This window comes from Bradyrhizobium cosmicum (genome assembly GCF_032290525.1).
GTDB lineage: Bacteria > Pseudomonadota > Alphaproteobacteria > Rhizobiales > Xanthobacteraceae > Bradyrhizobium > Bradyrhizobium cosmicum_A.
Genome location: NZ_JASXTA010000015.1, coordinates 56,937 through 112,017, shown reverse-complemented (window position 1 = coordinate 112,017; position 55,081 = coordinate 56,937). Strand labels below are relative to the sequence as shown.

The window sequence follows — 55,081 nt, the reverse complement described above, 5'->3', positions numbered from 1 at the left end:
ACAAGATGCTGACCTCGAAATGCGGGCTCGCGGCCCTGTTCGACATTCCCGGCTGCGGGGCGGAGCGCTGATGCGGATGCCTTGAAGGCTTGCGTCTTGAAGGCAGACGTCCTGAAGGCAGACTCTTGAAGGCATGGCTCCGGCTGTTACACTTCGGCTTGCGATGCGCCTCGCCCTGAGGCGACGCCAAGAACACGAAGTGGAAACGGATTTGGCCAGCGAAGGCGCCGGCGCACGCCGAATAGAACAATGACGAAGGGCTAGACGTATGACGATCTCCATTGCAGCGAACAGCGTGCCGAAGCCGCCGGCCGATATCATCGAGGGCTTTCGCGGTGCGCCGACCTCGGTCATCTCGGACAATCTCGCCCGGCTGCCGGGTGCGGTTGGGTTAAGGCCCTATCATCGCGGCGGCAAGCTGGTGGGGACGGCCTTCACGGTGCGCACCCGGCCCGGCGACAATCTCGCGGTCCACCGCGCGCTCGATCTGGTTGGCCCCGGCGACGTCATCGTGGTCGACGGCGGCGGTGACGAGACCCGTGCGCTGATCGGTGAGATCATGAAGAACATCGCGCAGTCGCGCAGAGCCGAAGGCTATGTCATCGACGGTGCGATCCGCGATGTCGCGGCGTTCGCGGCTGACGACTTCCCCTGCTATGCCCGCGCCGTGATCCATCGCGGCCCCTACAAGAACGGCCCCGGCGAGATCAATGTGCCTGTGGCGATCGGCGGCAGCGTGATCTCGCCCGGCGATATCGTGGTCGGCGACGAGGACGGCGTGGTGTCGTTTCCCGCCGCAGGCGCCGCCGCGCTGCTGGAAGCAGTCCGTACCCAGCTCGCGCGGGAGGAGGAGACACTGAAGGCGATCCGCGAGGGCCGCTATCAGGGCTCCTATGGTAAATCCTGATCAATGAGAATGGAGGGGAGGGCGGCGTGAGCCAGAAGGAAGAGTTCCACAATATCGACGATCCCAGCGACGGGCTGTTCCGCGAGCTGGCGGCGGGCGTGACCACGCGCATCTTCTCCGGCGAGCATGCGATGCTGTCGGTGGTGACGCTGGCGCCGCATGCGCAGGGCATGCTGCACCACCATCCCGAGGAGCAATGGGGCGTGCTGCTCGACGGCTCCGCCATCCGCGTCCAGGGCGATGAGGAAATCGCGGTGAAGAAGGGCGATTTCTGGCGCACGCCTGTTAACGTGCCGCACACCATGCGCGCCGGCCCTGACGGCGCCCGCGTGCTGGACATTTTCAGTCCACCGCGGCCAGAATACAAAAAGGCGGGGTCCGGTTTCGGGACGACCTGAAGCGCCAAAGAGCAAAAAGCCAGCGCAAGACACAAAAGGGAGGGTGACCATGACGATCACGCGACGGGCGCTGCTGGCAGCGCCCGCCATCCTCGCGATGGCACCGGCAGGCGCGCAAGCCTCTAAGATCACGCTGGTGGTACCGTTTCCGCCGGGCGGCTCGACCGATGCGATGGCGCGGCTGTTGCAGGCCAATCTGCAGACAAAACTCAACCGCATCGTCATTATCGAGAACAAGTCGGGCGCCGCCGGCGCGCTCGGCGCGGCCCAGGTCGCCAAGAGCCCGGCTGACGGCTCGACATTCCTGGTCACCTTCGATTCCCACGCGGTGATCCCGTCGATCCTCGACAAGCCGCCGGTGGATGTCGAGCGCGAGCTGATGCCGGTGTTGCTGATCGGCACCGCGCCTTACGTGATCGCGGCCGGAGCGGGACGTCCCTACAAGAGTTTTGCCGACGTGGTGGCGGCCTGCAAGGCGACGCCGGGCGCGGTGAAATATGCCTCCGTCGGCATCGGCACGCTCGGCCATCTCGCGATGACCGTGCTCGGCAGCAAGGCCGGCGTCGAGATCATGCACGTGCCTTATCGTGGTGGCGGCCCCGCGATGAACGACGTGCTCGGCGGCCATGTCGATCTGATCGCCGGGTCGGCGGCGCTGGTCGCAGCCCAGCTCGGCACCAACATGCTGCGCCCGATCCTGCAGCTCGGCCGCGAGCGGCTGCCGGCGCTGCCGGATACGCCGACCGCGATCGAGGCCGGCTTTCCGGATTTCGAGACGCTGGCGTGGTGGGGTATCTTCGCGCCCACAGGCACGCCGCCGGACGTCGTCTCCGCCATGGCGACGGCATCCAGGGAGATCCTGAGCGAGCCCGCGACCGCCGCCCAGCTCAAGGACACCCAGCACATGACGCTGCTGCTCCAGGACGGCCCCGCCTTCAAGACCTTCTTCGACAAGCAGGTCGCCACTTGGGGCAAGGTGGTGAAGGAGAACAACATCAGGGCTTAGGCCCGAGCGGCCGGGCGAAGCTGAGCTCATGGCCGTCGGGGTCGGTGAGATGGAAGTAGCGCTCGCCCCATTCCGCATCGCGCGGGGTGGTCGAGGGCTGCCATCCGGCGTCGCATGCGCGCTGGTAGGTCCCGTCTACATCGGCCACGTAGAAGATGACCCGGCCCCACCAGGACCAGTGCTTGTCGTCCGGCTGTGCCGTCAGGTTGAGATAGCCGGTCCCGGCGCGAAAGCTCGTGAATGGTGCGGCCTCGCCGCCATGCAGGAGCTCGAACCCCAGCGAACGATAGAACTGCACGGCGCGGCCCATGTCATGCGTACCGAGCGTGATGGCGCTGATGCTTTCGATCATGTGGGCGGCTCCACCGAGAGGAATCCTGGTAAACGATTGTATCGCGATTGACGATGATCTGCCTCCCGCCTTGCGGCTGGCGAACCGCATCCTGCTCTGCTATGAGGGGGCCGAACTCGTTCGAGCGGGTTCCGCGGTCCCGTAGCTCAGCCGGATAGAGCGACGGTTTCCTAAACCGTAGGTCGGAAGTTCGAGTCTTCCCGGGATCGCCATTTTCCTCCTGACATTCGGATTGCCATGGTGTTTCGCGGGAGGATGCTCGTCCTACTCGGGCCAGGCGATCAATATGGGCATGCAACCATGTTTGTGCCTCGGCGGATTTGTCCTACCCTGTGATCCATACGATTGGGCTGGTATGCGGTCGCCCGGCATTGATTGATCTCACGGCTGGCTGCGTCTCGGCCGCGGCTTGCCAAACATTTGTGGTTTGCAGCAGATGACGTTTCAGCGCGACAATGCGGCTTTCGAGCGCTGGCTGCGCTCCCAATGCAAGGTCGTCGAAGCCGACCTCGCCCACAAGCACGATCGGATGCAGAAGGATGCGTTCACGTTCCTGCGCGCGACATTCTTTCGTTGGGCAAGGCGCATCGAGAAGCTCTGCCCCAAGCTGAAGGATGCGCCCGCAGTACTGTCCGTCGGCGACACTCATATCGAGAACTACGGGACCTGGCGCGATGCCGAGGGCCGTCTGGTCTGGGGCATCAACGATTTCGACGAAGCGGCGGTCATTCCCTATCCCTTCGATCTCGTTCGTCTGGCAACCAGCGCACGGCTCGCACCAAAGGCGCGGTCCGCCAATCGTGTGACGGCGGCCACCATTATCGAGGGCTATCGGGAAGGGCTCGCGAAACCAGGTCCGTCGCTACTCGACGAGGCAGAGAGCTGGATGCGGCCCTACGTCGCCTGCTCCGACGAAGAGCGGCGGAACTTCTGGCACGAGGTGAAGGACTATCCGGATGCCGAACCGCCCTCCGACGTTGCCGCCGCGCTCAGGAAAAATCTGCCGAAGGGCGCTGAGCTCGAGCGGTTCACCTCGCGCAGGAAGGGCGGCGGTAGCCTCGGTCGGCCGCGTTACGTTGCCATCGCGACCTGGGATGGCGGACAGATCGTCAGGGAAGCCAAGGCGCTGGTGCCCTCCGCCTGGGATTGGGCGCATGGCACGAAGGGCAAGCCGCGTTTTCTGGACCTTGCGCGAGGGAAGTTTCGTGCGCCTGATCCGCATTTCGAAGTGAGCGACCGCTACATCATCCGGCGCATCGCTCCTGATCAGCGCAAGCTCGATCTCGGCAATCGCGCCGCGCCACGGCTCAGGCTCGATCTGCTCTGGGCCGAGGGATTCGACCTCGGCGCAGTTCATGCCGCGACGCGAGGCGCCAAGGCGAAGATCGAGCACGATCTTGATCTGCGAAAGCCCGACTGGCTGCATATCGCTGCGAAGACTGCAGCCGAGGACGTGCAGAAGGACTTTGAGGAATGGCGGGAGGTTCGCCTGCCGTGGACACCGGGCGTTGCTGCGGATTGAAGTGCGACGCACCGGAAGGCGGCTTGCGGGCCCTGGGAGCGTGACCGTCATGCGCTTCGGTTTGCTTAGTCGGCGCGAAAATTGCTAACAGAGAAAATTGGCAGACCAGGGCTGGAAGAGCAGCTTCCAGCCCTGGTCTGCACCCGCTCTCAGCAATTGCCTTGCGATATCCGGAGACCACAATGCCTTTCGACTTGATCCTGCGCGGCGGCCGTGTGGTCGACCCGTCCCAGAAGCTCGATGCCGTGACCGATGTCGCCTTTGCCGGCGGCAAGGTGGCGGCGATCGGCAGCGGGCTCAAGGCGGACCAGGGCACCGACGTGCGCGACGTGTCACGGTACATCGTGACGCCAGGGCTGATCGATCTTCATACCCACGTCTATTGGGGCGGCACCTCGCTCGGCATCGACGCCGAGGAATTCTGCCGCCTGTCCGGCGTCACCACGGCGGTGGACACCGGCAGCGCCGGACCCGGCAATTTCGCCGGCTTTCGCAAGCACGTGATCGAACCGAGCCAGGTCCGTATCCTCGCGTACCTGCACGTCTCCCATGCCGGCATCTTCGGTTTCTCGCACCGGATCATGGTCGGCGAGAGCGAGGAACTGCGGCTGATGAATCCGATCGAGGCGGCCAAGGTGGCCGATGCCAACCGCGATCTCATCGTCGGCATCAAGGTGCGCGTCGGACTGCATTCCTCGGGCACGTCGGGGGCCGTGCCGCTCGACATCGCGCTTGAGGTCGCAAGCGAGGTCGGCATGCCACTGATGGCGCATATCGACCATCCGCCGCCGAGCTATGAGGACGTGCTGGCGCGCCTGCGTCCCGGCGACGTGCTGACCCATGCATTCCGTCCGTTCCCCAACACGCCGGCGACCGCGCAGGGCACGGTGAAGAAAGCGGTGCTGGACGCGCGCGAGCGCGGCGTGCTGTTCGACATCGGCCACGGCAAGGGCTCGTTCGCCTTCAAGACCGCGCGCGCCATGCTCGCCAACGGCTTCTATCCGGACACCATCTCCTCCGACATCCATCAGCTCTGCATCGACGGCCCGGCCTTCGACCAGGTCACGACCATGTCGAAGTTCTTGTGCATGGGCATGGATCTGTCCGACGTCGTCGCGGCCTCGACAGTGAATGCCGCGATGGCGCTGCGGCGTCCCGAGCTCGGCAGCCTCAAGCCGGGCAGCGTCGGCGATGCCACGCTGATCTCGGTCAGGAAAGGCCAGTTCGACTACGAGGACGTCGTCGGCGAGCACCTCATCGGTGACCGCAAGATCGTCTCCGAAGCCGTCGTGATCGGCGGCCGCTGGTGGCATCCGAACTGACGTGAGGCGGCGCGATCAGCGCCGCCGCGCAAACATCTCCACCATGGTGTCGCGAAGCCAGTTGATGCCGACGTCGCTGCCAAATCGCGGATGGGTGTGGACCTTGATCTCGACCGGTGGCAGGTCGAACGGGAGCTGGAGCAGGCGAAAGTCCCGCTTGCTGTAGAACTCCCGCCCGACGGTTTCAGGAAAGATCACGGCGAGATCGCTGTCGCGCACGATCTCAGGCGCGACGGAGAAATGCCCGAGCCGCACGGCGATCTGCCGCTTGATGTCGTTGTCCGAAAGCCACTGCTCGATCATCGCATGGCCGGGCGCGTTGCTGCCGGCGTGGACGTATTGCAGGCTGACAAAGCCGGCCTTGGTGAGTTTCGCGCGTCCGATCGGATGGCCGCTGCGCACCATGCACACCAGGCGGTCGTTGATCAGCGGTGTGCTGACGCATTCGCCTTCGAGATTCTTGATGTAGCCGAGCGCGAGATCGACCTCGCCGGCGCGCATTGAACCAATCACGGTGTCCATCGCCAGCGGCACCACGTCGAGTCGCACGGCCGGCGCGATGCGCACGAGCTTCGCCATGAGGCGCGGCAGATAGAAGACCTCCGAGACGTCCGACATCGCCACGCGAAATACCCGTTGTGTCACCGCAGGATCGAACGCAACGCGCTCCTGGATTGCGCGATTGATGATGCCGAAGGCCTGATCGAGCGGCTCGTGCAGGCGGATGGCCGCGTCAGTGGGCACCATGCGGTTGGCGGCGCGCACGAATAGCGGGTCGTCGAAATGATCACGCAGGCGGCGCAGCGCATGACTGATGGCGGGCTGGGTCAGCCCGAGCCGCTCGCCCGCGGTGGTGAGATTGCGCAGATCCCAGATCGCCAGGAATACGCGCAACAGGTTGAGATCGAGCCCTGAATTAGTATCATTCATAGTGTTAATTATGACTATGAATTTGACTTAGATCAATGCGTTCTCAACACTGGCCATACCCGAGCAACGAGGGCCCGGGGGACGTGGAGCGGCGATGCGGGATCATACCGGAATTGCGATGGCGGCTCGCCAAACGGTGGCAGAACCGGCGACGACACCGTTGCAGGATCTGGTCGCGGAGATCGCGGCTCGCCGCGACGAGTTCGACCGCCTCTCGCACATCCCCCGCGACGTCATTCGCAGCATGAAGCGCGCCGGGATCTTCCGCGCGGCGACCCCGAAGCGGTTCGGCGGCGATGCGCTGCCGCCGGCCGAATTCCTGCGCATGGTCGAGACGATCGCGGTCGCCGACGGCTCGGCGGCCTGGGTCGCTGCCTTCGGTTCGGCCAACACCTATATTGCGGCGCTGCCGGTCGAGACCCAGCGCGTGATCTACGCCGACGGGCCGGATCAGGTCTATGCCGGCGGCCTTTATCCGCTACAGCCGGCGCGCGCGGTCGAAGGTGGCGTACGCGTCACCGGCCGCTGGCGCTTCGCGAGCGGCTGCATGGGCGCCGACTGGATCGGCGTCGGCATCTCGGCCGAGCGGCCGCTGCTCGCGGCGCAGCCGCAAGTCACCACCTATATGGCGGTCGCGCGCGCGAACGAAGTCGAGATCGTCGAGAACTGGGACGTGGTCGGGATGCAGGGCACCGGCAGCCACGACACGCGCGTCACCGACAAGTTCTATGCGCTCGACTGGATCTGCGCGCGCGGAGCGCCGGGTCTCGTCGACGAACCGCTGTATCGCTACCCCGCTCTGTCCTATCAGGCCGAGGTGCACGCGGCCGTCAATATCGGCCTCGCCCGCGCGGCGCTCGACGTTGTGACGGAGATGTCGGGCGGCGCCAAGATCATGCCCGGTGCAGCAAGGCTGGCCGATCGCTCCTACTACAAGTCGGAGCTCGCGCGTGGTGAAGCCAACTGGCGCAGCGCGCGCGCGTTCTTCTACGAATCCGCCGAGCGCGCGTGGAGCGTGCTGCTCGCCGGCGACCCGGTCCCGCGCGAGTTGGAGAATCTGCTGCGCCTCAGCGCAACGCATGCGGCGCACACCTCGGCCGAAATCGTCCAGCAGGCCTACCGCATCGCCGGCATGGCCGCGATCCACAAATCACACCGGCTGCAACGGATCGTGTGCGATTCCATGGTCGTGACGCAGCACGCCTCGCTCAGCGAAGCGACCTTCGAGGCAGCCGGAGCTCTCTTTGCCGGGGTCATGCCAGGGATGCCCTATCCGTGAAACAACCTGGCATGACGTGGTGCGCAGCTTGCATCGGTTTCACGGACACCCCGTTCCGAGAGGCAATCAGATGAAACTCCCCGCGCTGTCCCGACGCTCCTTCATGGCGAGTGCGTTCGCCGCCGCTACGATGCACCCCACCAGCCTGCCCGCGCAGGATGCACCGATCAAGATCGGCGTCGGCTCCGATCCGGTGTTCTCGTCGTTCTATCTCGCAGCGCATGAGAAGATGTTCGAGGCCGAGAAGCTCAATGTCACCGTGCAGCTCTATACCGACGGCGGCGAAGCGTTGAATGCGCTGGTTGCTCAGCAGGTCCACCTCGGCGCGGCCGCCGAGCCCACGCATATGGTGCGCTTTTCCCGTGCCGAGTTGCGGCCGCTCGCGGTCGTCTACCAGTCCGGCCGCTACATCAAGCTGGTGACCGGGAAAGGCGTCGAAAGCCTCGAGAAGATCAAGAAGTTCGGCATCGTGGCCGGCTCGGTCAGCGAGTACTGCACCCTGCTTGCCATGAAGAAGATCGGGCTCGAACCGGGCGCGGTGCAGATGGTGAAGAGTGGTCCGCCGGAATTGCCGGCGCTGCTGGCGCGCGGCGACATCGACGCGTTCTTTGCCTGGGAGCCATGGCCGACCAACGGCGTCAAGCAGGGCGGGCGCGTCGCGATGACCAGCAAGGATGCCGGTTACACCGACACGATTTGGGTCACGGCGGCGGGTGGCTGGTTCGACGGTAACGCCGCGGCGGCGCGCGGCATTCTCAAGGTGCTTGCGCGGTCTTGCGAGATCGTCGTCAGCGACCCGCAGCGCGCAGCAGCCGCAGTTCAGGCGGTGACGAAAATTCCGGTCGCGCAGACGCTCAACGCGCTGAAGGACATGGATCCCGGCGTGCGCGATTTCGCCGACGCGGATTTTGCCAGCTATGACGGCATCGCGGCGTTCCTGGCAGACCAAAAGGTCACGCCGGCCGTCGTCGACTTCCGCCGTTACATTCAGCGCGGCTTCTACAAGGCGTGATGTCCATGACCGGCTCATCCATCGCCATCAACCAGCTCAGCCTGACGCTCGACGGCAACGAGATCGTCTCGCAGATCGATCTCCAGATCGCCGCGGGCGAGTTCGTCTGCCTGCTGGGACCCAGCGGCTGCGGCAAATCCACCTTGCTCAACGCCATTGCGGGCTTCGTTCCCGCAAAGGGCCGTATTCGCGTTGCTGACAAGGTTGTCAGCAGCCCGGGTGTCGACCGCGGCGTCGTGTTTCAATCCTCGGAAGCCCTGTTCCCCTGGCTCTCGGTGCGGGAGAACGTCGAGTACGGTCCGCGGCTGCGCGGGGTGCCGGCCCGAAAACGTGCCGAGCTTGCCGACCATTACCTGTCCCTGGTCGGCCTTTCGCATGCCGCCGACAAGTTTCCTGATGCCTTGTCGGGCGGCATGCGTCAGCGCGCCCAGATCGCCCGCGTGCTGGTCAACGAGCCCTCGGTTGTGCTGATGGACGAGCCGTTCGGTGCGCTGGACGCCCAGACGCGGGAGGTGCTGCAACGCGAGCTCGACCGGATCTGGCGCGCGACCGGCTGCACCATCGTGTTCGTGACTCATGACATCTGGGAAGCCATCCTGCTCGCCGACCGCATCGTGACGATGACTGCGGGCCCGCGCGCGACCATCAAGACCATCGAGACGGTCGGCCTGCCGCATCCGCGCGATCCGGCTGATCCTTCCAGCCTCGCGCTTTACCGCCGCCTGCGCGACGATATCGGCGCCGAAGTCACGCGCGTGCTGCATGCCCAGGGCCTCAGCGTCGGGGAGATCGCGGCATGAGCGAGGCTGTGCAAATCACGCCGAGCAAGCGGAGCTCGCTGCGCCTGCCCTTGTCTCCGCGCCTCAACCGGATCGCGGCGTCCGTGGTCTCGATCCTGTGCGGCCTGTTCGCCTGGAACATGCTGTCACACTATACCTCGCCGCTGTTCATGCCGTCGCCGGCCGCGACCTGGGACGCCGCCAAGGAGCTATTGGCGGACGGCACGCTGGTCGCCTCGGTGCTGGCGTCCTCGGCGCGCATTGCCTGCGGCTGGGCGCTGGGCGTTGTCGTCGGCATCCCGCTCGGCATCATGATGGGGCGGTTTGCGCCGATCCGGCAGTTTCTCGATCCCTATATCGAGTTCTTTCGCTTCATTCCGCCGATCGCCTTCGTGACGCTGGCCGTGATCTGGCTTGGCCCGGGCGAGCAGGCCAAGGTGGCGTTGATCTTTTACACGACGGTGTTCATCGTCACGCTGAACACCATCGCGGGCGTGCAAGCAGTCAACCCGCTGCGACTGCGGGCGGCGGCGAGTCTCGGTGCCGGTCCGTTCCAGATGCTGCTCACGGTCATCCTGCCATCCACCGTGCCATTCATGGTCACCGGCGCGCGCATCGCGATGGGCAACTCGTTCCTGACGGTGGTGTCGGCGGAGATCGTGTCGGCCGACAACGGCCTCGGCGCCCTGATCTGGACGGCGCGGAATTTCGCCCGCACCGAATGGGTGTTCGTCGGCATCCTCGCGCTCGGCATGCTCGGCTACCTGTTCGACCGCGTGCTCCGGATCGCGGTGTCGCTGCTCCTGAAGCGCTACCAGCCGACGACCTGACGCGAGACGTTCGCCAGAGAGAAACGAGGAGTTTACGATGAACATCGCGACCCGCGTGGCGCCAGATTATGCGGCGCTGGTGCGCCCCGACCGCGCGCTCACCACCATGTACACCGATCCCGCGATCTTCGAAGCCGAGATGACCAGGGTGTTCGAGCGGACCTGGGTCTTTGTCGCCCATGCCAGCGAAATCGCCGAGCCCGGCGATTTCAAGATGGCGATGGTCGGCCTTCAGCCGGTGATCGTCGTGCGGGACCGCAAAGGCGCGGTGCACGTGCACGTCAACCGGTGTCGGCATCGCGCGGCGACGGTGTGCGAGGTCGCCAAGGGCAAGACCAGCAGCTTCGTCTGTCCCTATCACGGCTGGAGCTACGCCCTCGACGGGTCGCTGCGCGGATTGCCGTATGAAGCCGGCTATGCCGGAGCCATCGACAAGAAGCAGTTTCCGCTGAAGTCGCTACGCGTGGAGGAATATGCCGGGCTGATCTTCGCGACCTTCAAGGACGACATCGAGCCGCTGACGGAGTTTCTCGGGGGCGCCAAGAAATGGATCGACCTGTTCATGAAGCAGAGCGCGGGCTATCCGCTGACCGCGCTCGGTGAGCACAGGTTCAGCTTTCCCGGCAACTGGAAGATCCAGCTCGAGAACACCACCGACGCCTATCATTTCCCGCTGGTGCACAAGGCCTTCCTGACCGCGACCGACAGCGAGACGGCCGCGATGATGGATATCATGAACAATGGCGGCTATGTCGAGGATCTCGGCAACGGCCACAGCGTAATGGTGATGGTCCCGGACCTGGTCGACCTCGACGACAATCTCGAGGCGCCGATCCCGAAAAAATTCGAAGCGCTTGCCGCCGAGCTTGCGGCCGAGGGGCACTCCGATCAGGCGATACGAAAGATCGTGCGTGCCGTCGGCGGCACCGGCTTCAATCTCAATCTGTTTCCCAATCTCGGCTGCTCGGCGGCCTTCTTCCGCGTACTTCAGCCGATCTGCGTTGACGAGACTGAGGTCAGGCACGTCGCGCTCGGCATGAAAGGCGGGCCCGCCGCTGCCAATCGCGCCCGCTTGCGGATTCATGAATTCTTCCAGGGGCCGATGGGCTTCGGCAGTCCCGACGACGCCGAGGTGTGGGATCGCGTGCAGCACGGCGCGCAGGGCGGCAAGGAGCTCTGGCTGATGCTCAATCGCGGGCTTGCGGGCGAGGAGGCGTTGCCCGAGGGCCACCTGCGAAGCGACGTGAGTGCTGAAACCGGCATGCGCGCGGCTTATCGGCAATGGAGGGCCATGATGGAGGTGACGTCATGAACGCACCGTTGCGGATTCCGGCCATTGGTCTCGAGGAGGCCATGCAGTTCGTCTTCCTGGAGGCGGATCTGCTCGATCATGCCTGCTACGAGGAATGGCTTTCGCTGTGGACGTCCGAGGCACGCTACGTCGTACCGATCGATCCCGGCGCGACGGATTTCGAGAACAGCCTCAACTACGCCTATGACGATCACGAGCTGCGGCGCAAGCGCACAGAGCGATTGCTCAACGGCCAGTCGATCTCGGCCTCGCCCGTGGCACGCACCATCCGGCAATTGTCGCGCTTCCGGGTTCTCGAGGCCGGCGAGACCTCGTGCGAGCTGCGCTGCGCCCAAATCCTGACCGAACATCGCCGCAGCCGCACCCGGACCTACACCGCCAATCTCACCTACCGTCTGGTGCGCGCCGAGGACACGCTCAAGATCGACCTCAAGGTCATCCGCCTGATCAACTCGACGGAGGCGCTCGGTGGTATCAGCTACATTCTCTGAGGCGGCGGTCGCCGCGCCGGTGGTTGCCGCAACGGAGCTGGCGCTCACTCTGGTGATCGCGCGGCGCGAGGAGCAGGCCTCCGGCATCGTCGTGCTCGATCTCGTCGATCCCGACGGCGGCGCGCTGCCGCCCTTCGAGCCTGGTGCGCATGTCGACGTCGAGGTCGCACCCGGCTTGGTGCGGCAATATTCGCTCTGCGGCGATCCTGCCGACGCGAGCACCTATCGGCTCGGGATTCTGCTCGATCCCGCTTCCCGCGGTGGTTCGGGCGCGCTCCCCCCCGCGTTGCGCGCCGGGGCCGCCCTGCGGATCGGTTCGCCGCGCAATCTGTTTCCGCTCGCTCCCGGAGCACGCCGCTCGATCCTGATCGGCGGCGGCATCGGTATCACGCCGATGGTCGCGATGGCGTACCATCTGCACCGTATATCGAATGACTTCACGCTGCATTATTGCGTGCGGACGCCGGCAATCGCGGCGTTCGCAGGTGAACTCCAGGAAGCGCCGTTCCGCGATCGCGTTCATCTGCATGTCGACGATGGCGCCGAGGCGCAGCGCTTCGATCCCGCGCGCGACCTTCCGCCGCCGGCTGACGGCGTCCATCTCTACGTCTGCGGGCCGGACGGCTTCATGGCATTCGTCATCGCGGCGGCGGAGCGGCTCGGCTATGGCGCGGCGCGGATCCACCGAGAATATTTCAAGGCCGACGTCGATCGTTCCGGTGAGGCGTTCGAAATCGTGCTTGCGCGCAGCAACCGCCGCATCGCCGTCGATGCCGGCAGCACCATTGTCGCGGCGCTGGCCAAAGCCGGCGTGAATATCGAGACTTCATGCGAGGAGGGAATCTGCGGGACCTGCTTGTGCAACGTCGTCTCCGGCACGCCCGATCATCGCGACGTCTATCTGACGGACGAGGAGAAGGCGGCAAACGACCAGATGCTGCTGTGCTGCTCGCGGTCGAAGACGCCCGAGCTCGTGCTCGACCTGTGACCATCATGCCCGAGGATATCGCCCAGATCAGCTTTCGCGATGCCATGAGCCGGCTGGGTGCCGCCGTGAACATCGTGACGACGGACGGACCTGCCGGCCGCCATGGCCTGACAGCATCGGCGGTATGCAGCGTCACCGACACGCCGCCGACCGTCCTGGTCTGCGTGCGACAGCGGGCGGGGGCGCATGACGTGCTCAAGGCAAACGGCGCGCTGTGCATCAACATCCTCGCCGGCCGTCACCAAAATCTCTCGGGAAAATTCGGCCAGACCGGAACCAGCGTCGAGCAGCGGTTCGCGGATGCGAGCTGGACGCGGCTCGTGACCGGCGCGCCGGTGCTGGCCGATGCCGCAGCCAGCCTCGATTGCCGCATCGCGCGCGTCACGGAAGTGGGGACGCACACGGTGTTCTTCTGCGAGGTCGTGGAGATCGTCGCCGCGGCCGAGACGGAAGGGCTGATCTATTTCAACCGGGCCTATCACCGAATCGGTGCGGTCCCGTTATCTCCAGCAAGCGAGGCGAGCGCGTGAACAGCATCAATATCGAGACCGTCATCAATTCGCTCTCGGACCGTGTGGCGACGCTGGAGGCCGAAGCCGACATCCGCCGCGTCCAGGCCCGCTACATGTTCCTGTGCGACACGCCCTGTCCGGAATTCGGCGTCGAGACCGACTCCCAGCGCATCGAGCTGATCCTCGGCCTCTACACCGAGGATGCGGTGTGGGAGGGCGTCGGCGCCTACTATGACAACCAGTTCGGCCGTCGCGTCGGCAAGGCGGCGCTGCGCGAGCATTTTCAGGCGTTCTGGGGGCAGAAGCGCGATCCTGCCCTTCTGCTCAACGTGCACTACCTGACCTCGGAGCAGATCCACGTGCGCGGCGACGAGGCCGACGGGCAATGGGTCCACTGCCAGCCCTGGATTTTCTCGGACGGCTCCTCGCTGCTGCGCTCCAGCCGCCTGAACAATCTGTTCCGCAAAGTCGACGGCGTCTGGAAGGTGGCGCGCACGCGCACGGAGAACGTGTTCGTGGCCCCGCTCACGCCCGGCTGGGCGAACAACATCCCGGATCGTTCCGTGCTGATGCGGTGACGCGTGAGTGACGGGACGGTGCCGATGATTTCGCAGGCGGAGATGTGGAAGAGCTACACGTTCCAGGGTTTTACCGTTGTGGTGATCCAGCGCTGGAGCGATCCGTTCGGCATGCCGATGGTCCGCATCGCCGACGTCGGCGACGAAGAGCGCGCTGAAGGCATGCCCGAGGCCGTCTTCCTCGCCCAAGCCGCGCCGCTGCCGGCATCGTCATGAGCGCAATGCCGCTGGCCGCCGTGGTCGAGCGTCGTTTCGTTGCGACACCTCGGGCGCGCATCCACATCGCTGCCGCTGGCGCCGGCAGGCCACTGCTCCTGCTGCACCAAACGCCGCGGTCCTGGGACGAGTTTCGCGAGGTGCTGCCGCGTCTCGGCACGCGCTACCGCGGCATCGCGATGGACACCGTCGGCTTCGGCGACTCCGATGCGCTTGGCTTCGCCGAGAACTCCATCGAATCCTGGGCCGCCTGCGCTTTTGATCTGCTGGATGCGCTCGATCTGCCGGAGGTGGCCGTCATCGGCCATCACACCGGTGCGGCCATCGCCATCGAGATGGCGGCGTCGAGGCCCGACCGGATCGCGGCCTTGGTGCTGTCGGCGTCGCCCTATGTCGATGCCGAGCGGAGGGCGCGCAAGGCCGGCAAGGCGGTCGTCGACGAGGCGACACGCGTTGCAGACGGCAGTCACCTCCTCGACCTCTGGCGGATGCGCCAGCCGGATTATCCGGATGGCGACATCGACCTGCTGGAGCGCTTCGTGATCGATGCGCTCAAGGCAGGAAGCTTGGCCGCCGAAGGCCACCATGTGGTCAATCGCTACCTGATGGAGCAGCGACTGCCGCTGGTCAGGTGCCCGACCCGCGTCGTCGCGCCGACGGCCGACCCCCATGCCTTTCCCGTTGCCCGCAAGGTGGCGGACGCAATCGCAGGCGCGAGCCTGGTCGAAATTGCCGGCGGCATGGTGCCGTTCCCGAACCAGATGCCGGAACAGCTGGCTGGGGCCGTGCTCTCCTTCCTCGAGGGGGCATATCCGCCAGACATCCGGTGCTAGCCCCGCTCGCGATAGAATTGCAGCAGGCGCGCGATAGCCGCGCTACAGCGGCCTGATCATAACGACCTGGCGATCAACAGCTTCATGATCTCGTTGGTGCCGCCATAGATCTTCTGGATGCGGGAATCGACGAAGATGCGCGAGATGGGATATTCCTGCATGTAGCCGTAGCCGCCGAACAGCTGCAGGCACTCGTCGGCGGTCTGGACCTGCTTCTCCGAGCACCAGTATTTCGCCATCGACGCCGTGACAGTGTCGAGGTCCTTGGCGACCAGGCGCTCGATGCACCAGTCGACGAAGACGCGGGCGATCATCGCTTCGGTCTTGCGCTCGGCGAGCGTGAAGGCGGTGTTCTGGAAGTCCATCAGCGGCTTGCCGAACGCTTTCCTTTCCTTGGTGTACTCGGCGGTGAGCTTGATGGCGCGCTCCATCGAGGCGACGGCGCCGACCGCGAGCGCGAGGCGCTCCTGCGGCAATTGCTGCATCAGCTGGACAAAGCCCTGGCCTTCCTCGCCGCCGAGCAGGTTGTCCGGGGGAACCATGACGTTGTCGAAGAACAGCTCGGATGTGTCGGAGGCGTGCAGGCCGATCTTGTCGAGGTTGCGCCCGCGCTTGTAACCTTCCGCGCCCGCGGTCTCGACCACGATCAGCGAGATGCCCTTGGCGCCGGCATCGCCCGTGCGTGCGACCACGATGACAAGATCGGCGGCTTGGCCGTTGGTGATGAAGGTCTTCTGGCCGTTGATGACATAGGAATTGCCCTGCTTCTTCGCACTGGTCTTCACCGCCTGGAGGTCCGAACCGGTGCCGGGCTCGGTCATGGCGATGGCGCCGACCATCTCGCCCGAGGCCATCTTTGGCAGCCAGCGCTTCTTCTGCTCCTCCGAGCCATAGTTGAGGATGTAGTGCGCGACGATCGCGCTGTGCACGGAGACGCCGGTGGTCAGTTCCGGGACCGTGCTTTCGAGGTCCTCCAGCACGGCGGCGTCATAGGCGAAGGTTGCACCCAGGCCGCCATATTCCTCCGGCACGCTCGCCAGCAGGGCGCCCATCTCGCCGAGCCCGCGCCACGCAAAGCGGTCGACCATCTTCTGCTCGCGCCATTTCTCGGCATGCGGCGCCAGGTCCTTGGCAAGATACTTCCGGAACTGGTCGCGGAAGACATCGAGCTCTTCGGTCATCCAGGAGGAGCGGTAGGACATGGTCACCTCGGTTGATGCGGTTGCCGCTTGGTAGGCCAGGCAGCCGCGGCAATTATTGTGTTTTCAGGCTGCGCCGGTGACGCTACCAAGGCGGCCGGAAACGCGTCTGTCGGGATGGCTGATTGTGGCGATCAAAACTCAGGAGCTCAAGCTCGACATCGAGCGCATCGGCGCCGTCTCGGCCGTCCTGACGCGGCCGGACGATGCGCGTGCCTGCTACGTCCTCGCGCATGGCGCGGGAGCGGACATGCGGCATTCGTTCATGCAGAAGGTTGCAGAAGGCCTCGCGGGCCGCGGCGTGGCCACGCTCCGCTTCAACTTTCCCTACATGGAAAACAAACAGGGGCGCCCCGACCAGCCGGCCGTTGCCCACGCCGCCATCCGCGCGGCGGTCACGGAAGCGGCGCGGCTGTGTCCCAGCGTGACGCTCGTCGCGGGCGGAAAATCGTTTGGCGGGCGCATGACCTCGCAGGCGCAGTCCAAGGCGCCGCTGCCTGATGTCAAAGGACTAGCTTTCCTCGGCTTTCCCCTGCATGCCGACAAAAAGCCGTCGACGGAGCGGGCCGAACACCTCACCAAGGTCGACATCCCCATGCTGTTCCTGCAAGGCACGCGCGACGGGCTCGCCGATCTCAGCCATCTGAAGCCGGTGATTGCGGCCCTCGGCGCGAAGGCGACGCTGCATGAGGTCGACGGCGGCGATCACTCCTTTGCGGTGCTGAAAAAATCCGGCCGGACCAGTGAAGAGGCGCTGACCGAGGTGCTTGACACGCTCGCGGCGTGGATCGACCGGCTCGCCTGAGGCTCAGGCGGAATAGAGCCCCTTGTCGCGCGCCTTCTGAATCGCCAGCGCGGCGATCAGGTCGAGCGTCGGCGTCGACAGGCCGGCCGTGCGCGCGAAGGCGGCGGGCGCCTTCACCAGCACGTCGATCTCCATGGCGCGGCCGAGCTCGTAATCCTGGAGCAGCGACGGCTTGTGGTTCGGGGCGGGGCCGCTGCGGGTCACGCGCTTGACCTCGGGAATGAAGTGCTGGGCGATGTCGTTGGCCTCGGTCAGCATGCGCGGGATGACTTCCGAGAACGCGGGGTCGTCGCGTACGCCGCGCGCGGTCTGGCCGGTGAGCAGGCACAGCACCGACAGCGACATGTTGGTCAGCAGCTTTGACCAGATCGCCTCGCGGATCTCGGCCACAGGCGGCGATTCCAGCCGGGCGTCGTTGAAGACGTTCCGCAGCTTGGTGATGCGCTCGCAATTGCGGTCGTCGCATTCGCCGATCAAGAGTCGGTTGCGGTCCGGGGTGAGGTTCTGCACCACGCCGGGCGCAATCACCTCGTTGGACGAGAAGACGACGCCGCCGATGATCCGCTCCTTCGGGATGCAGGCGCGCAGGCGCCCGCCGGGATCGAGGAAGGAAATGTCGGGCGGCGTGGGGTGTCGCGGCGGCAGGCCGATACCGTACCACCAGGGAATGCCGTTCTGGGCGAACACGATCGCGGTGTCGTCCTGCAGCAGCGGCTTGAGGCTGGAAACCAGCCCGGTCAGCGCGGTGGCCTTCAAGGTGCTGATCACGACGTCCTGCGGGCCGAGCTGGGCCGGGTCGCCTGATGCGTTCACCCTGGCGCTGACCTCGGAATCGCCGACGCGCAGCTTGAGTCCGCCGGCGCGGACCGCCTCCAGATGCGCGCCGCGCATCACGCACGAGACCTCATGGCCGGCGCGTGCAAGCCTGACTGCGATGTGGCTGCCGACGGCGCCCGCGCCGAAAATGCAGATGCGCATAGATGTCCCGTCCTGATCCCTTGGTGCCAGCAGGCGCCAGCATGACACAAGCCGCCATGCGATGGACGCGGCCGCCCTACGCCGGAAAGATATGGATCGGGATGCGTTGCCTCGGCCATAGTGCAGGGCAAACAAACGACCGGAGGATCGCCGATGACCGCCAGCCCCGTCCTGTGGAGCCTCGACCAGCGTGGGGTTGCGACCGTCATGTTGAACCGGCCGGAGGTCAACAACGCCTATGACGGCGCCTTGATCGCGGGCGTGCTCGCAGCCATGGACGATCTCGGCGGGAAGCCGAACCTGCGTGTCGTCGTGCTCAAGGGTAACGGCAAGCATTTCCAGGCCGGCGCCGATCTCAAATGGATCAACGGTGTCCGGCCGCAATCGACCGAGGCCAACGAGGCGGCATCCCGGGCGACGTTCGAGGCGGTGCAGCGGCTCAACACGCTGCCGATCCCGACGGTTGCGCTGGTGCAGGGCGGCTGCTTTGGCGGCGGCACCGGCGTGATCGCGGCCTGCGACGTCGTGATTGCCGCGGACAACGCGCTGTTCTCGATCACCGAGGTGCGCTGGGGCCTGACCGCCGCGATCATCATCCCGCAGCTCTGCGACGCCATCGGCGTGCGGCAGGTCCGCCGCTACGCGCTCACCGGCGAGCGTTTCGGTGCCGAAGACGCCCGGCGGATCGGCCTCGTCCACGACGTGGTGCCGCTCGCCGATCTCGAAGCCGCAGGCGCCAAGGTGGTCGAGCAGCTGCTGGCCAACGGACCGGAGGCAATGGCCGAGACCAAGCGGCTGGCGCTCGAAAGCTCGTTCGGCGGGATGGCGGTGGACGATGCCGCCTACACGCGGCTCGTGCAGCTGCATTCAGCCAAGCGCCAGAGCGCGGAAGCGGCGGAGGGGCTGGCCTCGTTCGCCGAGAAGCGGGCGGCGAATTGGGGCGGCGGGAAGGGCTGAGTGAAGGCGCTCAACAGCCGCGGCAGATGTTGTTGATGCTACGATAGACGGCGTCGTGGTCCTGCCGCATCTGGCGCATCGATTCGAGCGTCTTGCCCTCGGCGGCTGGCGCAGCCGGCTTTCGCTTCGCCGCGAGTTCTTCTTCCTGGCGCTTGTAGCAGGCCTCGCGATCGGACTTGGCCTGGATGAAGCGGCAGTTCTGCTCGATGGCTGCAGCGGGGGCAGCCGAGACCGTGAGGGCGAGGAGGGCGGGCAGGGCGAATTTCATAAGGGTCGAATCCATGACGGTCCTTCTCTCAGGTCCGTCTTCCGAGAGCAACCTTCATCGGCTGACAGGTGCGCGACCAGGCTCAAAGCGACGCCGCGAGCGACGTTTTCAGCAGAGTCAGCAGCGCCTGCACCGCGGCCGCATTGCGCCGCCGCTCGGGAATCGCGGCTTTCACCCACAGCTCCGGAATCGGAAAGTCGCGCAGCACCGGCTTCAGCGTGCCGTCGCGCAAGGCGTCCGCGACGAGATAATGCGACATCAGCGCGATGCCATTGCCCGCGATCGCGCTGCGCGCCAGCACATGTCCCTCGTTGGACGAAAGCAGCGGGCTGATCTGGATGCTGATGCGGCCGCGCGGTCCGTCAAAGATCCATTCGGGGCCGGTCGGCAGAAAGCTGAGGCAGCGATGCTCGACGAGATCGCGTGGATGCTTTGGCATGCCGTGCGTCTTCAAATAGGCCGGTGAGGCGCAGAGCAGCCGTTTCAGCGCGCATAGCGGCTCGTCGACCACGCCGCCGAAGGAATGCGGGAAGGCGCCGATGGCGATGTCAAAGCCCTCGGTGACGGGATCGACCGGCCGGTCGATCAGCACGATCTCGAGCTTGAGCCGCGGGTTCTGGGTCTGGAACGCGCTGAAGACGTCGGCGAGCCGCGCCACCGTCAGCGAGGTCGGCGCCTTGATGCGGAGGTGATCGACGAGGTCGTGGCCCTTCTCGCCCATGCGCGAGAGCAAATCGGTCACATCGGTGACGACGCCGCGGGCGCGATGCACGTAGCGTTGGCCGGCCTCGGTCAATCGCAACTGCCGGGTCGAACGGCGAAACAGCGGCGTGCCGATCCGCGCCTCCAATTGCGTGACGCGCTTGGCGACGACCGAGGTCGAGACATTGAGCTTCCGCGCGGCGGCGGAGAAACCGGCCGCATCCGCGGTGGCGAGGAAGGCCTGAAGGTTCACCAGGATGTCCATTTTCACCTTTCTCGATTCGCGAAAGCTGATCGCTTATTTTGGTGGATTGTATCCCGCCTCGCGTTAATTCATAGTCGCTCCCAAGCAAGAGATTTTTGGGAGCAGGACGCGTCATGCGGGCCACGATGATCGAAGAACCGGCGCGTAAGGTGCCGCTGTACGGCGAATATGAAGTCGTCGTGCTCGGCGGCGGGCCGGCCGGTATCGTTGCGGCGGCCTCAGCCGCGCGCGCGGGACGAAAGACGCTGCTGATCGAGCGTTATGGTTTTCTCGGCGGCATGGGCACGGCTGCCGGCGTCACCAATTTCTGCGGCCTGCATGGCAATGTGTACGGGCAGGCGCATCGGCTGGTGCAGGGCATGGCATCCGAGCTGCTGGCGCGGATCGATCTGCTCAACGGCCTCAACGCGCCGCATCTGATTCTCGGCAAGGTCTTCGCCCAGGCCTATGACACCGCGGCCTACAAGATCGCGGCTGATCAGCTGGTCGCCAGCCACAAGGTGCACATCCTCTTCCATGCGCTCGGCGCCGGCGTCGCGATGGGCAACGACCGCCGCATCGACGCGCTGATGGTCGAGACCAAGGCCGGCCGGCAGGCGGTGCGTGCCGAAATCTTCATCGACTGCTCCGGCGACGGCGATCTTGCCGTCTGGGCCGGCGCGCCGTTCGAACTCGGCGACGCGCACGGCCATCCGATGTATCCCTCGATGATGCTGCGTCTCAATGGCATCGACCCGGACAAGGCCGGCGACGCCTGGCGCACTATTCCGCAATTGATGGAGAAAGCGCTGGCCGCCGGCACGCACACATTCCCGCGCAAGAGCGCGATCGTGCGGCCGCAAAAGTCCGGCATCGAATGGCGGGTGAATTTCACCCAAGTCGCGCGCGAGGACGGCCACGCCATCAACGGCGTCGAGCCCGACGATCTCACCCGCGGCGAGATCGAGGGCCGCAAGCAGGCGCTCGCGGCGTTCGAATTCCTGCGCACCGTGCCGGGCTTTGAAAAGTCCTATATCGTCGATTTGCCGCCGCAGCTCGGCATCCGCGAGACCCGCCGCATCACGGGCGGCTATCAGCTCAGCGGCGACGACGTGCTCGGCTGCGCCTCGTTCGAGGACTCGATTGGCGTCAACGGCTGGCCGATCGAGGCCCATGTCCCCGGCGATGTCGTCTTCACCTTCCCGCCGATCCCGGAATCGCGCGGCTATAACGAGCTGCCCTACCGGATGCTGGTGCCTGAAGGCGTCGACAATCTCCTGGTCGCCGGGCGCTGCGCCTCGATGACCCATGAGGGCCAGTCGGCGGCGCGGGTGTCCGGTGCCTGTTTCGTGATGGGCGAGGCGGCCGGTTCCGCCGCCGCGCTGGCGCTCTCCGGAAACCGGATGCCGCGCGAAATCTCCATTGAAATATTGCAGGAAACGTTGAAACAACAGGGCGCCTTCATCGGACGGGACCAGGCGGTCCCCGAAGGCCTGTAACGGACTGCAATGAGAACGACAGCGGAGGAAACGGGATGATCGGGATTGCGCGGCTCGCAATGGCGAGCCTGGTGGCGATCACAGCGATGGGCGCGGCCCGGGCCGAGGATGCGCTGAAGGCCAGGATTGGCGTGCTCCGCCTGTCGTCCTCCGCGCCTGTCTTCATCGCGCAGGACAAGGGCTATTTCCGCGAGGCCGGCCTCGACGTCGAGCTGAAGTTCTTCGACGCGGCGCAGCCGATCGCGGTCGCGACCACCTCAGGCGACGTCGATTTCGGCGTCACCGCCTTCACCGCCGGCCTCTACAATCTCGCCGGCAAGGGCACGCTGAAAGTGATCGGCGGCATGAGCCGCGAGAAGGCCGGCTATCCCCTGATCGGCTATTTCGCCAGCAACAACGCCTACGCCGCGGGCCTGAAGACGCCGAAGGACCTCGCGGGCAAGCGCGTGGCGATGACGCAGGTCGGATCAAGCTTCCACTATTCGCTCGGCCTGCTCGCGGACAAATACGGCTTCAAGCTCGCGGACGTGAAGATCGTGCCGCTGCAATCGCTGTCGAATGCGGCTGCCGCGCTGAAGGGCGAGACCGTCGATGCGGCGCTGCTGCCGATCTCGACGGCGCGAAAGCTGATGGACGAGGGCGGCGCGAAGTTTCTGGGCTGGGTCGGCGACGAGACGCCCTGGCAGCTCGGTGCGGTATTCGCATCCCCGAAGACGCTGACCAATAAGGTGCTGGTGACGAAATTCCTCGGCGTGCTCGCGAAGGCCGATCGCGAATATCACGACGTCATTCTCGCCGCCATGAAGGATGGCGTGGCGCCGATCAACGAGCAGACCAAACCGCTGCTGGAGATTATCGCAAAATACACCAATCTGCCGGTTGAACAGGTGGTCGGCAACTGCGCCTATATCGATCCCGAGGGGAAGCTCGACGTCAAGAACGTCGACAACCAGATCAAATGGCTGCAGGAGCAGGGCTTTGCCGACAAGGGCTTTGACGCGAATGCGATCATCGCCAGGGATTTTGTGAAGGCGGATTAACCCTTCGTCATTCCGGGGCTCGCGAAGCGAGAACTACGGTGCGCACTTGCGCACCTGAGAATCTCGAGGTTCCGGGTCTGGTCCTCCGGACCATCCCGGACGACGGAGAACAGGATAGACGAGACAGAATGGACCTGATCGCCAACCATATCACCCATCGCTTCGGCGATCTCGCCGTGCTCGACGACATCTCGTTCACTGTCAGCGCTGGCGAGGTGGTGGCGATTGTCGGTCCCTCCGGCTGCGGCAAGAGCACACTGCTGTCGATCCTCGGCGGGCTGTTGCAGCCGACCTCAGGCGCGCCCGAGTTGCGCGGCTCGCCGCCGGCGGACAGTCTCAATCCGCTCACCTTCGTATTCCAGGACTTTGCGCTGCTGCCCTGGGCGAGTGTGGAGGAGAACGTCGAATTCCCGCTGCTGCACGCACAACTCTCGGCCGCGCAGCGCCGCGCGCTGGTCGACGACGCCTTGCGCCGCACCGGGCTGACGGATTTCCGCACGACCTATCCAAAGCAGCTGTCCGGCGGCATGCGCCAGCGGGTCGGCATTTCGCGCGCGCTTGCCGTCAAGCCGGCCATTCTCCTGATGGACGAACCGCTGTCGGCGCTGGATTCGCAGACCCGTGAGTTGCTGATGGAAGATTTCGTCCGCCTGCTCGCCGACGGCGGCATGGGCGCGGTCTATGTTACCCACAATCTCGAGGAAGCCGCGCGGCTCGCCGATCGCATCGTCGTGCTGTCGCGCCAGCCGGGGCGTGTCCGCGAGGTCGTGGCGGTTCCGATGACGCGCACCGAGCGCGGCGAAATCGCTGCGCGTGAACAGTTGCTTGAGCTTCAGAACCAGATCTGGTCGCTGATCCGCAACGAGGCGATCGACGCCGAGCGCGAGGTGCAGCATGCTTGATCGCGCGCCGGCGACGGAGACATCTGCAAAGAGCGAAGCGACGCGGCGGGTCCGTTTTCGCGGCGCGGGCTTCGTGCCCGCGAGCAGCCGTTTTGGCGGCTGGATCGCGCTCGCGCTCGTGATCGCGGCCTGGCAGGCGGCCGGCAGCGCCGGCCTCGTCAATCCGTTGTTCCTGCCCGCACCGCTGGCGATCGTGCGTGCGATCTACCAGCTCGCGATCTCGGGCGCGCTCTGGCAGCATCTGTCGGCCTCGATCCTGCGTATCGGCGTCGGCTGGGTGCTGGGGACCGCGGCCGGCATCGCCGTCGGCTTTGCCATCGGCCTGTCGCGGCTTGCGCGCAGTGTCGGCATCACCTTCATCTCGGCGCTATTCCCGATCCCGAAGATCGCGCTGCTGCCGCTGCTGATCCTCTGGCTCGGCATCGGCGAAGAACCGAAGATCGCGACCATTGCGCTCGGGGTGTTCTTCTCGACCGCGATCTCGGTCTATAGCGGCGTCGACGCGGTGCCGCGCAACCTTATCCGCATGGCGCAGAGCTTCAATGTCCCCTTCGCCACCATCGTGCGCAAGGTGATCTGGCCTGGTGCGCTGCCGGCGATCCTCGCCGGCTTCCGCATCACGGCGTCTGTTGCGCTGCTGCTCGTCGTCAGCGCCGAGATGATCGGCGCGCAATACGGCATCGGCGCGTTCGTGCTCCAGGCCGGCAATCTGATGCAGACGGATCAGCTGCTCGCGGGCGTGGTGATCCTGTCGGTATTCGGGCTGGCGGTGGGCAAGGTGATCGGCTGGCTGGAAACGCGGTTGTTGCACTGGCGGTGAGGCATTCTCCGTCATTGCGAGCGTAGCGAAGCAATCCAGAATCTTTCCAGGTCGTCATGCCCGGGCTTGTCCCGGGCATCCACGTCCTGAGTCAGGCGCGGTGGCGCGTGGATGGCCGGGTCAAGCCCGGCCATGACGGAGGATAGATCGCCACTCACGCATTTCCGCGATCCTCGCGAAACAAATCCAGCTTCTGCTGCACCGGACGATCCGAGAAGCTGAACAGCACCGCGTCATCGTCGGCTTCGTGCGTCACCCATTGCCAGCTCGGCACCACGAACAGATCGCGCGGACCCCATTCGAAGACGGCGTCGCCAATGCGGCTGCGACCCTTGCCTTCGATCGGACAGAACACGGTCGCATCGGTCGAACGGTAACGCGCGGTCGTAAAACCCTTCGGCAGCAGCTGGATGAAGGTGCCGATGGTCGGCATCGCGAAATCGCCGGTCTCGGGGTTGCTGAATTTCAGCTTTAGCCCGTGGCAGGCGTCCCACTCCTGGCTCGTTCTGGCCTTCTCGAGCGCCTCGCGCGTATGCGCATAGGGATAGCTGAAGATCGGCGAGGTCTTGGACGAGCGCTTCACGTCCACCGGCAGCAGATTGTGGCCGTAGCGCGCAAAGCTGTCGCCGGCCGGCTTGGTGATTCTCTGCTGGTCCTCCTTGGACCCTTCCGCGAAGGAGCAGTCGAAGAATTGCACCAGCGGAATGTCGAGGCCATCGAGCCAGAACATCGGCTCATCGGTCTCGTTGGAATGATCGTGCCAGGTCATCGACGGCGTGATGATGAAATCGCCGGGCGCCATCGCGGTGCGCTCGCCGTCGACGGCGGTGTGGGCGCCCTTGCCTTCGAGCACGAAGCGCAGCGCCGATTGGCTGTGGCGATGGGCGGGCGCGACGTCGCCGGGCACCACCATCTGCACGCCGGCATAGAGCGAGGTCGTGATTTTGGACTGGCCGCGCAGGCCCGGGTTTTCCAGCACCAGCACGCGCCGCTCGGCCTCCTTGGCGGTGATGAGCTTGCCGGCCTCCGTCATGTAGTCGCGGATGACATCGAATTTCCACAAGTGCGGCCGGCATGCGCTTTTCGGCTCCGGCGTGATCAGATCGCTCATCACCGTCCAGAGTGCGGTAAGATTTTCGCCGTCGATCTTCCGGTAGAACGCCTCGCGCTCCGGCGTCTTGGTCACGGCTTCCATGGTGCGGCTCCCGTCGTTTTGTTGATTGACAGTATACTGACAGTCTAGGTAGCGTCAATGTGACGAACAAGAATGAGAGGGAGGCTTCCCATGAAGCTGCACGGCTATTTCCGCTCCAGCGCGGCTTACCGCGTGCGGATCGCGCTGAATCTCAAGGGTCTCGGAGCCGAGCATCTGCCGCATCATTTGCGCAAGGGCGAGCAGTGCGCGCCCGCCTATCTCGTCATCAACCCGCAAGGCCTGGTGCCGGCGCTGGAGGATGATGCGGGCGCAGTGCTGACCCAATCCCTGGCCATCATCGAATGGCTCGACGAAACCCACCCCAATCCGCCGTTGTTGCCGAACGATCCGCTGCGCCGCGCCAAGGTACGCGCATTTGCGCTGGCGATCGCCTGCGACACCCATCCGGTGCAGAATCTGAAGGTGCTGGCGCGGCTGCGCGAACTCGGTCTTGCGGAGGAGAAAGTCCAGGAATGGGCGGCGTGGGTCAATCGCGAGGGACTGTCGGCTTGCGAGACGCTGGTCAGCAGCGAGCCGGGCCCGTTCTGTTTCGGTGGTGCACCGACGCTCGCCGATCTCTGCCTGGTGCCACAGCTCGCCAATGCCCGCCGCTTCGGGGTCGACGTCTCGGCCTATCCGCGCCTGCTCAAGGCGGAAGGCGCGGCCAAGGCGCTGCCGGCCTTCGCCGAAGCCGCACCGGAGAAGCAACCGGATGCCGAGTAAGTCCACCGCTCCGATCACGATAGATGCGATCTATGCCGCGCCGGGCTATCTGTTCCGGCGCATGCAGCAGATCGCGGTCTCGATCTTCATGGAGGAATGCAAGCCATTTGATCTCACGCCGGTGCAGTACGCCGCGCTGATCGCGATCCACACCCATCCCGGCATCGACGCGACCCGGCTTTCGGCGGTGATCGCCTTCGACCGCTCCACGCTCGGCAGCGTGATCGAACGGCTGCAAGCCAAGGACTATATCGAGCGCAAGCCGGCGCCGGAGGACAAGCGGATCAAGCTGCTGTACCTGACGAAGTCAGGTGCAGCGATCCTGCGTGAGATCATCCCCGCCGTCGAACGCGCCCAGGCGCGGATGCTGGAGCCGCTCAAGCCCACTGAGCGCAAGGCGCTGATGGGACTGATGGCGCAGCTCGTCGATCTCAACAACGAGGCGTCACGCGTGCCGCTGCGGGCCGAGGATGCGCTGGAGCATCTGGGGAAAGTTGGGTGAGGGGGTGTGAGGCGACGTGAGATGGTGGCTGCGCTGTTGCCTTTATCTCCGCGGTCATTCCCCGCGAAAGCGGGGAATCCAGTACGCCGCGGCGTCTCGAATCAATCACAATCGCCTCTGGAATACTGGATCGCCCGGTCAAGCCGGGCGATGACAGCGGTAGTCACATCCTCAGCAACGCCTGCCGGTCAATCTTGCCCGTACCCGTCTTCGGCAGCTCGTCGATGAAGATCACCTCGCGCGGATATTTGTACGGCAGCAGCCTGCCCTTCACATAATCCTGGAGCCGCCGCGTCGCCTCGCTTTGGTCGGAGGCGCGGTTGTTCATCACCACCACCGCTTTCAGCGTCATCCGCCGGTCCGGCAGCTCGGCAGCGAAGACCGCGCATTCGCGGATATCGGGATGATCGGCGAGGCAGAGCTCGACCTCGAGCGGATAGACCCACTGGCCCGAGATCTTGATGAGATCGTCGGCGCGGCCGCGGAAGAAGTGGAAACCGTCGGCATCGCGGACGAAGCGGTCGCCGGTGTAGATCCAGCCGCCATCGCGAATGGTCTCGGCGGATTTGTCCGGCCGGTTCCAGTACAGCGGCGTGTTGGAATCGCCGCGCACCCATAAGATGCCTTCCTCGTTGTCGCCGACGTCGCGGCCGTCCTTGTCGCGCAGCGCGACCTCGTAGCCGGGCACGCGCAGGCCGGCGGCGCCGAGCTTTTTCTGATCAGGACGGTTCGAGAGATAGATGTGCAGCACCTCGGTGGAGCCGAGGCCTTCGACGATCTCGAGGCCGGTCAGCGTCTTCCAGCCGTTGAAGACCTCCGCCGACAAGACCTCGGCCGCAGAAAGCGACATGCGCAGAGACGAGAAGTCGGCCTTGTCCGCGCCCTCGGCCTTGGTCAGCGCGGTGTAGAGCGTCGGCAAGCCGAAGAACACCGTCGGCTTGTGTTGCGCGATCGCGGCAAAGGTCGAGGCGGGCTTCGGCTGTCCCGGCAGCAGCAGCGTCGCCGCGCCCGCCGAGAACGGGAAAGTGATCGAATTGCCAAAACCGTAGGCGAAGAAGATCTTCGGCACGGAGAAGCAGATGTCGCCGGGCGTCAGCTTCAGCACGTTCTGCGCAAACGCGGCCTCGCTATAGGCCATGTCGTGCTGGAGGTGCACGATGCCCTTGGGCCGGCCGGTCGAGCCGGAGGAGTACATCCAGAACGCCATCTCGTTGCGATGGGTCGGGGCTTCCGCAAGCTCGGCCGGGAATTGCGCGAGCCAGCTTGCGGCGGCGACGGCGTTCGGCGCGGCGTGATCGCCCACCGCGCCATTGACGACAATCAGCGTGTGCAGGCGCGTGCCCCTGCAGGCTTCGGCGTCGAAGCGCGCCGCGAACTCGGCATCCGCCACCGCGACACGCGCACCGGAATCGGCGAGATAGAATTGCAACAAGTCGGGCGGCGTCAGCGTGTTGATCAGCAGGGGCACGAAGCCGGCACGCACCGCGCCGAAGAAGGCGGCGGGATAGGCCGGCGTGTCGTCGAGGAACAGCAGCACGCGGTCGCCGCGCGTCAGACCGAGCGATGCGAGTCCGTTGCCCCAGCGGCAAGCCTCCGCGCAAAGCTCGGCATAGGTCCGCGTGCCCGCCGGCCCGATCAGCGCGAGCTTGTCGCCGCGCCCCTTGGCGAGATTGTCGAACAGCACGCGGCTGGCGTTGTAGTCTTGCGGAACGGCAAATCCGATCTCGCGTGCCCCCACGCTGTCGGCGGGCACCTGGTCGCGAATCTCATTGCTCATGCCGCGTCTCCACCGTTTCTGGCGGCCTCGTAGCGCGCCATGAAGGCCGGCGACATCGCACGCAGCCGGGAATCGTCGATGCGGCCGGAACGGGTGATGTAGCTATAGGCGAAGTCCATCAAGTCGAGCTGCATGTGCTCGGCGAAGTGCTCGTACCAGAAGGCGCTGGTTCGCGCGGCATTGACGAGTTTTTGCACCACCGGCTTGCGCGCGGCCTGGTAGCGATGCAGCGCGGTCGACAGATGCGCGTCCGACTCCAGTGCCTTGACCAGCGCGATGGCGTCCTCGATCGCGAGCCGCGTGCCCGACCCGATCGAGAAATGCGCCGAGTGCAGGGCATCGCCGATCAGCACCATGTGCTTGAACGACCAGTGCTCGTTCCAGACCCACGGAAAGTTGCGCCACACCGACTTGTTGGAGACCAGGCAGTGGCCGCCCAGCGTGTCGGCGAACACCTCCTCGCAGACGCCCTTGGACTGCTCGGCATCCTTGTAGGCGAAGCCATAGGCCTGCCATGTCGCGGGGTCGCACTCGACCAGGAATGTGCTCATGGTCGGGGAGTAGCGGTAGTGATGGGCGTTGAAGGTGCCGCGGTCGGTCTTCACGAAAGTCTGCGACAGCGTGTCGAAGCGTTTCGAGGTGCCGTACCAGACGAACTTGTTGGAGGAGTAGGACAGCGACGTCCCGAAATCACCTTCGAAGGCGCGGCGCACCAGGGAGTTCAGCCCGTCGGCGGCGACGATCAGATCATGGCCGCCCAGCTGGTCGATCGCGTGAATTGGCGTGTCGAAACGCGGCGTGACGCCGGCATCGAGGGCTCGCTGCTGCAGGAACTGCAGCAGCTCCAGCCTGCCGATCGAGGAGAAACCGACGCCGTCGATGGCGACGCTGCCACCGCCCAGGTTCAGCGTGATGTTTTCCCAGCTCTCCATATGCGGCGCGATCGCGTCGACCGTCTCCGGATCGTCGGCGCGCAGGAACTCCAGCGCCTGGTCGGAGAACACGACGCCAAAGCCCCAGGTCGCGTCGGCCGGGTTCTGTTCGAACAGGTCGACTTGATCCTCGGGGTGACGCTTCTTCCAGAGATAGGCGAAGTAGAGCCCACCGGGCCCCCCGCCAATCACGGCGATCCGCAACGTCTGCCTCCCTAATTGACAGTATACTTACTATCCAGGGCTAGACTAATGTGCTCCGGCTTCCCGCGCCAGCGGAATTATCGGCAGGCGCGCGGCACGCCGAAACCATCCCCGGACACACGTTTGACGCGTGTCCGAAGCAGTGACGCTGCGAACCATAGCCAAACGGCGACGGCTTGGCTATTCGCGCGTCAGACGCAGCGCTTCACGTAGACGCCGTTCACCAGCACCCTGGTGCAGCGGACCACTGGAACCGGCTTGCGGACCACGACGGCCGCGTTCGGCCCGGCACAGCCGGCGCGGTAGACGCCGCGGGCGCACACCACCGCGTTGGCGTCGGTGGCCTCGAAGGTCATGGTCGCCGCGAAGGAGAGGAGCGCCGAAGCAATGAGTAGGAATGCACGCATGTCTTCCTCCCGGTGTATCGTGATTGAAATCGATATCTGCAAAGGTTTGTCGTGGCGGGCGTGCGAGAATTCTTGCGCGCACGCCGTCTGTCATCGCCGCGCGCTTCGGCGCCTCATCATGCGCTGCCTTATCTTGCCGCGAACGGCGCCAGCACGTCCTTGCAGGCGGGCGACAACGAGGCTGCATTGCTTGCAATGCACTGCACGATACGGCCGCCGCCGGGCGCGACGCCGGCGCACAGCGTCCGGATATCGGCGCTGCAGGCTGAGCGAACGATGAACAATTCCTCGCGGGGCCGCAGCGGCCGCAGCGCGATGACGGTCGGTGCGGCCGCCGGAGCTGCCGCTGCAGGCGCCGCGCCCGCAGGCGCTGCCGTTGCGCCACCGCCGCCGGCCGCAGCGCTTATGGCCTTTTCGCAGGCCGGCGACACCTTGGCCTTGTTCTTCTCCAGGCATTCGAGCGCGGGGGCCCCGCCCGGCGGCACGCTGGCGCACACCTTGGGATAATCGGCGCGGCACGCGCTCTTGACCGCAGCAACCTGTGCGCTGCTCGGCTGCTTGGCCGCAGCAGCCTTCGGCGCCGGTGCGGCTGCCGGTTTTGCCGCCGGGGCGGAGTTAGCCCTTGGCGCAGCAGGCGCCGACTCCGCTTTGGGCGCAGCTTCGGTCTTGGGCGTTTCGATCTTGGGCGCTTCGGCCTTAGGCGCTGCGGTCTTCGGCGCGGCGGGCGCGGCTTCGGTCTTCGGAGTCGCCGCGGGCTCGACCGCGCGAACGGCGGTCTGGCATCCTGCCGAGAGGCTGGACATGTTCTTCTCCAGACATTGATAGGCCTCCACGCCGCCGGGCGTCACGCTTGCGCAGTGCGCCATGAAGTCCGAGCGGCAGGCCGAACGGATCGCGCTCTTCTGCGCATCGGTCGGAGCTTGTGCGAGGGCCGGTGCTGCAGTTGCGAAGATCACTGCCGCCAGCAGCGCCGTGCGCGTTGAGGCATGCTTCAACGTGTTGAACATCTGACTGTATTCCTGCCCTGTCGGTAACGCCGACAATTATGAAATGTGATGCAAGCGCAATCGTCGCGAGTGATACCTCGCGCGCGGCATCATTGGCCTCTTCGACCTCTACCGCAAGTAGATAATGCCTCGGCAATTGCGACGTAACTAGAGCATGATCCGGAAAAGTGTGCAGCGGTTCTCCGAAAAGATCATGCTCAAACAAACAATACGTCGTCAGAGCCTGACCATGCGCTTGCCGCGATTCTCGCCCGCGAGCAATCCGATCAGCGCCTTCGGCGTGTTCTGTAACCCGTCGATGATGTCCTCCTGCACCTTCAGCTTGCCGGATTTGACCCAGCCCTGAAGGTCAGTGAGCGCGCGCTGGCTGTCCTTCATGTAGTCCATCACGATGAAGCCTTGCATCACGAGCCGCTTCACCACGATCAGGCCGGGCACGCCGCGTGGGCCGTGCGCGGAGGGCGCGCCGTCATATTGCGAAATTGCGCCGCAGCAGGCGATGCGGCCGTAATTGTTCATCTGGGGCAGGCAGGCTTCGAGAATGTCGCCGCCGACATTGTCGAAATAGACGTCGATGCCTTTGGGCGCCGCCGCGCGCAATGCCTTGAACACGGCGCCGTCCTTGTAATCGACCGCGGCATCGAAGCCGAGCTCGGAGGTCAGCCAGCCGCACTTGTCGGCGCCGCCGGCAATGCCGATCACACGGCATCCCTTGATCTTCGCGATCTGCCCGACGATCGAGCCGACCGATCCGGCGGCTGCCGACACCACGACAGTCTCACCTTCCTTCGGCTTGCCGATTTCCAGCAGGCCGAAATAGGCGGTGAGGCCGGCGATGCCGAACACGCTGAGCAGATGCGTCATCGGCTCCAGCTTCGGCATTTTTGTCAGATGCTTCGCCGGCACGGCCGCAAACTCCTGCCAGCCGGTGTCGCCGAACACGATGTCGCCCGGCGCGAGCCCCGGCGCCTTCGAGCTGACGACCTCGGCGATGGCGCCGCCGGCCATCACACTGTTGGCCTCCACCGCTGAGCGATACGTCGCACCGTGCATCCAGGCGCGATTGGCGGCGTCGAGCGAGATGTAACGCACGTGCAGCAGGGCCTCGCCGACCTTCGGCTCCGGCATTGCGCCGTCGACCATCTTGAAATGTTCGGGGCCGAGTTTGCCGCTGGGTTTTTCCACCAGAAGAATCTGGCGATTGATGCCGTCGCTCATGGCGTTTCCTCTTCTCTTGTTTGACGATTATTGATGCAGCTGCCGCAAAGAAAACGTGCAAGCCGCATTCGTTGTGCGCTGCATGAAGGCTAGATCGCCGCGTTCCATTCCACAACGGGAACATCAGGCCAACGCGGCTACACGCAAAGCGTGTTGCGTCGCTACGATATCTGCGACATCATGAAGCGCCGGTGTACGTGGGGGTAAGCGATGGCGAACAGGTTTACGCAATACATTCTGGCCGCGATGGTGCTGGGCATCGTGATGGGCTCGGCGATCTACAATTTCCTGCCCGACACGCGCGCCGACTGGGCCTCCTCCATCAACCTGATCGCCATGATGTTCCTGCGGCTGATCAAGATGATCATCGCCCCCCTGGTGTTCGCGACCCTGGTCGGCGGCATCGCCCATATGGGCTCGGGCTCCAAGCTCGGCCGCATCTTCGCCAAGACCATGGGCTGGTTCGTCAGCGCCTCCTTCGTCTCGCTGCTGCTCGGCCTGATCATGGTCAATCTGCTTCAGCCCGGCGCGAACTTCCCGGGCACGCTGCCCGCCGCGGGGCAATCGACCGGCCTGCCGGTGTCGGCCTTCTCGATCGAGAAATTCCTCACCCATCTGATCCCGACCTCGATCGCGGACGCGATGGCGCAGAACGAGATCCTCCAGATCGTGATCTTCGCCGTGTTCTTCTCGGTGGCGATGGGCTCGATGCCCGAACGCTCCAAGCCGATCCTGGCGCTGATCGACGATATCGGCCACATCATGCTGAAGGTGACGAGCTATGTGATGCTGTTCGCGCCGATCGCGGTGTGGGCGGCCATCACGGCGACGGTCGCCAAGAACGGCCTGCTGGTGCTCTGGAAGCTCGTCGTCTTCATGGGCGGCTTCTATCTCTCGCTCGCCATCCTGTGGGGCATCCTGGTGGTCGTCGGCTTCATCGTGATCGGGCCACGCTACAGCCATCTCTTGAAGCTGGTCCGCGAGCCGCTGATGATCGCGTTCTCAACCGCGAGCTCGGAGGCTGCTTATCCGAAGACGCTGGAGGCGCTCAACCGCTTCGGCGCCTCGTCGCGGATCTCGAGCTTCGTGCTGCCGCTCGGCTATTCCTTCAACCTCGACGGCACGATGATGTACTGCACCTTTGCGGCCGTCTTCATTGCGCAGAGCTATCACATCGACATGCCGCTCGGCACCCAGCTCGCGATGCTGGCAACCCTGATGATCACCTCCAAGGGCGTCGCCGGCGTGCCGCGTGCCTCCCTCGTCGTGATCGCCTCGACGCTGTCGCAGTTCGGTATCCCCGAGGCGGGCCTGCTCATGATCATGGGCATCGACACCTTCCTCGACATGGGTCGCAGCGCCACCAACGTGATCGGCAACACGCTTGCGACCTCGGTCGTGGCGAAGTGGGAAGGCGAGCTCGGGCCCGAGCACGAGATGGGACCGAGCGATGCCGTGCCCGGCGATATGGTGCCGGGCGAAGTGCCTGCCATGGCCGGCCATGGTTAGGAGCGCATCATGGATAAGACACTGGCAAGGTCAGTGATCGGCGGCTGCCTGTGGTTCGCGGTATCGTTGCTCGCGACCACCGCGGCGTCCGCCCAGACCGGCGGCGAAGGGCTGAGCCCAACGCTGTCGGCCATCAAGAAGGCGCACACCGTGCGGCTCGGCTACCGCGAGAGCTCGCCGCCGTTCTCCTTCCTCGACCAGTCGGGACGCCCGATCGGTTACAGCCTCGAGCTCTGCGAGGCCATCGTCGAGGAGATCGGCGTCGAGGTCGACGATCCCAATCTGAGGATCGACTACGTCAAGGTGACCTCGGACGATCGCATCGACGCAGTGGTTCAGAACAGGATCGATCTGGAATGCGGCTCGACCACGGCCAATGCCGAGCGCGGCAAGCGCGTCGCGTTCTCGCCGCTGATGTTCGTCGCCGGCACCAAGCTGATGGTGCCGAAGGCTTCGAACGTCCAGTCGCTGACCGATCTGAAAGGCAAGACCATCGTGGTGACGAAGGGCACCACCAACGAGCAGGCGATCCAGGCGGCCGACAAGAAGTTCTCGCTCGGGCTGAACATCGCCGTCGGCGCCGATCACGAGCAGTCCTACCAGATGCTTGTCGACGGCAAGGCCGATGCGTTCGCGACGGACGACATCCTGCTCTCCGGCCTGATCGCGCGCCACAAGGCGCAGGACAAGTTCCGCGTCACCGGCGACTTTCTGTCCTACGATCCCTACGGGATCATGTTCCGCAAGGGCGAGCCGCAACTCACGGCCGTGGTCGATCGCACCTTCCGCAAGCTCGGCTCCAACCGCGACCTCGTCCCGCTCTACAATAAATGGTTCACCGCCCGGCTTCCGACCGGCGAACGGCTCAACGTGCCGATCTCGCTGCAACTGGAGGAAGCCTTCAAGGCGATGGACGATTCGGCCAGCGCGAATAATTGATGGCGGTCGCCCTTACCCTCCCCTGGAGGGGGAGGGTGCAGCGAGTTCGCGGCTGCTAATCTTTATCAAACACCCGGTCCAGCGCCGCATCATACGTCGCTTGCACCAGCTCCGGGTGCAGCTTCGCCAACGCCTCCATCATCACGCCGGAATTGATCTCGAGCACCTTCCACGCGCCATCGACGCGAACCAGGTCAATCGAGGCAAAGGCGATGCCGATGGCGTTCGCAGCATCGGTCGCGATCCTGACGCAGGCCGTTCGAACCTGACCGTCCTCCAGCAGCACCGGCTTTGCGCCGGCATCGAGATTGTGCCGCCAATCCGAGCCACGCTGCTTGCTGTAGACGACGAGTGGCACATCATCGAGCAGGATCACGCGCACCTCTTGCTCGATGGCGACATAGGGCGAGATCACGAGCCCCGCGCTCATCGAGAAGACTTCGCCGACCGCATGGTCGAGTTCCGCCTCCGTCGTCACCTTGAACACCGAACGCCCCGACGTCCCCTCGTTCGGCTTCACCACCACGCCTTGCGGATGGTCGTGAAGCAGCTCAAGCATTGCATTTCGCCAGGTCGGGCCAACGACATTCCTGCCCAGCTTTGGATTAAGGAAGAGGTGATGCGGAATGCAGGGCACGTCCTCAAGCGCCAACACCTCGGCGGTGGCCGATTTGTCGTTGGCGAGGCGGTGCGCGATGGCGCTGTTGAGGCCGATGTCGTAGCCGAACGCGAAGTGGCGCGCTTCGCCACGGCGCATCGCGAGCAGCCAGCCACCGGCGCGGACATCGAGCGTGATGCCGTGGGTCGCGCAATAGCGCTTGATCGCCCGAACGAAGGTCCGATCACCGGTCGCCATGTCTCTCAGTCGCTAGTTCCAGTGGCTCCTGGCGCCAAAAGCCGCAAAACTGCGGGAAACGGCGCCAAGCCGGGTGAAAATCAGAGCTATTCTTAATGAAATTCTCGCGAGCGCCACGGAAATTTAGTGCTGTATTCGAGCCCCGGAGGGGAAAGAAATTTCCGGCCGCATGCGCCAGACGGCAGATCCATTAATGATGTGACCATTTCCGCCGCAAATGCCGGTTTGACCGGCATCAATTGCATCCGCAATGAGGTTGATTATTGGCCTCAATGGCGTAGATCACACACGCGAAATCCTCCGCCATGGCAATGGTGTGCGCCCCGCTTTAAGGGCCGGGCTACGCTTTTGCCCTAAAACCCGCAGTTATTCGGAATATCGAAAATCATGAGCGCGTTTTACCGAGAGAAGGTTGTTTCCGTCCAGCACTGGACCGACACGCTGTTCAGCTTCCGCGCCACGCGCGATACCGGCTTCCGCTTTCAGAACGGCCAGTTCGCGATGATCGGCCTCGAGGTCGACGGCCGTCCGCTGCTGCGCGCCTACAGCATGGCGAGCGCCAACCACGAGGAAGAGCTCGAGTTCTTCTCGATCAAGGTTCAGGACGGCCCGCTCACCTCGCGTCTCCAGAAGATCAAGGAAGGCGACACCATCCTGGTCGGCCGCAAGGCGACCGGCACGCTGATCACCGACAATCTCATCCCCGGCAAGCGGCTGATGCTGCTGTCGACCGGGACGGGCCTTGCGCCGTTCGCCAGCCTGATCAAGGACCCCGAGGTCTATGACCAGTTCGACAGCATCGTGCTGGTGCACGGCTGCCGCCAGGTCTCCGAACTCGCTTATGGCGAGAAGCTCGTCGCTTCTCTGCGCGAGGACGAGCTGTTCGGCGAGCTGCTGGCGGACAAGCTGGTCTACTATCCGACCGTGACCCGCGAGCCGTTCCGCAACCGCGGCCGCATCACCGACCTCATCTCCTCGGAGCAGATCTTCAACGATATCGGCCAGGGCCCGCTCGACATCGAGACCGACCGCGTCATGATGTGCGGCAGCCCGGCGATGCTCGAAGAGCTGAAGGTGATGTTCGAGAGCCGCGACTTCATCGAAGGCTCCGGCAACAAGCCCGGTCACTTCGTGATCGAGAAGGCGTTCGTCGAGCGGTAAGTTCTGTTGACGCGATCTCGCGTCACACGCGACTCGTCGTCCCGGGTGGTAGCCATCAACTCACCTGTCGTCCCGGACAAGCGCGCCCAAAGCGCGCGCAGATCCGGGACCCATAACCACAGGACGTGGTCGGCGAAGGTTTGCAACCACCAGCTTCGTGCCGCAACTCCTTCCTGTGGTTATGGATCCCGGGTCTGCGCTTTCGCTTGCCCGGGGACGACGGCTGAGATTGCAGCGGCCCTCCGTATCTCATCCACACCCCTGCTGCACTGCAAAAATCTGCCCGTCGGGCTGATTGATGTCTCGGCCGAATTCGCTAGCCTGAAACAACCGCTACGTCATATCCGTATGACAGGCGCAGGCGTATCGTACCGCCTCATGCTGGCGAGAGGATCGGAATCGTGGCCGACAACAAAATACAGGAATCCCCCAAACGCCTGCCGCTGGCGGAAGAGGGGATCATGGAAACGCTGCTGCTTCCGTTCTCGCCGCGCTTCATCGTCCTGACCATCTGCGCGGTTGTCACTGCGCTCCTGATCGGCATCGGCATCGCCGACCGCAAGATCTTCGACATCCTGCTGATCCCGATTCTGATTTTTGGCGCGCTGACGCTGCTCGGCGTCCGCGATCTCATGCAGAAGGGCCACGCGGTCCTGCGCAATTACCCGATCTCGGCGCATATCCGCTTCCTGCTCGAAGAGATTCGTCCCGAGATGCGGCAGTATTTCTTCGAGAGCGAGAAGGACGGCATGCCGTTCTCCCGCGACATCCGGGCAGTGGTCTACCAGCGCGCCAAGATGCAGCTCGACAAGCGTCCGTTCGGCACCCAGGAGGACGTCTACCGCGAGGGCTACGAGTGGATGCATCACTCGGTGTCGCCGAAAGCGCACGCCGAGGAGAGATTCCGCGTCACCATCGGCGGGCCGGATTGTGCAAAGCCGTATTCGGCGTCGGTGTTCAACATCTCCGCCATGAGTTTCGGCGCGCTCAGCCCGAACGCCGTGCGCGCGCTCAATGCCGGCGCGAAGAAGGGCGGCTTCGCACACGACACCGGCGAGGGCGGGTTCAGCCCCTATCACGCAGAGATGGGCGGCGACATCATCTGGGAGATCGGCTCCGGCTATTTCGGCTGCCGTCATCCGGACGGCAGCTTCGATCCGGAGGCCTTCGCGCGCGTCGCCAGCCAGGACCAGATCAAGATGGTCGAGCTCAAGATCAGCCAGGGCGCCAAGCCCGGCCATGGCGGCGTGCTGCCGGCGGCAAAGGTCTCGGAAGAAATTTCAAAGATCCGTGGCGTCGCCATGGGCGAGGACTGCATCTCGCCGGCTTCGCACCGCGCCTTTTCCACGCCTGTTGGCATGATGCAGTTCATCGCGGAGATGCGAAGGCTGTCCGGGGGCAAGCCGGCCGGTTTCAAGCTGTGCATCGGCCATCCCTGGGAATTTCTTGCAATCTGCAAGGCGATGCTGGAGACCGGAATCTATCCCGACTTCATCGTCGTCGACGGCAATGAGGGTGGCACCGGCGCCGCGCCGCTGGAGTTCATGGATCATCTCGGCATGCCGATGCGCGAGGGCGTCAATTTCGTCCACAACGCGCTGATCGGCATCAATGCGCGCGACCGCATCTGGATCGGTGCGTCCGGCAAGATCGCAACCGCCTTCGATATGGCGCGGGCGATGGCGATCGGCGCCGACTGGTGCAATTCGGCGCGCGGCTTCATGTTCTCGCTCGGCTGCATCCAGTCGCTGAGCTGCCACACCGACCGCTGCCCGACCGGGGTTGCGACCCAGGACCCGACGCGTGCGCGTGCGCTCTATGTGCCGCTCAAGATCGACCGCGTGCACAATTATCACCATGCGACGCTGCACTCGTTGACCGAGCTGATCGCGGCGGCGGGCCTCGAACATCCGCAGCAACTGCGTCCGATCCACTTCAGCCAACGAACGTCGACGGCCCAGGTGCAATCCTTCGCACAGCTCTATCCGGCGCTGCGCCCGGGCGAACTGCTCGAAGGTACCGAAGACCCGCGCTTCCGCGATGCCTGGCGGATCGCCCGCCCCGAGACGTTCCAGCCGGCGCTGTAAGCGTCGCGCCGCCGTGGAATAAATTTATCGCGAGCGGGCGGGCACTTAACGTTTGTTTCAACTTTGGGTATAGGTTGTGCCCATGGACGAGCGGCGCGACAAGGCGAGACATCGCGTTCTGAAAGCCGGAACGATCGAGTTCGGCGGCGGTGCGATCGACTGCACCATCCGCAATTTCTCCGACACCGGCGCCGCCCTCGACGTCACCAGCCCCGTCGGCATCCCCGAACGCTTCACTCTGTTCATCCAGGCCGACGGAACGCATCTGACCTGCACAGTGATCTGGCGCAAGGAAAAGCGGATCGGGGTGAAGTTCGGGTGAGGTCCTGCGTTTGATGCGCGCTTGAGCCGCAAGCTCCGCTGTCGTCCCGGGGCGCGACGAAGTCGCGAGCCCGGGATCCATAACCACAGGGAGAAGTTGCGGCCCAAGCTGGCAATTCCGAGCCTTCGCCAATCCTCTCCCTGTGGTTATGGGTCCCGGATCGGAGCGCGCTTGGGGCGCGTTTGTCCGGGACGACACGTGGAGAGTTCAGCGCACCAACTCACGCCGCCGCCTGCTCGCTCCGCCGGCTCGCCAGGATCTTGTCGATCCTCCGGCCGTCGAGATCGACGACTTCGATGTGCCAGCCGGCGAAGTCGAAGGCATCGCCGACGTCGGGCAGCACGCTGAACTGTTGCAGCACCAGGCCCGCCACCGTGTTGTAGCGGTGCGGTGGCAGCTCGATGCCGAGCAGTTCGCCGAACTCGTCGACCGGCATCCAGCCGGCGACGAGCAGCGAGTCGTCTGCGCGCTTGACGTAAGCCGGCTCCGGCGGTCCCTCCTCGGAATGGAAGGCGCCGACGATCGATTCCAGAATGTCGGCCGTCGTCACGATGCCTTCGAAAGCGCCGTATTCATCGTAGACCAGGCCGACATGAACCGGAGCGGCCTTCAGGATCGTCAGCACATCGCGGGCATCGGCTGATGCCGGAATGCCAGGTGCTTCTCTCACGAGCGCTCGCAGGTCCGGCGCGCGCTCGTTCATGTAGGCGACCAGCAGATCCTTGGCCTGCAGCACGCCGATCGGCTTGTCGCGATCTCCGTCCGAGACCGGAAAGCGCGAATGCGGGCTCTCGGCGATGATCGCTTGAATCGCCTCCGGTGCATCGCGCAGGTCGATCTCGTTGACTTCGGTGCGGGGTGTCATGATCGCGCCGACCGGCCGGTCTCCGAGCCGCATCACGCCGGCGATCATCTCCTTTTCGCCCGACTCGAGCACGCCTGCGTTCTCGGCTTCGGTAACGAGATGGTGGATCTCGTCCTCCGAGACCTTCTCTTCGGATTTGCCTCCATGGCCGAGCAGCGTGAGGATCAGCTTGCCGGAGAGGTCGAGCAGGAAGACCAGCGGCAGCGAGACCTTCGCCAGCAGGTGCATCGCCGGCGCGACCCTGACCGCGATGCTTTCGGGGTCACGCAGCGCCACCTGTTTCGGCACCAGCTCGCCGACGATCAGGGTGGCGTAGGTGATGAGCGTGACGACGAGGCCGACGCCGACGATGTCGGCAATACCGGCCGACATCCCGAGCTCGAGCAGCCATTGCGTCAGCCGCTGTCCGAGCGTCGCGCCGGAGAACGCGCCCGAGAGCACGCCGACCAGCGTGATGCCGATCTGCACGGTCGAGAGGAATTTTCCGGGCTCGGCCGCCAGCGTCAGCGCCCGCTCGGCGCCGCGCACGCCCCTGGCGGCAAGCATCGACAGGCGCGCCGGGCGGGACGAGACCACGGCCAGCTCGGACATGGACAGCAAGCCGTTGATGACGATCAGGATGACGACGATGACGAGTTCGACCGAGAGCATTGACGTTCCGAGGTAAGTGAGTGTGGCGCGGAGGGCGGCACAAGGCTCGATATAGGTATTCCGGGAGGAAATGCCGACGGATCCCGTCGCAACCGGCACCGCGCGGGAACCTCGGGGCGACGTTGTTCCGGAGGACCCGCGACGCCGGCGCCCCGCGGAACTACGGGCATGCCGTTACTTAACGGGCTCTTAGTGGCGGCCGGCTAGGGTCTCGACATTTGCAGAATGTATTCGGGGGACCAGGGATGCGGATCGGGAAGCTTTTCGCGCTGTCGATGCTGACGGTGACGGTTTTTGCGGTCATCCTTGGCGCCGAGGTGCTGATACCCCAGACGCGCATCTTCACGAACCGCTCCGACGCGATCAAGACGGTCGAGGCTTTTGGCGCGACCTTGATGGTCAGCCAGCAGGTCGCCAGCCTTCGCGCGCCCTACATCGGACCCATCTTCCAGGAAGCCGCTGCAAAGCAGGCGCAGATCGAAGCCGCCGGCAAAGCGGCGAAAGCGGCCGATGCCGCCTTCGAGGGGGCAAGGCTCGCCCTCATGGTGCTCGACGACGCGGGCCCAATGATCGACAACCTGGACCGTGCCGCGCGGCGGCTGAAGGAAATCTACACCGCGGCCGATCGTGCGATGAGCGTTCCCCTGGCGGCGCGCGACGGCGCCGTGACCAAGGGCTTCCTGCCCGGCGTTGCCGAGGTCATCGGCCATATCGAACCGGTCATGAACCGGCTCGAAGCGAAGGTCATCAATGCCGATTCCTCGCTTGCGTCTCTGCTCAGCATGGCGCGAACGGCGCAGGATCTGCGCGTCTCGGCCGGCAGCCGCGCCGCCTCGCTGTCGCCGGCGCTGAGCGCACGTCGGCCGCTCACGGCGGCCGAATTCTCGCTGATGGATCGCATGCAGGGCCGCGTCGAGGCCGACCGCGAGCGCATCGAGGCCGGCATCGACCAGCTCGGAAGCCCGCCCCGCATCGCCACCGCGTTCAAGGCGGCGACGGAGTCCTATTTCGGAAAGGCCGCGGCTGCCGTGGACAAGGAGATGCCCGCGGCCCGCAGCGACGGCAAGTACGACATCAACGCCGAAGAGCTGGCGAGCGTCATCGTGCCGGCCATCCAGATGTTCTACGGCGTCCGTGACGCCGCGCTGGCGGAAGCGGCCGAGCGCGCCACGGCGGCGCGCGATGGCGCGCTGACGATGCTCGCCCTCGCCGGCGTGGCGGTGCTGGCGCTGCTGGGGACGCTCGGTGGCGTGACCGTGATGCTGCGCAGGCGCGTGGTGACGCCGCTGAGCCGACTCGCGGACGTGATCGCAGCGCTCGCTGCCGGGCAGCACGAGGTCGAGATTCCCGCGACGGGCCGCAATGACGAGATCGGCCAGGTGGCGGGCTCGCTCCGGCACTTCAAGGATTCGCTCTCCGCCAAGAAGGCCGCCGAGGAGGCGGCCGCGGTCGAAGCCGAGGCGAAGCTCCGGCGCAGCCAGCGCGTGGATCAGATCGCACGCGAGTTCGAGGCCATGATCGGCGAGGTGATCAACACCGTGTCGTCGGCATCCTCGGAGCTCGAAGCGTCGGCGGGAACGCTGACGAGCACGGCCGATCAATCGGAAAAGGTCACGGCGACCGTTGCGGCCGCCTCCGAACAAGCCTCCACCAACGTCCAGACCGTCGCCGCGGCGGCCGAGGAGATGGCCTCATCCGTCGACGAAATCAGCCGGCAGGTCCAGGACTCCGCGCGCATCGCCGGCGAGGCGGTGCAGCAGGCAGGACGGACCAACGACTATGTCGGCGAGCTCGCCAAGGCAGCCGGCCGGATCGGGGACGTGGTCGAGCTGATCAGCCAGATCGCGGGCCAGACCAATCTTCTTGCCCTCAACGCCACCATCGAGGCGGCGCGCGCCGGCGAGGCCGGGCGCGGCTTCGCCGTCGTCGCCTCCGAGGTCAAGGCGTTGGCCGAGCAGACCGCCAAGGCCACCGGCGAGATCAGCCAGCAGATCTCGGGGATTCAGGCCGCGACCGAGGATTCCGTCGGCGCCATCAAGGCGATCGGCGACACCATCGGCCGCATGTCCGAGATCGCATCGGCGATCGCCGCGGCGGTCGAGGAGCAGGGCGCCGCGACCCGGGAGATTTCCCGCAACGTGCAGCAGGCGGCACGCGGCACCCAGCAGGTCTCCGCCAGCATCGTCGACGTCCAGCGCGGCGCGAGCCAGACCGGATCGGCATCCGGTAACGTGCTCGCTTCGGCCAGGTCGCTGTCCGGCGAGAGCAGCCGCCTCAGGGTCGAGGTCGGAAAATTCCTCGACGCGATCCGCGCCGCGTAGAGCTCCATTGTGGGAGGACGCGGTTTCACCTAGGCTTGCAGCCCGGGGATGTCGCAGCCTCCCCGTGAAGTGGTGATCCCACGCAAGCGCTGCTCGCTGCTGCATGGAGCGAGCAATGGACGGGATCGCAATCGAGCTTCCGCTTTTTCTGTTGGCCACCTTCGCCGGCGCGTTCGTCGCCGGCCTGTCCGGCTTTGCCTTCGGTCTCGTCGCGGCATCGCTGTGGCTCTATGTGCTGACGCCGCTTCAGAGCGCCAGCCTGATCGTCGGCTTCGGCCTGCTGGTGCAGGGCTATTCGGTCTGGAAGCTGCGCAGCGCGCTCGACTGGCGCCGGCTGTGGCCTTTCATGGTTGGTGCCGTCGTGGGCGTGCCCGTGGGGGTCTCGCTTCTGACCTCGGCCGATCCGAACAGCGTCCGCATCGCGGTTGGGGCGGTCCTGATCGCCTACAGCCTCTATGCGTTGTTCCGGCCGCAGCTCAAGGTCGCGACCGTCCTGCCGCCGGCCGCCGACATCGCGGTGGGTTTCGTCAACGGCCTGCTTGGCGGGCTGACCGGCCTTGCCGGCATCATCATCACCATCTGGTGCAATCTGCGCGGCCTGCCCAAGGATGTTCAGCGCGCCACGTTCCAGCCCGTCGCGGTCGTGGTGTTCGCCACGGCGGCGCTCCTGCTGGGCGCCAAGGGATCGCTCACGCTCGAGACGGCAACGCTGTTCGCGCTCGGCCTGCCGTTTCTGTTCGCCGGCACGTGGCTTGGACTAAAACTGTTCGGCCGGATCGACGAGGCTGCGTTCCGCAAGATCGTGCTCGCGCTGCTGTTCGTCTCCGGCGTCGCGCTGTTGTTTTGAGCCGCGCTCAGAACTCGCCGTGCAGCCGTCCGGAGAACACCGACACCGGTCCGCGGTCGGCGTTGTAGGCGGGATTGACGATGAGCTGATAGTCGGCGGTGAGGGTGAGGTTCTTGTTCAGCGCGTAGGCATAATAGGTTTCGAGGATGCGCTCTTTGCGATAGTTGAGCGCACCGTCGCCGATCAGCACGCCGAGGCCGCCGGCGGCGAGGAAGTCGCGATAATCCTGTGAAATCGCGTTGATCGCGCCGCCGACGCCGATCACGTCGTCGGGCCGGCCCCACTTCGTGCCCTTGATCGACAATCCCGCGGACAGGCTGCGGTGAATGTCGGTGAAGGCCAGCGTCTCGGTCTTGCCGTCGTTCCAGCTCCAGCGGCCGAACAGCCCGAGATCGTCGGTGATGGCCTGCTCGAGGTTGAGCACGTAACCATACTTCAGACGACCGCGCCGGGTCTGCGCGATGTCGAGGTTGAGCGCGGGATTGGCCAGCGTCTCGCGGAAGCTGCCCATGTTGGCGCTGTCGAGCCAGCCGATGGTCCTGAGCTTGCCGGGTTGGCCAAGCAGCGAGAAGCGCGTTTCGAGCTCGAGCACGTACTGGCCGCGCTCGCCGACCCTGGTGTCGAAATGATTCGAATTGGACTCGGAGACCATCAGGAAATAGCCGCCGCGCAGCGCCCATTGCTTCTGGTTCAGCTCTGCGGTGACGCCGTAGGTGAGGCCGACCTTGTCGGCGGAATAGTCGAAGGCGCCCGGCGCCCACAGCGACCAGTTCATGAAGTCCCTGCGGGTGTCCTTGGCGTAGGCGTTGCCGTCGAACACGTCGACCACCGGGAATTTGCCGGCCTGAACCGTGAGCCTGGACACGTCGACCTTCTGTCCGAGCTGTAACTGGCCGCTCGCGAGCTCTTCCTGCTCGCCGCCAAAGCCGAACGTCTGGCGCACGAACAATCGTGATGTGTTGTAGTGCGGATAGGGGAAGTTCGACTTCTGCGCTTCGCCGTTGGGGAAACCGGCCGCGCCGACGGTGTCGTTCAGTCCAAATCCCTGAAGCAGTTCGGGATTGTAGTAGACCTCGCCGCCGTCCCACAGCCGCGCGTTCAGGAACAGGCTGTTGCTCCAGGTCGCCTTGGCCTGCGCTGTCGGGGAGAGCGAATTCGGCCCGGTATAGCGCGCGGGGAACGATGGATAGCCCTGCGGCAGATAAGTGCTCTGGCCGTGGATCTCCCAGCGATCCGATTCCGTGTCGACCAGGGAGCTCTTCGGACTGTAGCTCGGCATGCCCGGCCAATCGACCTTGCGGTTGAGGCCGAGCCTGACCGCCTGGAATTCGCGCGACGAGGAGCTGTATTGGGCGCCCGTGGAGAAGGCCACATTGGCACCGTCGAAGCGGCTGTAGAGATATTCGAGCCGCGCGCTCCAATGCGGTGCGAAGCCGTATTCGATGCCGGCACCCGCGATCCAACCGGGCCGCGTGTTGAGGATCTTCGGGACGTCGGCGCCGGAGGCCGGCGTGTCGAAATAGCGCTCGCCCATCCACGCAAAGCCGCCGGTGGCATAGACCAGCCACGGACCGCTGGTGTAGCCGACGCGGCCGCGCAGGCTGGCGGTGTAGTCCCATTGCTGCGTGACGGTGTTGGCAGGCGTTGCCAGGAAGGACACGATCGAGTTGGAGGTGATGTAGTTGGGAAACGAAAAATCGCCTTCGACGCCGACGAGCCAGCCGGAGTTGAGGCGGTAATTGTAGCCGGCCTGCACGCCACCGATCATGCCGCTGAAGACGCCGCTGTCGTTGATCCCTGTGCCGTCGTTCAACGCAAAGTGCGACGAACCGCGGCTGTAGCCGGCATGCGCACCGATATAGAGGCCCGTCCAGTCATAGACCGCTCTCAGCGCCGGCGCCTTCAGAGGGAGGTCGGCCGCCTGGCCGGCGGCGGGAAAAGCCAGCACGCCCGAGGTAATTGCCGCGGCCGTTCGCAAATACCGGTAACGGTGACCTCTCAACGTCAAAACGCACGCCCCCAAACGCAGATGTGTTCCACCCGCCGCGATACCCCAGCCGATTCGCGGCGCTTCTGTCACCAAGTCTTCGGAGTTGGCGCGATCGGACCAGAGCATGCTGATTCGGCGCGATTTCTTTCCAAGTCCCTGTGCCTGTTGCGAACCTTATTGCGATTAATTCGCAATAGCAACTGGTGCGGATTGCCGCAGACGATGGTTCGCACCTCGGTGTGACGGGACTGCAACATCGCCTGACGGCGCCTGGACTGCTTGGCTGAAGCCCGGCCCTCGCTGGGGACGATCCAAGGCCAGGACAAAGGCGGGTACGGCGGAATCGCGAAGGCCGGCGGTCGGTCGCCCGCTAACGCAAGCACCTAGCAGCCGCGGCAGATGCTCTTCATCTTCCTGTCGAGCAGGGCGTCATCCTTGTTCACCGGACTGTTCTTCGCCGGACTGCTATTCACCGAACTATTGCTCACCGGATTGTTGCTCGCCGCACTGTTCGTACCCCACCTCTGCTGCCAGAGCTTCTCGCCGATCGTGCAGAGAACCCGCGGCTCCTTACCCGCGGAGGGCGCCGTCCGTCGATCCGGCGTGCGGCCCGCGACCTCGAGAGCCAGCTTGGTCCGGATCGCCTGCTTGAAGTTTTCGCGATCGGTGACCGGCACAACAAAGGAACCTGGGCCGCCGATCACGCAATCCTCATAGTACCAATCGATATGGTCGATATGGTTGATGTCCGGCTGACCGGCGGGCGTTGCATTGATCATGACCGGCAGGCCGGTGATGACGATGCCCTGCTGCAACGCTGTGTCACGCGCAGTGGCGACAGGATCGCCGTTGTTGTTGGGACCATCGCCCGAAATGTCGATGATACGACGCGAGCCCCGGTACGGGTTCTGCCCGAACAGCGGCACCGCGAACTTGATCGCGCTCGAGATCGACGTGCGCGAACCGCGGCGAAGTGGCGCCTTCATGATCTCAGTCGCGACTGCTTCAGCCGACTCCGGTCCGTCGATCTGCCGCCAATGGACGATGATTTCCTGATCCTTGGTCGACGACCATTCGAAATAGGTCAGCGCGATCCTGCCAACAGGACCAGCCCGCAAGGCGCGAAGAAATTCCTGAGAGACAAAGGCCTTGGCATAGCCCTCGCGTTGGGCCGCCAGGTCATCCAGCTCCACCGAGTAGGAGACGTCCACCGCGATCACGAGCTCGACGTCCACGGCGGGGCGACTGTCGTCTTGGATCGCTGTTTGCGGCTGTGAGGCCGGCTCGGGAAATGCCTGTGTCGATGTCAGGATCGCAATCAGGATCGATCCAATTGAGACCCGCCAATTCACGCACGCCCTCCAGTTACCCATTTGCATTCTGACACGCGAAACGTGCAATCGGAAGGACAGTCTGGGCCATGCGGCCGCAGGGCGGTTCTGGCGGCAAACATGGTTGACCCCGCCCGGGGGGACATCCGGGCGGGGTCGGGGGCACGACACGGGGTGGATGAGGCGCCCGTGTCGGACGCAGGATCCACGTGAGATCGGCCTCAGGTACCTGGATCAGTAGCAGGTACGAACGCGGCCAACGTACTGGCCGAAGGCGTTGTACTGGGCGACCCAGCCGCAGCGGTGATAGCCGTGGTAATAGGGATCGTGGCTGGCGGCGATCGCGGAGCCGACGACGGCGGCGGTGGCGATGCCCACGCCGACACCGACGCCCCAGCCGAGCGGCTTGGCTTGCGCCTGCGAGGTGGTGGCCACGACGCTGCCAGTCAGGGTGAGCGCGGTGAGGGCAGCAGCGAAAATCTTGGTCTTGATCGACATGTGACAGTCCATCCGGGTTGAGGCGGTCCGTTGTGGCCCGCGTGCCCAGTTGGACGGAGGTTCCCCGCGTCCGGTTCGAACGCCCGAAACGCGTCCCGGGAGCGAGGCTCTTTCCTGAATGATTTGAATAGGATGGCCGCTAGCCGAGAGGCCCCTTGGCGAGCCTGTTCACGTCGAAGTTATCGACCTCGATCAGTAGCTCGCAGAAAGCCGTCGCGCCATGGTCGAGCAGTTGCTCGCCCTTCTCGGCCACGGCCAGGGTCGCATTGCCGACGGCCCCGCTGGCGTTGAGATCCTGCGCCTGCCAGGCGAACGGCGCGGGCCGCTGCGTCGACAGCCAGCGATATTGCTTTTCCATCGCGAGGCTGCTCGCGGGAAAATCCGCGATCGCATCCTTGCGCACCTGATCGGGATAGCGCGCCAGCATGATCGAGGTCTCGACCGCGCCGCCGTGAATGCCGTGGCGCACTTCATCGGCCGGGAACAATTTGTCCGCGCCCGACAGCCGCGACCACGACGTCGTCACCACAAACAGTTTTTGATGCGCGCGCAGATCCTGCGCGACCAGCATCATGGCCGCGCTGTTGCCGCCATGGCTGGTGATGATGACGAGCTTCTTCACGCCGCGCCGCGCGACCTCCTCGCCGATCCCTGTCCATTTCTTCAGCGCCACCTCAGTCGGCAGCGTTTGCGTGCCCGGATAGTCGATATGCTCGGTGGAAATCCCGACCGGTTCGACCGGCAGGAACGTCGCCGCAATGGTCGCGGGCAAGAGCTCGCGAACGCGCGTCAGATAGGCGTCAGCGATCAGCACGTCGGTCGCGAGGGGCAGATGCGGGCCGTGCTGCTCGGTCGCCGCCAGCGGCAGCACGGCAATCCAGCGCGACACGTCTGCAGGGCTCGCATGGGCCCAGTCGATGTCGTTCCAGTCGCGGGACGGTGTCATCGTGGTTTCTTTGCCCGAATTTGTCACGTAATTTGGGGTATGGAGGGGGACGCGGGCCTGGCGGCTCGCGTCCCCTGACGTCTTGCGGTTTTATCGTGTTGGCCAGGCATCGGCTAGAAGCGATCGACGGAGTACCATCATGAGCCCCTCTCATCTGCGGCGAGCGTTAACGGCGGGCTTGATGGCTGCTTTCGTCTCGGTGGTGCCGGCGCGGGCCGAGACGCTGGACAAGGTCAGCTTCGGCACCAACTGGGTCGCCGAGGCCGAGCATGGCGGCTTCTTCCAGGCGGTCGCCGACGGCACCTACAAGAAATACGGCCTCGACGTCACCATCGTTCCCGGTGGTCCCAACGAGAACAACCGGATGCTGCTGATCGCCGGCAAGATCGACTTCTTCATGGCCGCGAATACCCTGATGTCGTTCGACGCGGTGGCGAATAATGTCCCGGTCGTCACCATTGCCGCCGTATTCCAGAAGGATCCGCAGGTGATGCTGACGCAGCCCGATGCCAAGGTCGCCAAGATCGAGGACCTCAAGCCGCTGACGCTGTTCGTCTCCAAGGAGGGCATGACCAGCTACTTCCAGTGGCTGAAATCCGAATACGGTTTTAGCGAGAAGAACGTCCGGCCCTATAATTTCAATCCGCAGCCCTTCATCGCCAATCCCAAGAGCGCCATGCAGGGCTATGTGACGTCCGAGCCGTTCGCGGTCGAGAAGGCCGCCGGCTTCAAGCCCAACGTGCTGCTGCTTGCCGATTACGGCTTCAACACCTATTCGACCCTGATCGAGACCCGCCGCGACGTGGTCGAGAAGAAGCCGAACCTGGTGCAGCGCTTCGTCGATGCCTCCATGGTCGGCTGGTACAACTACATCTACCGCGACAATTCCGCCGGCAATGCCATGATCAAGAAGCTCAATCCGGAGATGACTGACGAGCTGCTGGCCTATTCCGTCGCCAGGATGAAGCAATACGGCATCGTCGATTCCGGCGACAGCTTGAAGAATGGCATCGGCGCGATGAGCGACGAGCGCTACACCTCCTTCTTCAACAAGATGGTGAAGGCGGGCGTCGTGAAGGCGGATCTCGACTTCCGCAAATCCTATACGCTGCGCTTCGTCAACAAGGGCGTCGGCGCCGAGCTGCGCCCGAATAAGCCGTAGCGCAAGGTCGATGTCGTCAGCCAAAACCTCGTCGGGGGTCGAGACCGGCCTGACGGCCCTGGCCGTCAGCCTGCGCGGCGTGACCAAGACCTATGACAATGGCGTGATGGCGCTCGGCCCGCTCGACCTCGCCGTGCGCAAGGGCGAGTTCATCTCGCTGCTGGGGCCGTCCGGCTGCGGCAAGTCGACGGCACTGCGCATCATCGCGGAGCTCAGTGCGCCGTCGTCAGGAATCGTGAGGCTGGCGCGCCGGGAGGGCGTGCCGCAGCCCGGCCACGGCATCGGCTTCGTGTTTCAGGAGCCTACATTGATGCCCTGGACCAGCGTGCGCGAGAACGTGCGATTGCCGCTGAAGCTCGCAGGCGTAGCGAAGGCGGACGCGCGCGCACGTGCCGATGAGGCGTTGGCGAGTGTCGGCCTTGCCGATTTCGCCGAGGCCTATCCGCGCGAACTGTCCGGCGGCATGAAGATGCGGGTGTCGCTGGCGCGCGCGCTCGTCACCGACCCTGATATCCTCCTGATGGACGAGCCGTTCGCCGCGCTCGACGAGATCACGCGCTTTCGCCTCAACAACGATCTGCTCGCGCTGTGGCGAGCGTTGGGCAAGACCGTCATCTTCGTCACCCATTCGGTGTTCGAATCCGTCTACCTGTCGCAACGGGTGGTGGTGATGACAGCGCGGCCCGGCCGCATCCAGGCCGACATCCGCATCGAGACCGTCGAGCCGCGGGCTGAGGAGTTTCGCACCTCCGCTGCCTATTCCGATTATTGCCGCAAGGTATCGGCCGCGCTGTCACCGTTCTATTCGGGGCAGTCGACGCTATGAGCGCGCAAGCTGCCGTTACCGCAAAGCCATCCGGCGCGCAAGGCGCGATGCGCTTCGTGCTTCCCGTTATCGTGTTCGCGGCGGGACTTCTGGCCTGGGAACTCGTGGTCCGCATCAAGGACATCCCGCCTTACGTGCTGCCGGCGCCCTCGGTCATTGTCCTGACCCTGATCAAGGACTGGGCGGTGCTGTCACAATCGCTCGCCGCGACGCTTCTGACCACGCTTGAAGGTTTTGTCGCGGCCAGCATCGGCGGCATCGCACTGGCGCTGCTGTTCAACCAGTCGAAATGGGTCGAATATTCGCTCTTCCCCTATGCCGTCGTGCTCCAGGTGACGCCGGTCATCGCCATCGCGCCGCTGCTGCTGATCTATCTGGAGCAGCAGACCGCGGTCGTGGTCTGCGCCTTCATCGTCGCCTTTTTCCCGGTCCTATCGAACACCACGCTCGGGCTGAATTCAGTCGATCGCAACCTTGCGGGCCTGTTTCAGCTCTATGGCGCCTCTCCGCCGCAAACCCTGCGCTTCCTGAAGCTGCCGGCGGCGCTGCCCTACATCCTTGGCGGTCTGCGCATCGCCGGTGGCTTGTCGCTGATCGGCGCGGTCGTCGCCGAGATCGCGGCCGGCACGGCCGGTGCGGGGTCCGGGCTTGCCTACAGGATCGCCGAATCCGGCTATCGGTTGAACATACCTCGCATGTTCGCGGCGCTGCTGCTGCTATCGCTGGCCGGGATTGTCATCTATGGGGTGCTGGCGCTAATTTCCCACCTCGTTTTACGGCGCTGGCACGAGAGCGCGCTTGGAAAGGACAACTGATGACTGCCGGTTCGATTTCGTCCGAAAAGATCGACCTTTTGATTTATGGACCGGTGCGGCCGATCCTCGAGAACGGGTTTTCCGATCATTTCGTCGTGCACAAGGCGGAGACGCGGGGCGACCTCGAGCGGCTGACACCGGCGATCCGCGAGAAGATCCGCGGCGTGGCGGTGACCTATCACACGGTGCGGGCCGACAAGAATTCGCTGTCGCAACTGCCCAAGATCGAGATGGTGGCGAGCTTCGGCGTCGGCTACGACCACGTCGACGCGAAATACGCGGCCGAGCACAACATCATCGTCACCAACACGCCCGACGTGCTGACCGAGGAAGTCGCCGACGTCGCGATGGGCCTGCTGATTTCCACCGTGCGTGAATTCATCAAGGCCGACCGCTACGTGCGCTCCGGCCTCTGGCAGACCCAGAACTATCCGCTCAGCGTCGGCTCGCTGCGCGACCGGAAGGTCGGCATCGTCGGCATGGGCCGGATCGGCCAGGCCATCGCGCGCCGGCTCGACGCCTCGCTGGTGCCGGTGGTCTACCACTCGCGCAATCCATCCAAGGACGTCGCCTACAAGCACTACCCCGACCTGATCGAGATGGCGAAAGCGGTGGACACGCTGATGGTGATCGTGCCCGGCGGCGCCGCGACCGAAAAGATGATCAACGCCGAGGTGCTCAAGGCACTCGGCCCGCGCGGCGTGCTGGTCAACGTGGCGCGCGGCTCGGTGGTCGACGAGGCCGCACTGGTCCAGGCGCTCAAGTCCGGCACCATCCTCGCCGCCGGTCTCGACGTGTTCGCGGCCGAGCCGAACGTGCCGGACGAGCTCAAGACCATGCAGAACGTCGTGCTGCTGCCGCATATCGGCTCGGCCTCGGTGGTGACGCGTAACGCGATGGACCAGCTCGTGGTCGACAACCTCAAGGCCTGGTTCGCCGGCAAGGCGCCGTTGACGCCGGTCGCGGAAACGCCGTTCAAGGGGCGCTGATGAGAGTTCTTCGGCTCGTTGCATTCGCCATCGCGGCATGCGTTGCCGCGATGGGCGCTGCGCATGCGCAGGATGCGACGAGCCTGAAGAAGGAGATGCCCGGACAATGGGAGCTCTCGACCACCGAGCGCAGCAAGACCTGCGTCGTCACGCTCAAGGCTGACGCCGCGGGGCAGGCCTTCAAGCTGGAATTGGAGCCGGCCTGCAAGACTGCGCTGCCCTTTACGAAGAACATCGTCGCCTGGAGCGTCAGGGGCCTCGACATCGTGCGCTTGCAGGACGCGACCGGTGAAGCCGTGATCGACTTCACCGAGGTCGAGGCCGGCATCTTCGAGGGCCTGCGGCAGGGCGAGGGCGTCTATATCCTGCAAGACCTCGCCGCCGCGCGCTCGATGGCCAAGTCGATGGACCAGATGATCGGCGACTGGTCGATGGTGCGCGGCAATGGCCAGCCGGTATGCGGGCTGACGCTGACCAATACCGAGGCAGGCCCGGACAATTTCCAGGTCTTCGTCAAGCCGAAATGCGACGCGGCGATTGCGCAATTCAATCCGACGCAATGGCGGCTCGAGCGCGGCCAGATCATCCTGATGTCGAAATCAGGTGACGTCTGGCAGTTCGAGACCGACGACAACGCGCAATGGCGACGCGTTCCCGACACCGCCGATCCCCTGATCATGCTGCGTCAGTAGGCCCGCCGCCGCCTATTGACGGCAAGCGAATGCGGAACCTGCCGACAGGGCATCCCGTTGACGGAAGAGGTGATTTCGTTGGGAGATCCGGTATGGCCAAGCGTGTCCTCGCGATCGGCATCGAACCCGGCAATGCGGATTACAGCGCATTCCCCCAGGTCACGCCTGAACGCGTTCGCAGCTACATTGAGGCTCAGCTCCTGCGCCTGCGCGGCCTCGGCTTTGAGGTCACGAGCTGTCTGATTGATCTCGATGCGACTGCGGAAGCCGCCGTGACGTCGGCGCTGCGCGACGAGAGCTTCGACTGCATCGTGATCGGCGCGGGCCTGCGCGAGCCGAAGGAGCGCCTGCTGCTGTTCGAGAAGGTGCTCAATCTCGTCCATCGCCTGGCGCCGAAGGCCGCGATCTGCTTCAACACCACGCCGGCCGACACCGCCGAGGCCGTGCAGCGCTGGGTCGATGCTTGAATGGCGCCGACCGGCGTTTGCGCCCGTAGGCGGAGCGGTTTGAGCCATCTTCGCGCTACGCTTCCGACGCCATCGCGAAGCGTCGCGAGTCGCAGCGCCGGCAATTTGTCTGGTCCGAATCCAGTTCCGGCGCTATGAGTGGCCCTGCCACAGGGAGGGCGAGAGCATGCTTCGAGGTCTTCGCATTGGAAATCTTGGAATGGCGGCGTGTCTGGCGGTCGCGATCGCGGTCCCTGTGGGTGAGGCGGCGGCGCAGGACGCCATTGGGGGTGCCATCCTCGGCGGCGTCGGTGGAGCGATCGTGGGTGGCGCCATCGGCGGTGGTCGCGGCGCCGCCATTGGCGCCGTTGTCGGCGCCGGCACGGGCGCTGCGATCGCCTCCGAGGGCGAACGCCGCCGCTCCGGCTACTACGCCTATCAGCGCGGCTGCTACATGCAGCGCCGGGACGGCTCCTACGTTCCGGTGGATCCGCGATATTGCTACTGAGGCCCGGACGGCAGGCCCGTTGTGCTTGGCGCCACCGGCCGCCCGTGCACGCGCTCGCGGGAGAACGCGTAGAGACCGGACAGCACGATGATTGTCGCCCCCGCCACCATCATGGCGTCGGGCCTGTCGCCGAACACCAGATAGCCGAACAGCATGGCCCATAGCAGCGCGGAATAGCGGAACGGTGCTACCGCTGAGACATCGCCGGTTCGCAGCGCCAGGATGATGCACTGATAACCGATCAGGAGCAGAACCGCGGCGAACGCCATCAGTGCGAGCGCGCGGCCGGATGGCGGCGTCCAGCCGCCGAGCGGAACAAGTATGCCGGCTCCGGCGATTGTAACGCTGACGGCGGTCAACAGGGTGACGAACAGCGATGGAATTGGCGCGGGTATCCGCGAGGTCGCGAGGTCGCGCACAGCGCAGAAAAAGACCGAGATCAGCACGAGCAACGAAAATTGGTTGAAGCCCTCGCCCCCCGGGCGAACGATGATGAGAACGCCGATAAAGCCGGCCGTGATCGCCAGCCAACGTCGCCAGCCGACGGGTTCGTCGAACGTCAAGGCTGCACCGAGTGAGATGGCGAGCGGCAGCACCTGAAGGATCGCCGTGGCATTCGCCAGAGGCAGGTGCGCGATCGCCGCCAGCAACAATATCGTTCCGCCGATTTCGCC

The 55,081-nt window shown here is 64.9% G+C and carries 58 protein-coding genes and 1 tRNA gene (2 of these 59 only partly in view); 40 read left to right on the top strand and 19 right to left on the bottom strand.

What is annotated here, in order from left to right; all coding sequences use genetic code 11:
* The 4 genes from QSV46_RS25505 to QSV46_RS25490 all read left to right on the top strand — a co-directional run.
* A protein-coding gene (locus QSV46_RS25505) for an alpha/beta hydrolase (RefSeq protein ID WP_314958030.1) crosses the window boundary here: on the top strand, positions 1-71 show its final stretch. Its footprint begins 958 nt before the window's first position; only the last 71 of its 1,029 coding nucleotides appear in the window; its start codon lies beyond the left edge, outside the window; its stop codon occupies positions 69-71.
* A 197-nt stretch (positions 72-268) separates the two neighbouring features.
* Positions 269-907, top strand: coding sequence for an RraA family protein (locus tag QSV46_RS25500; protein WP_314958028.1), 639 nt, complete (start codon positions 269-271; stop codon positions 905-907).
* A 26-nt stretch (positions 908-933) separates the two neighbouring features.
* Positions 934-1,305, top strand: coding sequence for a cupin domain-containing protein (locus tag QSV46_RS25495; RefSeq protein WP_314958026.1), 372 nt, complete (start codon positions 934-936; stop codon positions 1,303-1,305).
* 49 nt (positions 1,306-1,354) lie between these two features.
* Complete coding sequence (locus tag QSV46_RS25490; RefSeq protein ID WP_314958025.1) at positions 1,355-2,311, top strand: tripartite tricarboxylate transporter substrate-binding protein; 957 nt, start codon at positions 1,355-1,357, stop codon at positions 2,309-2,311.
* Here the strand turns inward: QSV46_RS25490 and QSV46_RS25485 are convergent.
* The gene (locus QSV46_RS25485) at positions 2,301-2,663 is read right to left on the bottom strand and encodes a VOC family protein (RefSeq protein ID WP_314958023.1); all 363 of its coding nucleotides are present in this window, start codon (positions 2,661-2,663) and stop codon (positions 2,301-2,303) included. The genes QSV46_RS25490 and QSV46_RS25485 overlap by 11 nt on opposite strands.
* A 135-nt stretch (positions 2,664-2,798) precedes the next feature.
* Here QSV46_RS25485 and QSV46_RS25480 point away from each other — a divergent pair.
* The 3 genes from QSV46_RS25480 to QSV46_RS25470 all read left to right on the top strand — a co-directional run bounded on the left by QSV46_RS25480 (position 2,799) and on the right by QSV46_RS25470 (position 5,507).
* Positions 2,799-2,875: transfer RNA gene (locus tag QSV46_RS25480), tRNA-Arg, on the top strand.
* A 224-nt stretch (positions 2,876-3,099) separates the two neighbouring features.
* On the top strand, positions 3,100-4,185 hold the full coding sequence (locus QSV46_RS25475; protein WP_314958022.1) for a DUF2252 family protein: 1,086 nt from the start codon (positions 3,100-3,102) through the stop codon (positions 4,183-4,185).
* A gap of 182 nt (positions 4,186-4,367) precedes the next feature.
* Positions 4,368-5,507 carry an amidohydrolase/deacetylase family metallohydrolase gene (locus QSV46_RS25470; protein ID WP_314958021.1) on the top strand — a complete coding sequence of 380 codons (1,140 nt, stop codon included), beginning with the start codon at positions 4,368-4,370 and terminating at the stop codon, positions 5,505-5,507.
* A gap of 15 nt (positions 5,508-5,522) precedes the next feature.
* On the opposite strand, the gene QSV46_RS25465 is transcribed toward QSV46_RS25470, so the two are convergent.
* Entirely contained in the window at positions 5,523-6,437 is a 915-nt protein-coding gene (locus QSV46_RS25465) for a LysR family transcriptional regulator (protein ID WP_314958018.1), read from the bottom strand.
* A 118-nt stretch (positions 6,438-6,555) separates the two neighbouring features.
* Between QSV46_RS25465 and QSV46_RS25460 the strand changes: the two genes are divergently transcribed.
* The 11 genes from QSV46_RS25460 (at position 6,556) to QSV46_RS25410 (ending at position 15,267) form a co-directional block, all read left to right on the top strand.
* Complete coding sequence (locus QSV46_RS25460; RefSeq protein ID WP_314958017.1) at positions 6,556-7,716, top strand: acyl-CoA dehydrogenase family protein; 1,161 nt, start codon at positions 6,556-6,558, stop codon at positions 7,714-7,716.
* 70 nt (positions 7,717-7,786) lie between these two features.
* Positions 7,787-8,728: an ABC transporter substrate-binding protein gene (locus tag QSV46_RS25455; RefSeq protein WP_314958016.1), complete on the top strand. Its 942-nt coding sequence runs from the start codon at positions 7,787-7,789 to the stop codon at positions 8,726-8,728.
* Positions 8,729-8,733: 5 nt separating this feature from the next.
* Complete coding sequence (locus QSV46_RS25450; protein WP_314958015.1) at positions 8,734-9,528, top strand: ABC transporter ATP-binding protein; 795 nt, start codon at positions 8,734-8,736, stop codon at positions 9,526-9,528.
* The gene (locus tag QSV46_RS25445; protein WP_314958013.1) at positions 9,525-10,337 is read left to right on the top strand and encodes an ABC transporter permease; all 813 of its coding nucleotides are present in this window, start codon (positions 9,525-9,527) and stop codon (positions 10,335-10,337) included. Before QSV46_RS25450 ends, QSV46_RS25445 begins: the two co-directional genes overlap by 4 nt.
* 37 nt (positions 10,338-10,374) lie before the next feature.
* Complete coding sequence (locus QSV46_RS25440) at positions 10,375-11,649, top strand: aromatic ring-hydroxylating dioxygenase subunit alpha (RefSeq protein WP_314958011.1); 1,275 nt, start codon at positions 10,375-10,377, stop codon at positions 11,647-11,649.
* Positions 11,646-12,140 carry an aromatic-ring-hydroxylating dioxygenase subunit beta gene (locus QSV46_RS25435; RefSeq protein ID WP_314958010.1) on the top strand — a complete coding sequence of 165 codons (495 nt, stop codon included), beginning with the start codon at positions 11,646-11,648 and terminating at the stop codon, positions 12,138-12,140. Before QSV46_RS25440 ends, QSV46_RS25435 begins: the two co-directional genes overlap by 4 nt.
* Positions 12,118-13,128, top strand: coding sequence for a PDR/VanB family oxidoreductase (locus tag QSV46_RS25430; RefSeq protein ID WP_314958008.1), 1,011 nt, complete (start codon positions 12,118-12,120; stop codon positions 13,126-13,128). The genes QSV46_RS25435 and QSV46_RS25430 overlap by 23 nt, the downstream gene beginning before the upstream one ends.
* A 5-nt stretch (positions 13,129-13,133) precedes the next feature.
* A complete protein-coding gene (locus tag QSV46_RS25425; RefSeq protein WP_314958007.1) occupies positions 13,134-13,658 on the top strand; it encodes a flavin reductase in 525 nt (174 codons plus the stop codon).
* Complete coding sequence (locus tag QSV46_RS25420) at positions 13,655-14,218, top strand: nuclear transport factor 2 family protein (RefSeq protein WP_314958006.1); 564 nt, start codon at positions 13,655-13,657, stop codon at positions 14,216-14,218. The genes QSV46_RS25425 and QSV46_RS25420 overlap by 4 nt, the downstream gene beginning before the upstream one ends.
* Before the next feature lie 24 nt (positions 14,219-14,242).
* The gene (locus tag QSV46_RS25415; protein ID WP_314958005.1) at positions 14,243-14,434 is read left to right on the top strand and encodes a hypothetical protein; all 192 of its coding nucleotides are present in this window, start codon (positions 14,243-14,245) and stop codon (positions 14,432-14,434) included.
* On the top strand, positions 14,431-15,267 hold the full coding sequence (locus tag QSV46_RS25410; protein WP_314958003.1) for an alpha/beta hydrolase: 837 nt from the start codon (positions 14,431-14,433) through the stop codon (positions 15,265-15,267). Before QSV46_RS25415 ends, QSV46_RS25410 begins: the two co-directional genes overlap by 4 nt.
* Before the next feature lie 56 nt (positions 15,268-15,323).
* On the opposite strand, the gene QSV46_RS25405 is transcribed toward QSV46_RS25410, so the two are convergent.
* Complete coding sequence (locus QSV46_RS25405; RefSeq protein ID WP_314958001.1) at positions 15,324-16,469, bottom strand: acyl-CoA dehydrogenase family protein; 1,146 nt, start codon at positions 16,467-16,469, stop codon at positions 15,324-15,326.
* A 124-nt stretch (positions 16,470-16,593) separates the two neighbouring features.
* Here QSV46_RS25405 and QSV46_RS25400 point away from each other — a divergent pair, with 124 nt between their 5' ends.
* Complete coding sequence (locus tag QSV46_RS25400; protein ID WP_314957999.1) at positions 16,594-17,271, top strand: alpha/beta family hydrolase; 678 nt, start codon at positions 16,594-16,596, stop codon at positions 17,269-17,271.
* 3 nt (positions 17,272-17,274) lie between these two features.
* Here QSV46_RS25400 and QSV46_RS25395 read toward each other — a convergent pair whose 3' ends face one another.
* Positions 17,275-18,249, bottom strand: a complete 975-nt coding sequence (locus tag QSV46_RS25395; RefSeq protein WP_314957997.1) for a ketopantoate reductase family protein — start codon at positions 18,247-18,249, stop codon at positions 17,275-17,277.
* 153 nt (positions 18,250-18,402) lie between these two features.
* Between QSV46_RS25395 and QSV46_RS25390 the strand changes: the two genes are divergently transcribed.
* Complete coding sequence (locus QSV46_RS25390) at positions 18,403-19,206, top strand: enoyl-CoA hydratase-related protein (protein WP_314957995.1); 804 nt, start codon at positions 18,403-18,405, stop codon at positions 19,204-19,206.
* 10 nt (positions 19,207-19,216) lie between these two features.
* On the opposite strand, the gene QSV46_RS25385 is transcribed toward QSV46_RS25390, so the two are convergent.
* Both QSV46_RS25385 and QSV46_RS25380 read right to left on the bottom strand, forming a co-directional pair.
* Positions 19,217-19,489, bottom strand: a complete 273-nt coding sequence (locus QSV46_RS25385) for a hypothetical protein (protein ID WP_314957994.1) — start codon at positions 19,487-19,489, stop codon at positions 19,217-19,219.
* 67 nt (positions 19,490-19,556) lie between these two features.
* A complete protein-coding gene (locus QSV46_RS25380) occupies positions 19,557-20,441 on the bottom strand; it encodes a LysR family transcriptional regulator (protein ID WP_314957992.1) in 885 nt (294 codons plus the stop codon).
* A gap of 113 nt (positions 20,442-20,554) precedes the next feature.
* Between QSV46_RS25380 and QSV46_RS25375 the strand changes: the two genes are divergently transcribed.
* From QSV46_RS25375 to QSV46_RS25360, 4 genes are all read left to right on the top strand, one after another.
* On the top strand, positions 20,555-21,919 hold the full coding sequence (locus QSV46_RS25375; protein WP_314957990.1) for an FAD-dependent oxidoreductase: 1,365 nt from the start codon (positions 20,555-20,557) through the stop codon (positions 21,917-21,919).
* 35 nt (positions 21,920-21,954) lie between these two features.
* Positions 21,955-22,959, top strand: coding sequence for an ABC transporter substrate-binding protein (locus QSV46_RS25370; protein WP_314957987.1), 1,005 nt, complete (start codon positions 21,955-21,957; stop codon positions 22,957-22,959).
* 128 nt (positions 22,960-23,087) lie between these two features.
* Positions 23,088-23,861 (top strand): ABC transporter ATP-binding protein, encoded by a 774-nt coding sequence (locus QSV46_RS25365; RefSeq protein WP_314957986.1) that lies wholly within the window; start codon positions 23,088-23,090, stop codon positions 23,859-23,861.
* Entirely contained in the window at positions 23,854-24,681 is an 828-nt protein-coding gene (locus tag QSV46_RS25360; protein ID WP_314957984.1) for an ABC transporter permease, read from the top strand. The genes QSV46_RS25365 and QSV46_RS25360 overlap by 8 nt, the downstream gene beginning before the upstream one ends.
* A 154-nt stretch (positions 24,682-24,835) precedes the next feature.
* Here the strand turns inward: QSV46_RS25360 and gtdA are convergent, their stop codons facing one another.
* The gene (gene gtdA, locus QSV46_RS25355) at positions 24,836-25,876 is read right to left on the bottom strand and encodes a gentisate 1,2-dioxygenase (RefSeq protein WP_314957983.1); all 1,041 of its coding nucleotides are present in this window, start codon (positions 25,874-25,876) and stop codon (positions 24,836-24,838) included.
* Between the two features lie 90 nt (positions 25,877-25,966).
* Between gtdA and maiA the strand changes: the two genes are divergently transcribed.
* Positions 25,967-26,599: a maleylacetoacetate isomerase gene (maiA, locus tag QSV46_RS25350; protein ID WP_314957982.1), complete on the top strand. Its 633-nt coding sequence runs from the start codon at positions 25,967-25,969 to the stop codon at positions 26,597-26,599.
* Positions 26,589-27,101 (top strand): MarR family transcriptional regulator, encoded by a 513-nt coding sequence (locus QSV46_RS25345; protein WP_314957981.1) that lies wholly within the window; start codon positions 26,589-26,591, stop codon positions 27,099-27,101. The genes maiA and QSV46_RS25345 overlap by 11 nt, the downstream gene beginning before the upstream one ends.
* A gap of 163 nt (positions 27,102-27,264) precedes the next feature.
* Here QSV46_RS25345 and QSV46_RS25340 read toward each other — a convergent pair whose 3' ends face one another.
* The 5 genes from QSV46_RS25340 to QSV46_RS25320 all read right to left on the bottom strand — a co-directional run bounded on the left by QSV46_RS25340 (position 27,265) and on the right by QSV46_RS25320 (position 32,646).
* Entirely contained in the window at positions 27,265-28,878 is a 1,614-nt protein-coding gene (locus QSV46_RS25340; RefSeq protein ID WP_314957980.1) for a benzoate-CoA ligase family protein, read from the bottom strand.
* Positions 28,875-30,014: an FAD-dependent monooxygenase gene (locus QSV46_RS25335; RefSeq protein ID WP_314957978.1), complete on the bottom strand. Its 1,140-nt coding sequence runs from the start codon at positions 30,012-30,014 to the stop codon at positions 28,875-28,877. Before QSV46_RS25335 ends, QSV46_RS25340 begins: the two co-directional genes overlap by 4 nt.
* A 191-nt stretch (positions 30,015-30,205) precedes the next feature.
* Positions 30,206-30,421, bottom strand: a complete 216-nt coding sequence (locus tag QSV46_RS25330) for a hypothetical protein (RefSeq protein ID WP_314957976.1) — start codon at positions 30,419-30,421, stop codon at positions 30,206-30,208.
* A 128-nt stretch (positions 30,422-30,549) separates the two neighbouring features.
* Positions 30,550-31,428 carry a cysteine rich repeat-containing protein gene (locus QSV46_RS25325; protein ID WP_314957975.1) on the bottom strand — a complete coding sequence of 293 codons (879 nt, stop codon included), beginning with the start codon at positions 31,426-31,428 and terminating at the stop codon, positions 30,550-30,552.
* A gap of 216 nt (positions 31,429-31,644) precedes the next feature.
* A complete protein-coding gene (locus tag QSV46_RS25320) occupies positions 31,645-32,646 on the bottom strand; it encodes an NADP-dependent oxidoreductase (protein WP_314957973.1) in 1,002 nt (333 codons plus the stop codon).
* Positions 32,647-32,856: 210 nt separating this feature from the next.
* Between QSV46_RS25320 and QSV46_RS25315 the strand changes: the two genes are divergently transcribed.
* Both QSV46_RS25315 and QSV46_RS25310 read left to right on the top strand, forming a co-directional pair.
* Positions 32,857-34,155 carry a dicarboxylate/amino acid:cation symporter gene (locus QSV46_RS25315; protein ID WP_314957972.1) on the top strand — a complete coding sequence of 433 codons (1,299 nt, stop codon included), beginning with the start codon at positions 32,857-32,859 and terminating at the stop codon, positions 34,153-34,155.
* Between the two features lie 9 nt (positions 34,156-34,164).
* On the top strand, positions 34,165-35,094 hold the full coding sequence (locus QSV46_RS25310) for an amino acid ABC transporter substrate-binding protein (RefSeq protein ID WP_314957971.1): 930 nt from the start codon (positions 34,165-34,167) through the stop codon (positions 35,092-35,094).
* A gap of 55 nt (positions 35,095-35,149) precedes the next feature.
* Here QSV46_RS25310 and QSV46_RS25305 read toward each other — a convergent pair whose 3' ends face one another.
* Positions 35,150-35,950, bottom strand: a complete 801-nt coding sequence (locus QSV46_RS25305) for a RimK-like protein (RefSeq protein WP_314957969.1) — start codon at positions 35,948-35,950, stop codon at positions 35,150-35,152.
* Positions 35,951-36,337: 387 nt separating this feature from the next.
* On the opposite strand from QSV46_RS25305, the gene QSV46_RS25300 reads away from it, so the two are divergent.
* The 3 genes from QSV46_RS25300 (at position 36,338) to QSV46_RS25290 (ending at position 39,520) form a co-directional block, all read left to right on the top strand.
* Positions 36,338-37,111 carry a ferredoxin--NADP reductase gene (locus QSV46_RS25300; RefSeq protein ID WP_314957968.1) on the top strand — a complete coding sequence of 258 codons (774 nt, stop codon included), beginning with the start codon at positions 36,338-36,340 and terminating at the stop codon, positions 37,109-37,111.
* A 461-nt stretch (positions 37,112-37,572) separates the two neighbouring features.
* Positions 37,573-39,198, top strand: coding sequence for an FMN-binding glutamate synthase family protein (locus QSV46_RS25295; RefSeq protein ID WP_314958201.1), 1,626 nt, complete (start codon positions 37,573-37,575; stop codon positions 39,196-39,198).
* Between the two features lie 82 nt (positions 39,199-39,280).
* Positions 39,281-39,520 carry a PilZ domain-containing protein gene (locus QSV46_RS25290; RefSeq protein ID WP_314957966.1) on the top strand — a complete coding sequence of 80 codons (240 nt, stop codon included), beginning with the start codon at positions 39,281-39,283 and terminating at the stop codon, positions 39,518-39,520.
* Positions 39,521-39,740: 220 nt separating this feature from the next.
* On the opposite strand, the gene QSV46_RS25285 is transcribed toward QSV46_RS25290, so the two are convergent.
* Positions 39,741-41,036, bottom strand: coding sequence for a hemolysin family protein (locus tag QSV46_RS25285; RefSeq protein ID WP_314957964.1), 1,296 nt, complete (start codon positions 41,034-41,036; stop codon positions 39,741-39,743).
* A 245-nt stretch (positions 41,037-41,281) separates the two neighbouring features.
* Between QSV46_RS25285 and QSV46_RS25280 the strand changes: the two genes are divergently transcribed.
* Together QSV46_RS25280 and QSV46_RS25275 are read left to right on the top strand one after the other, a co-directional pair.
* Positions 41,282-43,357, top strand: coding sequence for a HAMP domain-containing methyl-accepting chemotaxis protein (locus QSV46_RS25280; RefSeq protein ID WP_314957962.1), 2,076 nt, complete (start codon positions 41,282-41,284; stop codon positions 43,355-43,357).
* A 115-nt stretch (positions 43,358-43,472) separates the two neighbouring features.
* Positions 43,473-44,204: a sulfite exporter TauE/SafE family protein gene (locus tag QSV46_RS25275; protein WP_314957961.1), complete on the top strand. Its 732-nt coding sequence runs from the start codon at positions 43,473-43,475 to the stop codon at positions 44,202-44,204.
* Between the two features lie 7 nt (positions 44,205-44,211).
* Here the strand turns inward: QSV46_RS25275 and QSV46_RS25270 are convergent, their stop codons facing one another.
* The 4 genes from QSV46_RS25270 to QSV46_RS25255 form a co-directional block, all read right to left on the bottom strand.
* Positions 44,212-46,182, bottom strand: coding sequence for a carbohydrate porin (locus tag QSV46_RS25270; RefSeq protein ID WP_314957959.1), 1,971 nt, complete (start codon positions 46,180-46,182; stop codon positions 44,212-44,214).
* Between the two features lie 395 nt (positions 46,183-46,577).
* Positions 46,578-47,546, bottom strand: a complete 969-nt coding sequence (locus QSV46_RS25265) for a DUF1194 domain-containing protein (protein WP_314957957.1) — start codon at positions 47,544-47,546, stop codon at positions 46,578-46,580.
* Between the two features lie 213 nt (positions 47,547-47,759).
* A complete protein-coding gene (locus QSV46_RS25260; protein WP_314957955.1) occupies positions 47,760-48,023 on the bottom strand; it encodes a hypothetical protein in 264 nt (87 codons plus the stop codon).
* A gap of 139 nt (positions 48,024-48,162) precedes the next feature.
* Entirely contained in the window at positions 48,163-48,969 is an 807-nt protein-coding gene (locus QSV46_RS25255) for a creatininase family protein (protein WP_314957954.1), read from the bottom strand.
* 139 nt (positions 48,970-49,108) lie between these two features.
* On the opposite strand from QSV46_RS25255, the gene QSV46_RS25250 reads away from it, so the two are divergent.
* The 7 genes from QSV46_RS25250 (at position 49,109) to QSV46_RS25220 (ending at position 54,407) form a co-directional block, all read left to right on the top strand.
* A complete protein-coding gene (locus QSV46_RS25250) occupies positions 49,109-50,131 on the top strand; it encodes an ABC transporter substrate-binding protein (RefSeq protein ID WP_314957953.1) in 1,023 nt (340 codons plus the stop codon).
* A 10-nt stretch (positions 50,132-50,141) separates the two neighbouring features.
* Entirely contained in the window at positions 50,142-50,957 is an 816-nt protein-coding gene (locus QSV46_RS25245) for an ABC transporter ATP-binding protein (RefSeq protein WP_314957952.1), read from the top strand.
* Complete coding sequence (locus QSV46_RS25240) at positions 50,954-51,772, top strand: ABC transporter permease (RefSeq protein WP_314957951.1); 819 nt, start codon at positions 50,954-50,956, stop codon at positions 51,770-51,772. Before QSV46_RS25245 ends, QSV46_RS25240 begins: the two co-directional genes overlap by 4 nt.
* Positions 51,772-52,761, top strand: a complete 990-nt coding sequence (locus QSV46_RS25235; RefSeq protein WP_314957950.1) for a 2-hydroxyacid dehydrogenase — start codon at positions 51,772-51,774, stop codon at positions 52,759-52,761. Before QSV46_RS25240 ends, QSV46_RS25235 begins: the two co-directional genes overlap by 1 nt.
* Positions 52,761-53,453, top strand: coding sequence for an AprI/Inh family metalloprotease inhibitor (locus QSV46_RS25230; RefSeq protein ID WP_314957949.1), 693 nt, complete (start codon positions 52,761-52,763; stop codon positions 53,451-53,453). The genes QSV46_RS25235 and QSV46_RS25230 overlap by 1 nt, the downstream gene beginning before the upstream one ends.
* A 92-nt stretch (positions 53,454-53,545) precedes the next feature.
* Complete coding sequence (locus tag QSV46_RS25225; protein ID WP_314957948.1) at positions 53,546-53,920, top strand: hypothetical protein; 375 nt, start codon at positions 53,546-53,548, stop codon at positions 53,918-53,920.
* Between the two features lie 166 nt (positions 53,921-54,086).
* Positions 54,087-54,407 (top strand): glycine zipper domain-containing protein, encoded by a 321-nt coding sequence (locus tag QSV46_RS25220; RefSeq protein WP_314957947.1) that lies wholly within the window; start codon positions 54,087-54,089, stop codon positions 54,405-54,407.
* Here the strand turns inward: QSV46_RS25220 and QSV46_RS25215 are convergent.
* Positions 54,401-55,081 carry the 3' portion of a DMT family transporter gene (locus QSV46_RS25215; RefSeq protein ID WP_314957946.1) on the bottom strand. Its footprint extends 231 nt past the window's final position, so 681 of the gene's 912 nt are visible here — the last part of the coding sequence; its start codon lies beyond the right edge, outside the window; the stop codon is at positions 54,401-54,403. The genes QSV46_RS25220 and QSV46_RS25215 overlap by 7 nt on opposite strands.

Coding starts and splice junctions, on each gene's coding strand:
- QSV46_RS25440 (WP_314958011.1), top strand. CDS start 10,375: ATGAACATCGCGACCCGCGTGGCGCCAGATTATGCGGCGCTGGTGCGC.
- QSV46_RS25320 (WP_314957973.1), bottom strand. CDS start 32,646: ATGAGCGACGGCATCAATCGCCAGATTCTTCTGGTGGAAAAACCCAGC.
- QSV46_RS25235 (WP_314957950.1), top strand. CDS start 51,772: ATGACTGCCGGTTCGATTTCGTCCGAAAAGATCGACCTTTTGATTTAT.
- QSV46_RS25220 (WP_314957947.1), top strand. CDS start 54,087: ATGCTTCGAGGTCTTCGCATTGGAAATCTTGGAATGGCGGCGTGTCTG.
- QSV46_RS25395 (WP_314957997.1), bottom strand. CDS start 18,249: ATGCGCATCTGCATTTTCGGCGCGGGCGCCGTCGGCAGCCACATCGCA.
- QSV46_RS25360 (WP_314957984.1), top strand. CDS start 23,854: ATGCTTGATCGCGCGCCGGCGACGGAGACATCTGCAAAGAGCGAAGCG.
- QSV46_RS25255 (WP_314957954.1), bottom strand. CDS start 48,969: ATGACACCGTCCCGCGACTGGAACGACATCGACTGGGCCCATGCGAGC.
- QSV46_RS25405 (WP_314958001.1), bottom strand. CDS start 16,469: ATGTCCTACCGCTCCTCCTGGATGACCGAAGAGCTCGATGTCTTCCGC.
- QSV46_RS25370 (WP_314957987.1), top strand. CDS start 21,955: ATGATCGGGATTGCGCGGCTCGCAATGGCGAGCCTGGTGGCGATCACA.
- QSV46_RS25500 (WP_314958028.1), top strand. CDS start 269: ATGACGATCTCCATTGCAGCGAACAGCGTGCCGAAGCCGCCGGCCGAT.
- QSV46_RS25305 (WP_314957969.1), bottom strand. CDS start 35,950: ATGGCGACCGGTGATCGGACCTTCGTTCGGGCGATCAAGCGCTATTGC.
- QSV46_RS25330 (WP_314957976.1), bottom strand. CDS start 30,421: ATGCGTGCATTCCTACTCATTGCTTCGGCGCTCCTCTCCTTCGCGGCG.
- QSV46_RS25230 (WP_314957949.1), top strand. CDS start 52,761: ATGAGAGTTCTTCGGCTCGTTGCATTCGCCATCGCGGCATGCGTTGCC.
- maiA (WP_314957982.1), top strand. CDS start 25,967: ATGAAGCTGCACGGCTATTTCCGCTCCAGCGCGGCTTACCGCGTGCGG.
- QSV46_RS25380 (WP_314957992.1), bottom strand. CDS start 20,441: ATGGACATCCTGGTGAACCTTCAGGCCTTCCTCGCCACCGCGGATGCG.
- QSV46_RS25250 (WP_314957953.1), top strand. CDS start 49,109: ATGAGCCCCTCTCATCTGCGGCGAGCGTTAACGGCGGGCTTGATGGCT.
- QSV46_RS25375 (WP_314957990.1), top strand. CDS start 20,555: ATGCGGGCCACGATGATCGAAGAACCGGCGCGTAAGGTGCCGCTGTAC.
- QSV46_RS25445 (WP_314958013.1), top strand. CDS start 9,525: ATGAGCGAGGCTGTGCAAATCACGCCGAGCAAGCGGAGCTCGCTGCGC.
- QSV46_RS25455 (WP_314958016.1), top strand. CDS start 7,787: ATGAAACTCCCCGCGCTGTCCCGACGCTCCTTCATGGCGAGTGCGTTC.
- QSV46_RS25465 (WP_314958018.1), bottom strand. CDS start 6,437: ATGAATGATACTAATTCAGGGCTCGATCTCAACCTGTTGCGCGTATTC.
- QSV46_RS25290 (WP_314957966.1), top strand. CDS start 39,281: ATGGACGAGCGGCGCGACAAGGCGAGACATCGCGTTCTGAAAGCCGGA.
- QSV46_RS25410 (WP_314958003.1), top strand. CDS start 14,431: ATGAGCGCAATGCCGCTGGCCGCCGTGGTCGAGCGTCGTTTCGTTGCG.
- gtdA (WP_314957983.1), bottom strand. CDS start 25,876: ATGGAAGCCGTGACCAAGACGCCGGAGCGCGAGGCGTTCTACCGGAAG.
- QSV46_RS25280 (WP_314957962.1), top strand. CDS start 41,282: ATGCGGATCGGGAAGCTTTTCGCGCTGTCGATGCTGACGGTGACGGTT.
- QSV46_RS25425 (WP_314958007.1), top strand. CDS start 13,134: ATGCCCGAGGATATCGCCCAGATCAGCTTTCGCGATGCCATGAGCCGG.
- QSV46_RS25415 (WP_314958005.1), top strand. CDS start 14,243: ATGATTTCGCAGGCGGAGATGTGGAAGAGCTACACGTTCCAGGGTTTT.
- QSV46_RS25295 (WP_314958201.1), top strand. CDS start 37,573: ATGGAAACGCTGCTGCTTCCGTTCTCGCCGCGCTTCATCGTCCTGACC.
- QSV46_RS25475 (WP_314958022.1), top strand. CDS start 3,100: ATGACGTTTCAGCGCGACAATGCGGCTTTCGAGCGCTGGCTGCGCTCC.
- QSV46_RS25275 (WP_314957961.1), top strand. CDS start 43,473: ATGGACGGGATCGCAATCGAGCTTCCGCTTTTTCTGTTGGCCACCTTC.
- QSV46_RS25345 (WP_314957981.1), top strand. CDS start 26,589: ATGCCGAGTAAGTCCACCGCTCCGATCACGATAGATGCGATCTATGCC.
- QSV46_RS25285 (WP_314957964.1), bottom strand. CDS start 41,036: ATGCTCTCGGTCGAACTCGTCATCGTCGTCATCCTGATCGTCATCAAC.
- QSV46_RS25450 (WP_314958015.1), top strand. CDS start 8,734: ATGACCGGCTCATCCATCGCCATCAACCAGCTCAGCCTGACGCTCGAC.
- QSV46_RS25490 (WP_314958025.1), top strand. CDS start 1,355: ATGACGATCACGCGACGGGCGCTGCTGGCAGCGCCCGCCATCCTCGCG.
- QSV46_RS25485 (WP_314958023.1), bottom strand. CDS start 2,663: ATGATCGAAAGCATCAGCGCCATCACGCTCGGTACGCATGACATGGGC.
- QSV46_RS25390 (WP_314957995.1), top strand. CDS start 18,403: ATGACCGCCAGCCCCGTCCTGTGGAGCCTCGACCAGCGTGGGGTTGCG.
- QSV46_RS25470 (WP_314958021.1), top strand. CDS start 4,368: ATGCCTTTCGACTTGATCCTGCGCGGCGGCCGTGTGGTCGACCCGTCC.
- QSV46_RS25385 (WP_314957994.1), bottom strand. CDS start 19,489: ATGGATTCGACCCTTATGAAATTCGCCCTGCCCGCCCTCCTCGCCCTC.
- QSV46_RS25365 (WP_314957986.1), top strand. CDS start 23,088: ATGGACCTGATCGCCAACCATATCACCCATCGCTTCGGCGATCTCGCC.
- QSV46_RS25310 (WP_314957971.1), top strand. CDS start 34,165: ATGGATAAGACACTGGCAAGGTCAGTGATCGGCGGCTGCCTGTGGTTC.
- QSV46_RS25240 (WP_314957951.1), top strand. CDS start 50,954: ATGAGCGCGCAAGCTGCCGTTACCGCAAAGCCATCCGGCGCGCAAGGC.
- QSV46_RS25325 (WP_314957975.1), bottom strand. CDS start 31,428: ATGTTCAACACGTTGAAGCATGCCTCAACGCGCACGGCGCTGCTGGCG.
- QSV46_RS25260 (WP_314957955.1), bottom strand. CDS start 48,023: ATGTCGATCAAGACCAAGATTTTCGCTGCTGCCCTCACCGCGCTCACC.
- QSV46_RS25340 (WP_314957980.1), bottom strand. CDS start 28,878: ATGAGCAATGAGATTCGCGACCAGGTGCCCGCCGACAGCGTGGGGGCA.
- QSV46_RS25300 (WP_314957968.1), top strand. CDS start 36,338: ATGAGCGCGTTTTACCGAGAGAAGGTTGTTTCCGTCCAGCACTGGACC.
- QSV46_RS25225 (WP_314957948.1), top strand. CDS start 53,546: ATGGCCAAGCGTGTCCTCGCGATCGGCATCGAACCCGGCAATGCGGAT.
- QSV46_RS25460 (WP_314958017.1), top strand. CDS start 6,556: ATGGCGGCTCGCCAAACGGTGGCAGAACCGGCGACGACACCGTTGCAG.
- QSV46_RS25435 (WP_314958010.1), top strand. CDS start 11,646: ATGAACGCACCGTTGCGGATTCCGGCCATTGGTCTCGAGGAGGCCATG.
- QSV46_RS25315 (WP_314957972.1), top strand. CDS start 32,857: ATGGCGAACAGGTTTACGCAATACATTCTGGCCGCGATGGTGCTGGGC.
- QSV46_RS25245 (WP_314957952.1), top strand. CDS start 50,142: ATGTCGTCAGCCAAAACCTCGTCGGGGGTCGAGACCGGCCTGACGGCC.